This window comes from Proteocatella sp. QWL-06, assembly GCF_058684135.1.
In genome coordinates this window covers 976,263-1,033,933 of record NZ_CM178755.1, presented here as the reverse complement: position 1 = coordinate 1,033,933, position 57,671 = coordinate 976,263, and the positions used below count along the sequence as shown (strand labels likewise).

General features: G+C 40.4%; 55 protein-coding genes and 1 riboswitch (2 of these 56 cut by a window edge). Of the genes, 6 read left to right on the top strand and 49 right to left on the bottom strand.

The window, feature by feature from the left end:
- The 19 genes from glyS to AC4PGZ_RS04895 form a co-directional block, all read right to left on the bottom strand.
- On the bottom strand, nucleotides 1-326 hold the 5' end (the start) of the coding sequence (glyS, locus tag AC4PGZ_RS04985; protein ID WP_492159948.1) for a glycine--tRNA ligase subunit beta. Its footprint begins 1,729 nt before the window's first position; only the first 326 of its 2,055 coding nucleotides appear in the window; the start codon lies at nucleotides 324-326; the stop codon falls past the left edge of the window.
- Nucleotides 319-1,203 (bottom strand): glycine--tRNA ligase subunit alpha, encoded by an 885-nt coding sequence (glyQ, locus tag AC4PGZ_RS04980; protein WP_492159947.1) that lies wholly within the window; start codon nucleotides 1,201-1,203, stop codon nucleotides 319-321. The genes glyS and glyQ overlap by 8 nt, the downstream gene beginning before the upstream one ends.
- A 22-nt stretch (nucleotides 1,204-1,225) precedes the next feature.
- A complete protein-coding gene (gene rsfS, locus AC4PGZ_RS04975; RefSeq protein ID WP_492159946.1) occupies nucleotides 1,226-1,567 on the bottom strand; it encodes a ribosome silencing factor in 342 nt (113 codons plus the stop codon).
- Nucleotides 1,567-2,904, bottom strand: coding sequence for an LCP family protein (locus AC4PGZ_RS04970; protein ID WP_492159945.1), 1,338 nt, complete (start codon nucleotides 2,902-2,904; stop codon nucleotides 1,567-1,569). The genes rsfS and AC4PGZ_RS04970 overlap by 1 nt, the downstream gene beginning before the upstream one ends.
- Entirely contained in the window at nucleotides 2,901-3,494 is a 594-nt protein-coding gene (yqeK, locus tag AC4PGZ_RS04965) for a bis(5'-nucleosyl)-tetraphosphatase (symmetrical) YqeK (RefSeq protein WP_492159944.1), read from the bottom strand. Before yqeK ends, AC4PGZ_RS04970 begins: the two co-directional genes overlap by 4 nt.
- Nucleotides 3,481-4,107 carry a nicotinate-nucleotide adenylyltransferase gene (nadD, locus tag AC4PGZ_RS04960; RefSeq protein WP_492159943.1) on the bottom strand — a complete coding sequence of 209 codons (627 nt, stop codon included), beginning with the start codon at nucleotides 4,105-4,107 and terminating at the stop codon, nucleotides 3,481-3,483. The genes yqeK and nadD overlap by 14 nt, the downstream gene beginning before the upstream one ends.
- 16 nt (nucleotides 4,108-4,123) lie before the next feature.
- The gene (locus tag AC4PGZ_RS04955) at nucleotides 4,124-4,420 is read right to left on the bottom strand and encodes a YhbY family RNA-binding protein (protein WP_492159942.1); all 297 of its coding nucleotides are present in this window, start codon (nucleotides 4,418-4,420) and stop codon (nucleotides 4,124-4,126) included.
- An 8-nt stretch (nucleotides 4,421-4,428) separates the two neighbouring features.
- On the bottom strand, nucleotides 4,429-5,709 hold the full coding sequence (gene obgE, locus AC4PGZ_RS04950; protein WP_492159941.1) for a GTPase ObgE: 1,281 nt from the start codon (nucleotides 5,707-5,709) through the stop codon (nucleotides 4,429-4,431).
- 31 nt (nucleotides 5,710-5,740) lie between these two features.
- Complete coding sequence (locus tag AC4PGZ_RS04945; protein ID WP_492159940.1) at nucleotides 5,741-6,319, bottom strand: histidine phosphatase family protein; 579 nt, start codon at nucleotides 6,317-6,319, stop codon at nucleotides 5,741-5,743.
- The gene (cobS, locus tag AC4PGZ_RS04940; protein ID WP_492159939.1) at nucleotides 6,301-7,086 is read right to left on the bottom strand and encodes an adenosylcobinamide-GDP ribazoletransferase; all 786 of its coding nucleotides are present in this window, start codon (nucleotides 7,084-7,086) and stop codon (nucleotides 6,301-6,303) included. The genes AC4PGZ_RS04945 and cobS overlap by 19 nt, the downstream gene beginning before the upstream one ends.
- Before the next feature lie 24 nt (nucleotides 7,087-7,110).
- Nucleotides 7,111-7,668, bottom strand: coding sequence for a bifunctional adenosylcobinamide kinase/adenosylcobinamide-phosphate guanylyltransferase (cobU, locus tag AC4PGZ_RS04935; protein WP_492159938.1), 558 nt, complete (start codon nucleotides 7,666-7,668; stop codon nucleotides 7,111-7,113).
- 1 nt (nucleotide 7,669) lies between these two features.
- Nucleotides 7,670-8,995 carry a VanW family protein gene (locus tag AC4PGZ_RS04930; protein ID WP_492159937.1) on the bottom strand — a complete coding sequence of 442 codons (1,326 nt, stop codon included), beginning with the start codon at nucleotides 8,993-8,995 and terminating at the stop codon, nucleotides 7,670-7,672.
- Nucleotides 8,982-9,629: an endonuclease III gene (gene nth, locus AC4PGZ_RS04925; protein ID WP_492159935.1), complete on the bottom strand. Its 648-nt coding sequence runs from the start codon at nucleotides 9,627-9,629 to the stop codon at nucleotides 8,982-8,984. The genes AC4PGZ_RS04930 and nth overlap by 14 nt, the downstream gene beginning before the upstream one ends.
- A complete protein-coding gene (locus AC4PGZ_RS04920) occupies nucleotides 9,626-10,525 on the bottom strand; it encodes an epoxyqueuosine reductase (protein ID WP_492159934.1) in 900 nt (299 codons plus the stop codon). Before AC4PGZ_RS04920 ends, nth begins: the two co-directional genes overlap by 4 nt.
- 57 nt (nucleotides 10,526-10,582) lie before the next feature.
- Entirely contained in the window at nucleotides 10,583-11,080 is a 498-nt protein-coding gene (locus AC4PGZ_RS04915) for an SEC-C metal-binding domain-containing protein (RefSeq protein ID WP_492159933.1), read from the bottom strand.
- Nucleotides 11,081-11,150: 70 nt separating this feature from the next.
- Nucleotides 11,151-11,603: an SsrA-binding protein SmpB gene (smpB, locus tag AC4PGZ_RS04910; RefSeq protein WP_492159932.1), complete on the bottom strand. Its 453-nt coding sequence runs from the start codon at nucleotides 11,601-11,603 to the stop codon at nucleotides 11,151-11,153.
- Nucleotide 11,604: 1 nt separating this feature from the next.
- A complete protein-coding gene (locus AC4PGZ_RS04905) occupies nucleotides 11,605-12,804 on the bottom strand; it encodes an FprA family A-type flavoprotein (protein ID WP_492159931.1) in 1,200 nt (399 codons plus the stop codon).
- Nucleotides 12,805-12,887: 83 nt separating this feature from the next.
- Complete coding sequence (rnr, locus tag AC4PGZ_RS04900) at nucleotides 12,888-15,005, bottom strand: ribonuclease R (RefSeq protein ID WP_492159930.1); 2,118 nt, start codon at nucleotides 15,003-15,005, stop codon at nucleotides 12,888-12,890.
- A 51-nt stretch (nucleotides 15,006-15,056) separates the two neighbouring features.
- Complete coding sequence (locus AC4PGZ_RS04895) at nucleotides 15,057-15,770, bottom strand: MBL fold metallo-hydrolase (RefSeq protein WP_492159929.1); 714 nt, start codon at nucleotides 15,768-15,770, stop codon at nucleotides 15,057-15,059.
- A 224-nt stretch (nucleotides 15,771-15,994) separates the two neighbouring features.
- Here AC4PGZ_RS04895 and AC4PGZ_RS04890 point away from each other — a divergent pair, with 224 nt between their 5' ends.
- Together AC4PGZ_RS04890 and AC4PGZ_RS04885 are read left to right on the top strand one after the other, a co-directional pair.
- On the top strand, nucleotides 15,995-16,699 hold the full coding sequence (locus AC4PGZ_RS04890; RefSeq protein WP_492159928.1) for a pseudouridine synthase: 705 nt from the start codon (nucleotides 15,995-15,997) through the stop codon (nucleotides 16,697-16,699).
- A gap of 309 nt (nucleotides 16,700-17,008) precedes the next feature.
- Nucleotides 17,009-18,394 (top strand): oxaloacetate decarboxylase subunit alpha, encoded by a 1,386-nt coding sequence (locus AC4PGZ_RS04885; RefSeq protein ID WP_492159927.1) that lies wholly within the window; start codon nucleotides 17,009-17,011, stop codon nucleotides 18,392-18,394.
- Between the two features lie 71 nt (nucleotides 18,395-18,465).
- On the opposite strand, the gene AC4PGZ_RS04880 is transcribed toward AC4PGZ_RS04885, so the two are convergent.
- Complete coding sequence (locus AC4PGZ_RS04880; protein WP_492159926.1) at nucleotides 18,466-23,262, bottom strand: S-layer homology domain-containing protein; 4,797 nt, start codon at nucleotides 23,260-23,262, stop codon at nucleotides 18,466-18,468.
- Nucleotides 23,263-23,501: 239 nt separating this feature from the next.
- On the opposite strand from AC4PGZ_RS04880, the gene AC4PGZ_RS04875 reads away from it, so the two are divergent.
- Nucleotides 23,502-23,870, top strand: a complete 369-nt coding sequence (locus AC4PGZ_RS04875) for a helix-turn-helix transcriptional regulator (RefSeq protein WP_492159925.1) — start codon at nucleotides 23,502-23,504, stop codon at nucleotides 23,868-23,870.
- A gap of 116 nt (nucleotides 23,871-23,986) precedes the next feature.
- A complete protein-coding gene (locus AC4PGZ_RS04870; RefSeq protein WP_492159924.1) occupies nucleotides 23,987-24,292 on the top strand; it encodes a DUF2325 domain-containing protein in 306 nt (101 codons plus the stop codon).
- Between the two features lie 73 nt (nucleotides 24,293-24,365).
- On the opposite strand, the gene AC4PGZ_RS04865 is transcribed toward AC4PGZ_RS04870, so the two are convergent.
- The 10 genes from AC4PGZ_RS04865 to AC4PGZ_RS04820 form a co-directional block, all read right to left on the bottom strand.
- Nucleotides 24,366-24,986, bottom strand: coding sequence for a cyclodeaminase/cyclohydrolase family protein (locus tag AC4PGZ_RS04865; protein ID WP_492159923.1), 621 nt, complete (start codon nucleotides 24,984-24,986; stop codon nucleotides 24,366-24,368).
- A gap of 23 nt (nucleotides 24,987-25,009) precedes the next feature.
- Nucleotides 25,010-26,248, bottom strand: a complete 1,239-nt coding sequence (gene hutI, locus AC4PGZ_RS04860; protein WP_492159922.1) for an imidazolonepropionase — start codon at nucleotides 26,246-26,248, stop codon at nucleotides 25,010-25,012.
- Between the two features lie 27 nt (nucleotides 26,249-26,275).
- Complete coding sequence (gene ftcD / locus AC4PGZ_RS04855; RefSeq protein WP_492160246.1) at nucleotides 26,276-27,169, bottom strand: glutamate formimidoyltransferase; 894 nt, start codon at nucleotides 27,167-27,169, stop codon at nucleotides 26,276-26,278.
- Nucleotides 27,170-27,198: 29 nt separating this feature from the next.
- Nucleotides 27,199-29,226, bottom strand: a complete 2,028-nt coding sequence (hutU, locus tag AC4PGZ_RS04850; RefSeq protein ID WP_492159921.1) for a urocanate hydratase — start codon at nucleotides 29,224-29,226, stop codon at nucleotides 27,199-27,201.
- Between the two features lie 164 nt (nucleotides 29,227-29,390).
- Nucleotides 29,391-30,197, bottom strand: a complete 807-nt coding sequence (locus AC4PGZ_RS04845; protein ID WP_492159920.1) for a histidinol-phosphatase HisJ family protein — start codon at nucleotides 30,195-30,197, stop codon at nucleotides 29,391-29,393.
- 23 nt (nucleotides 30,198-30,220) lie between these two features.
- Complete coding sequence (recO, locus tag AC4PGZ_RS04840) at nucleotides 30,221-30,958, bottom strand: DNA repair protein RecO (RefSeq protein ID WP_492159919.1); 738 nt, start codon at nucleotides 30,956-30,958, stop codon at nucleotides 30,221-30,223.
- 35 nt (nucleotides 30,959-30,993) lie between these two features.
- Entirely contained in the window at nucleotides 30,994-31,902 is a 909-nt protein-coding gene (gene era, locus AC4PGZ_RS04835) for a GTPase Era (protein ID WP_492159918.1), read from the bottom strand.
- Between the two features lie 16 nt (nucleotides 31,903-31,918).
- Nucleotides 31,919-32,722 carry a diacylglycerol kinase gene (locus AC4PGZ_RS04830; protein WP_492159917.1) on the bottom strand — a complete coding sequence of 268 codons (804 nt, stop codon included), beginning with the start codon at nucleotides 32,720-32,722 and terminating at the stop codon, nucleotides 31,919-31,921.
- Nucleotides 32,709-33,218, bottom strand: a complete 510-nt coding sequence (gene ybeY / locus AC4PGZ_RS04825) for an rRNA maturation RNase YbeY (RefSeq protein WP_492159916.1) — start codon at nucleotides 33,216-33,218, stop codon at nucleotides 32,709-32,711. The genes AC4PGZ_RS04830 and ybeY overlap by 14 nt, the downstream gene beginning before the upstream one ends.
- A gap of 36 nt (nucleotides 33,219-33,254) precedes the next feature.
- Entirely contained in the window at nucleotides 33,255-34,268 is a 1,014-nt protein-coding gene (locus tag AC4PGZ_RS04820; RefSeq protein WP_492159915.1) for a PhoH family protein, read from the bottom strand.
- Nucleotides 34,269-34,423: 155 nt separating this feature from the next.
- Here AC4PGZ_RS04820 and AC4PGZ_RS04815 point away from each other — a divergent pair, with 155 nt between their 5' ends.
- The gene (locus AC4PGZ_RS04815) at nucleotides 34,424-34,792 is read left to right on the top strand and encodes a class II SORL domain-containing protein (protein ID WP_492159914.1); all 369 of its coding nucleotides are present in this window, start codon (nucleotides 34,424-34,426) and stop codon (nucleotides 34,790-34,792) included.
- A 75-nt stretch (nucleotides 34,793-34,867) separates the two neighbouring features.
- On the opposite strand, the gene AC4PGZ_RS04810 is transcribed toward AC4PGZ_RS04815, so the two are convergent.
- The 18 genes from AC4PGZ_RS04810 to AC4PGZ_RS04725 form a co-directional block, all read right to left on the bottom strand.
- Entirely contained in the window at nucleotides 34,868-36,016 is a 1,149-nt protein-coding gene (locus tag AC4PGZ_RS04810; protein ID WP_492159913.1) for a THUMP domain-containing class I SAM-dependent RNA methyltransferase, read from the bottom strand.
- Between the two features lie 26 nt (nucleotides 36,017-36,042).
- Nucleotides 36,043-36,684 (bottom strand): ribonuclease HI family protein, encoded by a 642-nt coding sequence (locus AC4PGZ_RS04805; RefSeq protein ID WP_492159912.1) that lies wholly within the window; start codon nucleotides 36,682-36,684, stop codon nucleotides 36,043-36,045.
- Between the two features lie 14 nt (nucleotides 36,685-36,698).
- Nucleotides 36,699-37,481, bottom strand: coding sequence for a Nif3-like dinuclear metal center hexameric protein (locus tag AC4PGZ_RS04800; protein ID WP_492159911.1), 783 nt, complete (start codon nucleotides 37,479-37,481; stop codon nucleotides 36,699-36,701).
- Nucleotides 37,482-37,494: 13 nt separating this feature from the next.
- A complete protein-coding gene (locus tag AC4PGZ_RS04795) occupies nucleotides 37,495-38,220 on the bottom strand; it encodes a tRNA (adenine(22)-N(1))-methyltransferase (RefSeq protein WP_492159910.1) in 726 nt (241 codons plus the stop codon).
- Nucleotides 38,221-38,281: 61 nt separating this feature from the next.
- Complete coding sequence (locus AC4PGZ_RS04790) at nucleotides 38,282-39,838, bottom strand: ABC-F family ATP-binding cassette domain-containing protein (RefSeq protein ID WP_492159909.1); 1,557 nt, start codon at nucleotides 39,836-39,838, stop codon at nucleotides 38,282-38,284.
- Between the two features lie 24 nt (nucleotides 39,839-39,862).
- The gene (gene hpt, locus AC4PGZ_RS04785) at nucleotides 39,863-40,387 is read right to left on the bottom strand and encodes a hypoxanthine phosphoribosyltransferase (protein ID WP_492159907.1); all 525 of its coding nucleotides are present in this window, start codon (nucleotides 40,385-40,387) and stop codon (nucleotides 39,863-39,865) included.
- Between the two features lie 38 nt (nucleotides 40,388-40,425).
- Complete coding sequence (locus tag AC4PGZ_RS04780) at nucleotides 40,426-40,974, bottom strand: DUF4364 family protein (protein ID WP_492159906.1); 549 nt, start codon at nucleotides 40,972-40,974, stop codon at nucleotides 40,426-40,428.
- A gap of 180 nt (nucleotides 40,975-41,154) precedes the next feature.
- Complete coding sequence (gene pyk, locus AC4PGZ_RS04775; RefSeq protein ID WP_492159905.1) at nucleotides 41,155-42,906, bottom strand: pyruvate kinase; 1,752 nt, start codon at nucleotides 42,904-42,906, stop codon at nucleotides 41,155-41,157.
- Nucleotides 42,907-42,942: 36 nt separating this feature from the next.
- The gene (gene pfkA / locus AC4PGZ_RS04770) at nucleotides 42,943-43,902 is read right to left on the bottom strand and encodes a 6-phosphofructokinase (protein WP_492159904.1); all 960 of its coding nucleotides are present in this window, start codon (nucleotides 43,900-43,902) and stop codon (nucleotides 42,943-42,945) included.
- A gap of 125 nt (nucleotides 43,903-44,027) precedes the next feature.
- Nucleotides 44,028-47,477 carry a DNA polymerase III subunit alpha gene (locus AC4PGZ_RS04765; protein WP_492159903.1) on the bottom strand — a complete coding sequence of 1,150 codons (3,450 nt, stop codon included), beginning with the start codon at nucleotides 47,475-47,477 and terminating at the stop codon, nucleotides 44,028-44,030.
- Nucleotides 47,478-47,603: 126 nt separating this feature from the next.
- Nucleotides 47,604-48,338, bottom strand: a complete 735-nt coding sequence (pflA, locus tag AC4PGZ_RS04760; RefSeq protein ID WP_492159902.1) for a pyruvate formate-lyase-activating protein — start codon at nucleotides 48,336-48,338, stop codon at nucleotides 47,604-47,606.
- Nucleotides 48,325-50,556, bottom strand: a complete 2,232-nt coding sequence (gene pflB, locus AC4PGZ_RS04755) for a formate C-acetyltransferase (RefSeq protein ID WP_492159901.1) — start codon at nucleotides 50,554-50,556, stop codon at nucleotides 48,325-48,327. Before pflB ends, pflA begins: the two co-directional genes overlap by 14 nt.
- A gap of 100 nt (nucleotides 50,557-50,656) precedes the next feature.
- A riboswitch (ZMP/ZTP riboswitch) is annotated at nucleotides 50,657-50,738 on the bottom strand.
- A gap of 60 nt (nucleotides 50,739-50,798) precedes the next feature.
- A complete protein-coding gene (locus tag AC4PGZ_RS04750; protein ID WP_492159900.1) occupies nucleotides 50,799-51,317 on the bottom strand; it encodes a peptidylprolyl isomerase in 519 nt (172 codons plus the stop codon).
- A 92-nt stretch (nucleotides 51,318-51,409) separates the two neighbouring features.
- Complete coding sequence (locus AC4PGZ_RS04745; RefSeq protein ID WP_492159899.1) at nucleotides 51,410-52,732, bottom strand: bifunctional folylpolyglutamate synthase/dihydrofolate synthase; 1,323 nt, start codon at nucleotides 52,730-52,732, stop codon at nucleotides 51,410-51,412.
- 18 nt (nucleotides 52,733-52,750) lie between these two features.
- Nucleotides 52,751-53,497: a tRNA pseudouridine(38-40) synthase TruA gene (truA, locus tag AC4PGZ_RS04740; RefSeq protein WP_492159898.1), complete on the bottom strand. Its 747-nt coding sequence runs from the start codon at nucleotides 53,495-53,497 to the stop codon at nucleotides 52,751-52,753.
- Complete coding sequence (locus tag AC4PGZ_RS04735; protein ID WP_492159897.1) at nucleotides 53,487-53,930, bottom strand: N-acetyltransferase; 444 nt, start codon at nucleotides 53,928-53,930, stop codon at nucleotides 53,487-53,489. Before AC4PGZ_RS04735 ends, truA begins: the two co-directional genes overlap by 11 nt.
- 65 nt (nucleotides 53,931-53,995) lie before the next feature.
- Nucleotides 53,996-55,174: a tRNA uracil 4-sulfurtransferase ThiI gene (gene thiI, locus AC4PGZ_RS04730; protein ID WP_492159896.1), complete on the bottom strand. Its 1,179-nt coding sequence runs from the start codon at nucleotides 55,172-55,174 to the stop codon at nucleotides 53,996-53,998.
- A 1-nt stretch (nucleotide 55,175) separates the two neighbouring features.
- Nucleotides 55,176-56,327 (bottom strand): cysteine desulfurase family protein, encoded by a 1,152-nt coding sequence (locus AC4PGZ_RS04725; protein ID WP_492159895.1) that lies wholly within the window; start codon nucleotides 56,325-56,327, stop codon nucleotides 55,176-55,178.
- 190 nt (nucleotides 56,328-56,517) lie between these two features.
- Between AC4PGZ_RS04725 and AC4PGZ_RS04720 the strand changes: the two genes are divergently transcribed.
- A complete protein-coding gene (locus AC4PGZ_RS04720; protein ID WP_492159894.1) occupies nucleotides 56,518-57,504 on the top strand; it encodes an asparaginase in 987 nt (328 codons plus the stop codon).
- A 39-nt stretch (nucleotides 57,505-57,543) separates the two neighbouring features.
- Here AC4PGZ_RS04720 and hpt (AC4PGZ_RS04715) read toward each other — a convergent pair whose 3' ends face one another.
- Nucleotides 57,544-57,671 carry the 3' portion of a hypoxanthine phosphoribosyltransferase gene (hpt, locus tag AC4PGZ_RS04715; protein ID WP_492159893.1) on the bottom strand. It continues 412 nt past the right edge of the window, so 128 of the gene's 540 nt are visible here — the last part of the coding sequence; its start codon lies beyond the right edge, outside the window; it ends in the stop codon at nucleotides 57,544-57,546.

Below are 57,671 nucleotides of genomic sequence, written 5' to 3'. Positions count from 1 at the left end.
ATTTTTCTAAGCTCAACATTTTCAAGAAGTCCGTTCTTTCCTTTTACAAAACCTGTGAGTGCTTTGGTAGGGTTTCCCTGCGCATCATATGCTATCTTTTTTGCAGGCCCTTTGTATTCTTCATGCAAATCGGCCTGTTTTTCAGAAATATTCTTTACAAGAATTGCAAATCTTCTTGGAGTCGCCTTTATGTCTATCTCCTCAAACTGAATATTAAGATCATTAAGATTTTTTGTGAGTATATCTTTCATTTCCTTAAGTGCATTATTGATATACCTTGCTGGTATCTCTTCTGTTCCTATCTCATAAAATAAATCTCTATTCATCTCCGTTACTCCTTTTCAAAAGAGGATATCCCATTTCTGCTCTTTGTTCAACATAAAGACTGGCAATTTTTTTTGCCATGTTTCGCACTTTTGCAATATATCCTGCTCTCTGGCTTACTCCTATTGCTCCTCTTGCGTCAAGCAGGTTGAATGTATGCGAGCACTTTAATACATAATCATAGGCTGGCATAACAAGTCCTTTTTCAATGAGCTTAAGTGCTTCGCCTTCAAACGTTACAAACTGGTTGAACAGCATTTCTTTGTCAGATTCGTCAAAGCTGTAGACAGAATGCTCATACTCGGCTTTTCTGAATACATCTCCATATTTTATCTCATCTGTGTAGTCAAGATCGTAAACATCATTTTTATTCTGAATATACAGAGCAAGCCTCTCAAGTCCATACGCAAGTTCAGCAGACTCAAGCTCGCAGTCTATAGCGCCAACCTGCTGAAAGTAAGTATACTGAGTTATTTCCATTCCATCAAGCCATACTTCCCATCCAAGTCCCCATGCTCCGAATGTAGGATTTTCCCAGTTGTCTTCGACAAATCTGATATCATGTTCCAGAGGATCGATCCCTATAGCTCTAAGTGAGCCCAGGTACAGCTCCTGAACATTATCTGGTGAAGGTTTCAGTATTACCTGCAATTGGTGATGCTGATAAAGCCTGTTTGGATTTTCGCCATATCTTGCATCTGCAGGTCTTCTTGATGGCTCTACATAGCAAACCTTCCAGGGTTCTGGCCCGAGAGATCTTAAAAATGTCTGAGGATTGAGGGTTCCTGCCCCTTTTTCACTATCATACGCCTGCATCAATATGCATCCCTGACTAGACCAGTATTCCTGTAACTTTAATATCATGTTCTGGAAATTCATATTTGCCTCCCTGTATTATATCTTATTTGAATTCAGAAGTAATGTCTGCTGCATCCTTCCAGATTTTCTCTATGTTATAGAAATCTCTTTCCTCATCCTTAAAAACATGGACGATGATGTCGCCATAATCAAGAAGAATCCATCTGGAAGTATCAAAGCCTTCTTTAAATCGAGGTTCAGTTCCCTGTCTTGCAAGCTCATCCTCAATTGCATCTGCAATAGACTTTACTTTTCTTTCATTATCCGCGCTGCATATTACAAAGTAATCTGCAATAGAAGTTATGTTTGATACATTGAGAATTCTTGCATCCTCAGCCTGTTTTTCATCCATCTGCTTGTAAATAGTATTTAAAATATCTCTCATCAGTTAAAATCCTTTCCTAAAACAACAACAATATCCGGTTCAGATGAAACAACATCTTTTGTTCCCTTCTGTACTTTTCCGGTTTCTAAAATACCTTTAACTTTATTTGCAAAAGCAATATCATCTTTATAGTATATGACTGTGTTTTCAATATTGAAATCACTTGCATTTCCTGTAGCCGAAACTGCTATATCCTCTATTTTAAGAAGATCCGAGGCTCTTCTTGCTGTCCCGCTTATGCCATTTCCATTTAAAACATGAATTTTATAAGTGCTTGTATCCTTAACAGGTTCAGATTTAACAGATTTTGAAGCATTTGCAGTTTGCACTGCTGACGCCGTACCTGTTGCTCCACCTTGTGAACCTTCTTCAGAGTCTGCTCCCTCAGCAGATTCGGACTCAGGCACCGGATAATTTCCAGAAATCAGATATTCAAGGTCAAGATTGAGCTGCTCCTGATCTGGTGAATAATATGATACTCCGCCTATCATCGTAGGCTCTCCAGGCACAGTTTTTTTCTCTATTCTGTTTGTATCGATCGTAAGTGCCTGCTTTGCGATTATAAGCATATTCCTCATTGTCATGTCTGTCTCGACATATTTTGACATAGTATCAAGATATTTCGGTATATTCATAATTGAAGATGGAGACGCTATTTTTTTAAACAGTGAGTCGAGGAACATCTGCTGAGCCTGAATCCTTCCAAGGTCCTGATTTGCATATCCTTTTCTGAATCTCAGAAATCCCATAGCCTGTTCGCCGTTCAATGTTTGTATACCTTTCTTCAGGTTGATGTTAAGTGGTGGTGTAGCCGCAGAATCTACATATCTCATGTCCACGGGCACATCTACTTCAATCCCTCCAAGGTCATCAACAGTCTTGAAGAGTGCCTTGTAATCAACTTTTACATAATGATGGATCGGTATTCCAAGAAAGTTCTTTATGGTTGAAAGCGCAAGCTCTGTTCCTCCATAAGAATGCGCATGATTGACCTTGTCGAATCCGCCTCCATTTGCTATCTCTACCCTTGTATCTCTTGGCACAGAAAGTATGAATCCCGTCTTGGTCAGGGGGTCAATACTCAATACCATTATAGTATCGGTTCTTGTCCCAATTCCAGAATCATCATTCTCCAGGGTGTCTACTCCAAGAAGAAGCACATTGACTCTTTCCTTGTAATTGCTTATATCTAAATCTTCAAATTCATCGGTTACTTTAGTTTCATTATTTTTAGATGCTTCTTCAACATCATTCTTGAAATAAAAATACATCGCTGTACTTATTATCATTGAAAAAACTACGAACAGAATCAAAAACATCTTCAAAAAACTCTTCATAAATTCACCTCGTTACTTTTATCTAAAAAATAGTTTCTTGCAATCACAGAGTCAGGATGGATCTTGTGCTCACTGTTAAGCAGATATGATATTGTATGTTTGTAAATGGTCAAAATCGCCTTGTCCAGACTACAATAAGCATGTTCTCTTATCGCTTCAACCCCCGGATATTTTCTTCCCGGTTCAATTGAGTCTGCTACGAATATTATCTTTTCCAGTTCTGACATTTCCGCTCTTCCGGTTGTATGGAAGGCTATTGCATTCAATATATCTTCATCCTGAATTCCATACTCATTTCTTGCTATTGCTGCGGCAAGTTTTGAATGAGAAAGCTGGATGGACTCTGATTCGAGGCTGTCCAGTTTTACAGAATGCCTTATAACCGTCTGATCAATCTGAGCTTTGGTGAACTGTTTCGCATAATCATGAAAAATTGCAGCTATCCTGCATTTTTCAATGTCAGTGCCATATATACCTGCCAGTTCTGAAGATGTATCTACAACTCCAATGACATGTCTGTACCTTTTCGAGGTCATCATAGCTCTTATTTTATCATCTACTTCTTTGAATATATCATTATAATTTTCCATCTTGTTCCTTATACAGATCATTTTCCCTGATATATTTAATGATCTTATCATTTAAATCCTTAATTTTAAAATCATCCTCATTTATTCTGTCTCTAATGTCACTTGATGACACATTTTCTGTAAAAGGTCCCAGGTAATGTATTTTTGCCGAGTATTTCTTCTCAAGATAATGTATTTTTTCCATAAGTTCTTCGTGAGTGGAAACATCCGGGCGCTCAAATACAACGAGTTCACAAAGCATGAATATATCATCCGGGTTATTCCAGCTTTCAACCTGGAAAACACAATCTGAGCCCACGATAAAATATAATCTGTCATCAGGATATATGAGCTTAAGAGCCCTAAGTGTATCTACCGTATATGATTTTCTATGATTTATCTTGTTTTCGATATTTGAAACAGAAAAACCCTCAATGCCATCTATCGCAATCTCCACCATATTAAATCTGTGTAAGAATGATTCTATCTCAAAGCCCGATTTGTGAGGAGGATTTGCAGATGGAATGAATATAACCTGATCAAGCTTCATTATTTCCCTGGATTTTTCAGCCATTCTGATATGCATTGAATGAACCGGATTAAACGTGCCTCCAAGTATGCCTATTTTTTTCAAAACAATACGCCTCCGCTTATTTTTTTGGCAAGATTATCTGAGGATCCTTTCTGAAGGCCCTGTATAAAACTATTTTACTTCCAATACATTGAACACATTCCGCTTTGAGATTCTCAGCTACTGCGTTTCCAATTTCTTTAGCGGATAGCCCTGAATTGTCCAGAAGCTTTATTTTTATAAGCTCTCTTGTAGAAAGTGTCTCTTCTATAGAATCTATTACACTCTCAGTTATTCCTTCCTTTCCCACATGAGTTGTAGGCTGAATAGTATTGGAAAGTCCTCTTAAATACGCTCTTTGTTTACTTGTAATCATATAATCTCCTACTCAAAAAAATCGAATTCTAAATCGTAAATCTTAACAGTATCTCCATCTTCTATTCCCATTGCTCTCAATCTGTCAAAAATCCTGTATTTTTCAAGCATTTTCTGGAAATATCTTATGGATTCCATATCTTCAAAATGAACTGAGTATAGAAGCTTTTCAAGTGCTGTTCCTTCAACCATATACACACCATCTTCTATTCTTATTTCTATTTTATCAATCTCTGTTTCGTCTGCTACATGTTCAACATAATACTCGTCTTCATCGAATATCTCTGTTTCTTCAGCCTTTTTGAGGATTTCGTATGCTTTGCTGAGAACCTCCTGCACTCCCTGATTGGTAGCAGTAGACATTGGTATTACTTCGTATCCTTCTCTTTCCAGTGTATGAATGAAATTATCAAGCACTTCCTGGTCTTCAAGAAGATCTATCTTGTTTGCTGCAACTATCTGCGGTTTTTTCGCAAGTTTTGGATTGAATTTTTCTATCTCACTGTTTATCTTTCTGAAGTCATCCAGTGGATCTCTTCCTTCTATTCCTGAAATATCAACCAGGTGGATGAGAACTTTTGTTCTCTCTACGTGTCTCAGGAAGTCATGCCCCAGACCGGTACCCTCGCTCGCCCCTTCTATAAGACCGGGGATGTCTGCGATTACAAAACTCTCTCCACTCTTCAGATTTGCAACTCCAAGGTTTGGAAAAAGCGTTGTAAAGTGATAATTGGCTATTTTAGGGTTTGCTTTTGTAACTATAGACAGGAATGTTGATTTTCCGACGTTAGGGAATCCAAGAAGCCCTACATCAGCAATCATTTTGAGCTCCAGTACCACATTTTTTTCCTGACCTTCTCTCCCTGCTTTTGCAAATGCCGGAGCCTGTCTTATTGCGTTCTTGAAATGAGTATTTCCCTTTCCGCCTCCGCCGCCTCTTGCTACGACATATGTGTCCCCTTCTTTTGAAAGATCGGCTATTACAAGATTTGTCTTTTCATCTCTTACTACTGTTCCAGCAGGAACTTTGAGTACAAGATCCTCACCGTTTTTTCCATGCATGTTGGAACCTTTTCCATTGCCACCATTTTCCGCAGTATATTTTCTCTTATATTTAAAATCCATAAGAGTTCTCATATTGGTATCAACTACTAGTATGATGTTTCCACCATGTCCTCCGTCTCCTCCATTGGGTCCACCTGCAGGTACATATATCTCTCTTCTGAAAGCTACAGAACCATTGCCCCCGTTGCCTGCCTTTAAATGTATATGGGCTTTATCAATAAACATTATTTATTCTCCTAACTTAAAATCAAAATAACTATTTTATATATTCTATTACTGGTGTACCTTCGCAATAATAAATCTTTATTACGGTGCAGTTATTTATAATGAAATTCCAATATAAGCTGTCAGCACCTGTTAAAATATATGAGATAAGAGCCTGTATCACTCCAGCATGTGACACGACTACAATTTCATCATTATTGCGGCATCTTTCCCTTATTTTTTCGTACGTTTCTGAAACTCTGGAAAAGAATGTCTTTTTATCTTCTCCTCCAGGATATCTGAAATTTTCAGTGTCAGCATACATCTGGCTGAATAAATCCGGATATTCCTTCATTATCTCGCTGTGAGTCATTCCTTCAAAATTCCCAAAATCAAATTCACTCAATCCCTCTTCAGTTAATACTTCGTATCCGAGAGATTTAGCTGTAATATAGGCTCTTTTTCTTGGTGAGCTTATGACTGCAGGATCAGTCAGAGCGATTATTTTTGACATTAAGATTTTTCTTATTTCATATTCATTTTCAAGAAGTTCACTCTCTGTTTTTCCACAAAGTCGTCCCTCTTTGTTTGCCCTTGTTTTTGCATGTCTTATTAAATAAACTGATTGCATATAAACACTCCAGTATAAAATAGTGGTATATAGAGAGTTTCAGATATTTCACAAATCGCTCCCAGTATATCTCCTGAGATTCCGTCAATCTTATTATATGAAAATTCCTTCAGAGCAATCACTATGAAATGAAGCATTAATAAGGCAAATATAAATGATATCGAATATATGATTCCATAAAAAAAGTACATAAGCAATGACATCATTGCCCCATAAAATAATATTATACCATAATAATTGCTTTTGCTCAATTTACCAATGAAAGGTTCTCCCATTATTGACTTATTCATGCTCCTGCCCTTATAACAGGCCATCACGATTGCCATTCTTCCAGCTACCGGAAGCGAAAGAATAAGTAAAATATTTTCTGAATCTATTGCCATCTCAACAAAAGCCACTTTGAACATTATCACAAATACTACAGCAAGAAGACCCATTGCCCCAATTCTGGAGTCCTTCATTATCAGTATTATCTTTTCCTTATCCCTGTAGCTCAAAAGCCCATCGAAGCTGTCGGAAAGACCGTCCAGATGCAGCCCTCCTGTTATAACTACAAGAGCGAGCACTGTGATTATAGACGATACATCCGCAGGGAATACAAGGCTCGAAAGATATGCTACTGCAACGATCAACAAACCTGCAATTAAGCCGACCAACGGAAAGAAGGCTATATTCTGAGACTTCGCTTTATATTCAAACGGAATTTTCACTGGTATCCTCGTCATAAATACCAGTGAACTAAAAAAACGATTAACATATTCTGACATTTTTTATCCTTTACTATCACATATTTACTTTATCTTCACCGGAATTGAGCTTACTACAAGATATACCTCATCAGCATAAGATGCACATAGCTGATTCGCTCTCCCTACATAATCTCTGTAAATCCTTGAAAGCCTGTTGTCAGGAACTATCCCGAGTCCGATTTCATTGCTTACAATAACCAGATTCCCTTTTGCACCTCGCGCATTCTTAAGAATATCTTCAATTGATGTGCTTATCTCTTTCTCAACGACATTTACCTCATCCATTGATATAGCTTCATAGTCAAGGTCCCTGCTGAACATTATATTGCTTATATACATAGTTATGCAGTCGAGCAGAACATAATCGTGAGCATCAAGTATTTCTCCTGCGTATTTCTCTATTTGAAGACTTTTTTCATACGTAGTCCAGGAGGTTCCTCGCTGATCCCTGTGCTTATCAACCCGGTCTTTCATCTCATTGTCAAGTATTTCAGCGGTTGCAATATACCCAAGATCCGTTCCCTTGTCTCTGCAGTATTTTTCAGCAAAAGTGCTCTTACCCGACCTTGCACCCCCAGTTATAAAAATGATATTTCCCAAATTACACCTCTTCTTTTGTGCCTCTCATTATGACTTTTGTCTGGCTCGGATATCTGTCTTTTGACACCAGCTTTTTGACTCCGTTTATAACGACATATGTCTCCGAGCGGATTTCGTCTCTGCCTTTTGTTTTTACGACTTCTTTCCCTTTTTCAAGATCAGGATCATCTATATATTTTACTGCTCTTGGCTTTACAGATACCACATTAGATATTATGTCTATCTCCGGAACACTTCCAGTGTTTCCATATATGGTAACAGTTACACTTGAACTTCCGACATACGTTTTAAGGTATACAGGAAAATCATAGTTGTTTTTGAATTTGAAATCAATCGCATTGTCACTTACTACTGCATCTCTTCCATAATTTACATAGCTTGATGGTATTGAATGCGGCCTTCTCTGAACAATCTCCAGTCCAGAATAGAGCACGCTGTTGTACAGAGTTGATGAAACCTGGCATACGCCCCCGCCAAGACCTTCTTCTATTTCACCGTTTACTATGACAGTTGCGTTCTTGTAGCCGTTGGAAACAGTTTTAAGCCTCGTGACTTTATTGTAAGAGAAAACTTCTCCCGGCATGAGCAGATAGTTGTTCATGTACTGAGCTGCGAGCCTTATATTCTCATTTCTGCCTTCAATGTTAGGAGAGAAATTAGTCCTGTAGCTTCCTATTATGCCGTCTATACGCGAAAGCTCTTCACTTGTAATTTCAGGAGTGACGCTTTCAATTGGAACTTTTACAGTCACATCTATATTTGGCTTTATTGAATCATATATCGCCTTCCTGAACTCGTCTCGGTTTATTTTCACTCCTTCTTCGCCTTTTTTGACGTCGATTGAGCTTCCGATGCTTATAGAAGCATTCTCAGGCTTTCTCTCGATTTTTGATTTTATGTCCTCATATATCCTGTCTTCTATATCCTGAGGGATTTGAGGTTTTACTTCAAAAGTCCTGCTGTCATCCAGAAATTTAAGGCCAACATAATCGGAAATGTTTTTTATGAAATCTTCGCTCCTTCCAACCTGGAGTGCCTGATTTATCGCCTGGTCTATATCGAATTCACATCCAAGCTCCGCCAGGCTGTAGACGTGATCTGAGCCTTCATACACTAGATTGAGGTTTTTAAAGCTGTTATTCTGTCTTATGGCGTCTCGGGCTTCATCCTTATTCAGTCCGCCAACATCAAAGCCATTAATATAGATGCTGTTCAGAATCCGGTCATCTGACACAGAGGTATTGTAAGAATGTATTACAAATCCGCCCGACATAAGCATTGCACCTATTAATACTAGTGCTATTCTTAGAAATTTACTTTTTAACAATATTATTTACCCCTTTATTTTTAAAATAATTACAGTCTGAAGTCAGCCTGCATCTTTCACATTCAGGCTTCTGTGCCTTGCACATCCTTCTTCCATGAAAAATTATCGCATGATGCGCTCTGGTATACAAGTATTTGGGTATCTTTGATGTTATATCCCTTTCAACAAGGTCGGGATCTGTATTCTTTGTAAGTCCAAGCCTGTAAGTAACCCTCTTTACATGAGTATCCACAGCAAAAGCTGGTATTCCAAAAGCATTGCTAAGCACAACATTAGCTGTTTTTCGCCCTACCCCGGGCAGCTCGACGAGGTCCTCCATATTATCTGGTACCTGCGAATCATATTTTTCAACGAGTATATTCGAAGTCTTTATGATATTGTCTGCCTTGGAATTATAAAAGCCTATGCTTCTTATTATGTTTCTCAGTGTTTCCGGTTCAATCGCTGCCATTTTGTCTGCTTCACCATAATTTCTGAACAGCTCTTCAGTCACTATATTGACTCTGGCATCAGTTGTCTGAGCACTGAGCATTGTGGCGATGAGCAGCTGAAATGGAGTTTTATGATTGAGTTCACACTCAGCCTCCGGATACATTTCACATATGGTATTTATTATTCTTGTATGTCTGTTCATTTATCCCTGCCTGTCATTATATTCCTGACGATTATATTCTTACCCTTCCATGAAAAATTCCTGTCAGAAAATTTTCTTCTGAACTCACGATTGCTAATACCGTATATTTCTCCTAATTCTATATTATACAATAAATCCCTGCTAAAATCTTCTATATTTGAATATTTTTTATTTTTATTTTCAGGACATACATCCTGACAAACATCGCACCCAAATACCTTATTCTGTTTTTTCAGGAGAGTTTCTTCAAAACTGTTAATGGTTTTCTTCTGAGTGAGATATGATATGCACCTACTGAAATCAACTCCATCCGAAGATATCGCCCCTGACGGGCATTGCCTGATACACCTGTCACATTTGATACATTGCAAAGATGCTGTGATATGCTCCTTTGAGGATATGTCCGTAATTATGAGTCCGATAAAACCATAGCTCCCGAATATATCATTTATAATCATTGAGTTCATCCCTGTTTTCCCAAGGCCTGATGCATAAGCAAAGAATCTCTCATTCAGAGGTCCGTTATCACACTGTATTAAAAATCCGGCTTCGTGATGCTCTGCTTTTATATCGTCGACTATCTCATTCATAATCTTCTTTACTATCATATGATAATCTCTTGAAAATGCGTGCGATGAAAGATTTGCACCTTCTGAAACTCTTGCTTTCTCTTCAGTCATGAATGGTACAAAAAGTACGATTGCAGTTCTCGGGTAAAATCCGTACTTATTTGAAATTTCATCCAGACCTTCTCCTTCAATCTCATATTCATTGCCTTTCCCCAGAGCCCTTTTTCCTTTGAGTCTCTTAAGGAATTCATCATATGATTCTCTGCAGGATTCTATATCCATTATCCTGTAATCTATATCATCATATTTCTTAAGTATATCATTCATAAATTCCACCTTTTAAAAAAACCTTTGAGAAGAATATTCTCAAAGGTTTCCAAACACTTATTTACCACAGCATTTTTTATATTTTTTTCCGCTTCCACAAGGGCATGCGTCATTTCTGCCGATTTTGTTTTCGTTTACGACAGTTCTTGTCTTGTTATACTCTTTTCTTATCTGCTGTCTCTTCTCTGATGTGAGTATATTCTCCCACTGACTCATTTCATACAGCCAGTCTGCTTTTGCAGAAAGCATGTTGAAATAGAGCTTTTCAAAATCAATTTCTAATTCTACAGATGTATCCTCTTCAAGAGTCTCCATGTCTATCTCTGTTGCCAGAGATGTATTTATTCCATCGAGGAACCCTATTACTGTCAGAGAATCCACTTCAAACTGATCTGCAATCCCTTTTACTGTACTTTTAAGTGTTTCAGTGTTATTTTCCAGAAGATATTCATAAAACTTAGCTTCCTTTGGAAGATAATCCCCCCAGAATTTCTCATATTCTGACTGATTATCAATTTGATAAGCCATCTTATCCCATTTGCTGTATAAAGACATAATATATGTTTCCTTTCAGTTTTATTAACTTTTGTATTATAGCAAAAAGCTTCATCCTTGTAAATAGTAACTAATAATTTTTAAGTTCTCTCTGCATCCTTCTGTCGGCGTCTTTCTTTGCCAGAGACTCTCTCTTGTCATAAAGCTTCTTACCTCTCGCAAGACCGATTTCCACCTTCACCTTTCCCCTCTTAAGATACACTTTCAGCGGAATGATTGTGTAGCCTTTCAGAGTCGTTTCTCCGATGAGCTTGTTTATTTCGGACTTGTGAAGCAGCAATTTCCTTACTCTCAGAGGATCGACATTGAATATGTTTCCCTGTTCATAAGGGCTTATGTGGACCTGTTTCAGATACGCTTCCGAGTTGTCTATCGACACATAGCCGTCAGAAATATTTATCTTCGACATCCTTACCGATTTAACTTCAGTTCCTTTAAGTTCTATGCCCGCTTCATATGTCTCCAGTATTTCATAATTGAATCTGGCTTTTTTATTCTGAGCAACTATTTTTATATCAGACACATTATTCTCCTCTTAATTTTTTTGCCATTTCTTTAGCTATGATCGAAAGACTGTCAAGATCTTCCTTCTTAGGTGAGCACTTGGCTTCAACCATATGCTCTATTACATCATACTGACTGCATTCTGCAAACTGTTTAAGAGTTTTCACGCCTCCACCGCTCCAGCTGTATGATCCGCATATTCCAAGTATATGATTCTGGATATTGTTCATTTCAATGACTTTTACGAGGTTTGCCATAGCCGGGAAAAGTCCATTATTATATGAACAGCTGGCAAGTATCAGGCCCTTGTATCTCCAGATATCATTAATGATATAGGAAGCATGAGTCTTGGATACATCATATATCTTGATGTTCTTTATTCCTTCCTCCGCAAGCTGCCTTGCTACTGTCTCAGCCATTGTTGCCGTATTTCCATACATTGACCCGTATACTATTACTACACCTTCTTCAGTCTGATAATTAGCCCATTTGGTGTATTCTTCAACTATTTTGGCCGGGTTAGTCCTCCATACAGGACCGTGTACCGGGCATATCATATTGATCTCAAGATCAGAAAGCTTCTTTAGAACTCCCTGCACCTGCTTTGAGTGTTTTCCTATGATGTTTGAATAATATCTTCTTGTCTCTGATTCATAGTATTTCCAGTTGATCTCATCGTCAAAAATAGGTCCGTTAAGTGCACCAAATCCTCCGAATGCATCCTGCGAAAATAGAATCTTGTCACATTTCTCATAGCTTACCATTGACTCTGGCCAATGAACCATAGGAGTCATGAAAAACTTAAGGGTTCTTTTTCCGATGCAGAGCTCGTCGCCCTCCTTAACTTCAATCATATTTTGATCTTCTATGCCGTAAAACTCCTTCAGCATCTCTTTTGTTTTTTTATTTCCAACAATTTTAACGTCCGGATAAAGGCCTAGAATGGTCCTGATCGAGCTTGAGTGATCCGGCTCCATATGGTGAATTACAAGATAGTCCAGATGAGTTCCACCAAGAGCTTCTTCCATTTTTTCAATGAACAGGTCAACCTTGTTTATTTTCACGGTGTCCATAAGCACGCTTTTTTCGTCTTTTATCAAGTATGAGTTATAGGTTACTCCATTGTCCAGAGGCCACATGTTCTCAAACAGATGCGTCTCCCTGTCATTGACCCCAATGTAATATATGTCTTCCGTAACCTTAACAGATAATGTATTCATTTTAAAGACCTCCAAGTTAATTTATTTTTTATTTGTCCCTCTTTATATATTATTTATAATCTATATGCTGATCTCAATTCAGATTATATAAGAGAAAGCCTGACTTCCTTGAATGCAAAATCTATGCTTTCTACTTTGGCATTCACAGAATCTCCTACGTGATATACCTTTCCGCTTCGCTCGCCTCTTGCGCAGTAGTTTGCTTCATCGAAAATAAAGTAATCAGTGTTTATATCCGAGAATCTTACAAGACCTTCTACCGTATTATCCAGCATTACAAACATTCCAAAGTTGGTAACACTTACAATTATGCCTTCAAATTCGTCTCCAATATGATTTTTCATATAATGACATTTCAGAAGGTCGTCTATGCTTCTTTCAACGTCCATGGCCTGTATTTCCATCTCAGAAGTATGTTCAGCCACATCATCAATAATATTTTCATAATGTCGGATTCTTTTTTCATCCAAAGCTCCAGAAAGGCTTTCCTTGATTATTCTGTGGATCTGAAGATCAGGATAACGCCTTATAGGTGAAGTGAAGTGAGAATAGTATTTGGCTGCAAGACCAAAATGACCTATACTCTCTGCAGAATATCTTGCTTTTTTTAGAGACCTCAGAAGTGCATATGATATGACCGTGCTCTGCTCAAGCTCCTTTGTCTCATCAAGGATTTTCTGTATATCCGATGAATGAACCTCACCGTCTCTTCTCGTCTTGACATTTATATTCATATTTTTAAGGAACTTGAATATATTTGATATTTTTTCCTCATCCGGATTTTCATGGACTCTGTAAAGGAAAGGAATCTCCTGTACACAGAAAACTTCAGACACTAGCTCATTGGCTGCAATCATGAATTCTTCAATAATCTTGTTTGCAGTTCCCATTTCGCGTTTTCTAACATCAACAACCTTATTGCCTTCAATCACAAACCTTGACTCTGGAAGATCAAAATCGATATATCCTCTTTTCCTCTTGTTGGCTTCGAGTATCATTGACAGTTCGTGAGATATTCTGAGTGCATCCTCAAGCGCAGGGTCCGAATATTTGGTTATCTGTTCTTCGGGATTTCCCTCCAGAAAATCTGTTACCTGATTGTATGTCAGCCTGTAGGAAGACTGTATTACGCTGTTTGCAATCTCATACTCTACGACTTTTCCCTTCTGGTTTATCTGCATTATGCATGAGACTGTCAGCTTGTCTTCGTGAGGATTGAGAGAGCATAGATCATTCGATATCTTTTCAGGAAGCATAGGAACAACTCTGTCTGCAAAATATATGGATGTGCCTCGAAGCAGAGCTTCCTTGTCTACAGGAGAATTCTCCCTTACATAGTGACTTACATCAGCAATGTGAACTCCCAGAATATAATTTCCATTTTCAAGCTTCGATATCGAGATAGCATCATCAAGGTCTTTTGCGTCCTCGCCATCTATAGTGAAGATCAGCGAACTCCTGAAGTCTTTTCTCTTTTTCAGCTCCAACTCATTAACATCACTTTCAAGCGATTTTGCATAGCTAATGACTTTTTTAGTAAATTCAGTTCGTATCTTCTTCTGTATCAGCTCTGCGTCGATTTCAACAGAAAGATCGTTCTTTTTGCCAAGTATTTCGATAATCTTTCCTTCAGGTTTTTTGTTCTTTGCAGGATACGAAATCAGCTTGCATACGACTATATCCTTGTCCTTCGCATCATTCATGCTGTTCCCAGGTATGAATACATCATATTGCTGCCTGCTGTCAGTAGGAATTACAAATCCGAAGTTTTTATTGTCTACAAAAGTTCCGACAACAATGTCAGTATTCCTCTGGAGTATTTTTACAACTTCTCCTTCAGTACTGCTCTTGCCATCTCCTGCCTCAGTGATTTTTGCCATAACTACGTCTCCATCCATAGCAGTCATCATATTGGACCCGGAAATATATATATCATCTTCCTCCTGTATAACAAAGCCAAATCCCTTTGGATTTATCCTTATCTTGCCTTTGACATATCCGTTTCTTGTAGTAAGACCATACTTCCCTTTTTTTGTTTTAAGGATGTCGCCAGATTCGGTTAAATCATCAAGTATCTTCGAAAGTTTCTCCTCATCAGACTTGTCAGAGGCAAATATCGCACTGAGTTCTTTGAACGTAAGATTTTTGTATGCATCTTCGCTCATCAACTCTAAAATTCTTTCAGAAACGTTTTTTCTCATATTACCTCCATGCAGCACCTTTTATATGCCTGCACAATAATTAATTAAATCCTATACATCAAGCTCCTGGCCTCTTTTTTCTATTTCGATTACTCTTGTACTGTTCTGTACATTCTCCATTACAGCTCTGAACTTTCTCGTTATATAGTAACAATCCTGGAAATGCATAGGTATGAATACTTTTGGACATACCTCTTCTATAAAATATTTCCCTCCATAATAATATGCGTCCTCAAGTCTTGGATCAACAGGGAAAAAAGCTATATCTATCTCACTGCCTTTTAAAATATCAATTTCCTTGAAGAACATTTTTTGCGCAGCTTCCTTTTCCTGATCAGTTTCGCCTTCCCAGTGCCACCAGTTAAGATCCCCCGCATGGAATATTTTTTTTCCGTCAACTTCAAGAAGATAGCTGAGCCCTTCATCAGTTGAACCAAATGTCTTCACAGGTATACCTTCAACTTCAAACTCCTGATAAGGGGCGCACCTTGTTATGTTGTCGCTTTTTGCAATCTTCAGATCACTCGATATAACATATTTAGCATTACTGTGGAGCTTGAATATCTCCTTGTCAAAATGATCATAATGAGCATGAGAAACAAAGAAAATCACAGTCTTGTCTTCAGGAAAATCTTCCGGCTGAAGCCTTCCGCAGTCTGAAGCGCTCTTTTTCTTGCAGTTGTCTTCGAAATAATCAAAAACCAGAATGTATTTTTCAGTTTCAATCAGAAATCCACTGTGAAACAAGTATTTAATTCTAATCATATATATAACCTCCCAGTAAAATTTATTTAAAGAGGATTACTGCGCTGTGCACACTAAAGTTGAACAGACTCAATAAAGACCGTTAATCCGTTGTATTAATTATACCGTAAAATTCTGCATTCTAAAAGCAAATTATGAATAATGATATTATATAGTAATCCAAAAAGAGTTATGATATAATTTTCTTTAAAACAAATGTAAATTATGAAAAATGAGGATACTTTATGAGACTGAACAAATATATTGCAGAATCCGGAATTACATCAAGAAGAAAAGCGGATGAACTTATAAAAAATGGCGAAATCAAGATAAACGGAGAAACAGTCACAGAACTTGGGACAGACGTTAACGAAAGTGATACGGTTGAATACATGGGCAGCATTATTTCGGTGCAGGAAAAGAAAATCTATATAATGCTTAACAAACCAGCGAAATATCTTTCATCAGTAAGCGATGACAGAAACAGAAAAACAGTGGTAGACCTTATCAAAGATAACTACAACATGAGGCTTTATCCAATCGGACGCCTTGATTATGATACAGAAGGTCTTATACTGATGACCAACGATGGCGAAATCACAAAAAAACTGACTCATCCAAGCCATAATATAAAGAAGACTTACTTCGTGAGAACAGACAGGCCATTCACCAGAGAACAGATACAAAACATAGTTAACGGAGTAGACATTGGCGGATATATAACAAGGAAGTGCGAAATAAAACTGAAAAAAGGCTCTGACAATGAATGCTATATTACAATCGGAGAGGGAAAAAACAGACAGGTGAGAAAGATGTTTTCTTCACAGAACCTCGAAGTGACATATCTCAGAAGGATATCAATCGGAGATCTAACGCTTGGTAATCTAGGCTCAGGCAAGACCCGCGAGCTGACCGATGAAGAAATAAAATACCTTAAATCAATAAATTGAAGCATTTCTTTCTTCAAATTCCGATATTAATTTAACAACGTATTTTTGTAATTTTTATCTATTTTTACAGACATATTATTACGCGATTGCCAAAACCCACTCTCAGGTGGGTTTTTTAATGATACTTCATTATTTTATATATTTTTTATTCTGACATTATGTATTGTTAAAATGCAGTTAATTGTTATTTTTTTATTTATAACTGCAACCCGAAAATCTATTAATTCAAATATGCATTTTTGGATTTATTTTGTTATATTTTTATGATATTTTATATATATACCTAATATAACAAGAAGGAGATTCATAATGAATAGAATGATAAATATTACCGAAACAGTATTGAGGGATGGCCACCAGTCCTTAATGGCTACTCGTCTTTCAACAGAAGACATGATGCCAATAATCAAGGAGCTGGACGAGGCAGGATACTACTCTCTCGAAATGTGGGGAGGTGCTACATTTGATTCATGCCTTAGATATTTGGATGAAGATCCGTGGGAAAGACTCAGACTGATAAGAAAAAATGTTAAAAACACAAAACTCCAGATGCTTTTAAGAGGACAGAACCTTCTCGGCTACAAGCACTACAGCAATGACGTGGTTGATATATTCATAAAAAAAGCAATCGAAAACGGAATAGATATAATCAGAGTTTTTGATGCTCTTAATGACTACAGCAATCTCATATCAAGCATAAACTCGATTAAAAAATACGGCGGTATAGCTCAGGCTGCCATAGTATACACAACAAGCCCGGTACATACAATAGAATATTACGTTGACCTGGCTAAAAAACTCGAAGTAATGGGAGCTGACTCCATATGCATAAAGGATATGTCTGGCATACTTTTGCCAAATGACACCTACGACCTTGTAAAAGCACTCAAGGAGAACCTCACGGTAAGCGTACACATACATACTCACTGCACTGCCGGCCTTGCAGAGATGAACTACATGAAGGCAGTAGAAGCAGGAGTAGATGGCATAGATACTGCGATATCTCCATTTTCAAAAGGTACCTCGCAGCCCCCAACCGAGTCGATGGCAGCTTCACTTAAAAATATAGGATATGACACAAATCTCAATTTTGATAAATTAAACAAAATCGCTGACTATTTTACAGGAATCAGAGAAAAATACATCGAATCAGAGATTTTCAATCTCAAAATGCTCGATACTGATATCAAGACTCTCGTGTATCAGGTTCCAGGAGGAATGCTCTCAAATCTTATGTTCCAACTCAAACAGCAGGGAATGTCAGACAGGTTCAACGAGGTGCTTGAAGAAGTTCCAAATATAAGAAAAGATCTCGGATATCCTCCGCTCGTTACTCCTATGAGCCAGATGGTAGGAACTCAGGCTGTATTCAATGTAATGCTCAAAGAAAGATATAAAATGGTTCCCAATGAGATAAAGGATTATGTACTTGGAAGATACGGAAATCCGCCAGTGCCAATCGATGAATCAGTCAAAACCATAGTTCTGAAGAATCACGTTTATGAAGATGCCTCCGTCAAGAGCTACATGCAGTTCAAAAAGGAAATAAACGGCCTTGCTCTCACTGAAGAAGATGTGCTTTCATATGCGCTCTTCCCTGACGTGGCACGTAAATTCCTTGAAAACAGATGGTCCATAACCAACAAAATAGAAAATACCATCTACGAAGAAAGCAATTTCAATCATCCAATTTAAAAAAATCTCCGGCCTGGATTTCCAGGTCGGAGATTTTAAATTTCTTATCTCGTATTTCTTATTTTTATCAGTTAAGCTATGTTTATCTCAAGCGTAACATTAAGACCTCCAATTATACCATTTACCGTATAATTTCCTGATCTGAGAGTAGCAGGAAGTACATATCCATTCGTACCAAGTCCTACCCTTGAAAGCCCTGTTTTTACTGAAGGTGCACCTATTACTATAGGCACGCTGCTTATTCCATCAGTTCCTCTAAGAGTATATGTTCCCGGCTTCAAGTCTCCCGCTTTGACATTCACTCCACTGAAATATACCGTCCTTGTCTTGTACGGTACTGTAAAAGACATGTTTATATTTGAATTGTACTTTCTGTAATTAAGCGCCGTGCTCTTTGATCCGTATCTTACCGCATCAGAGTCAGCTCCGAGGAATCCGCCAAAGCTGTTCCCTACAGGAGCAGTACCAGTAAACTCACCCGATCCCGCTATAGAAGCACTGTCTTCGAGATACATGGTTCCTCTGTTAGTAATAGATATGCCCGAGTTTGCTCTCAGAGTCTTGCCCTGCTTTACATTAAGTCGTGCGCCGTTTGCAACTACAAGGCTCTTGTCAAGCGTCATCGACTGGATAAGATCGGCATTTCCACTTAGAGTCATTATCTGACCTTCAGAAGTTGCAGATATAACAATCGCTGAATTACCATAAGTCTTGAGCGCCGTTCCCTGTTTACCTATGAGCTTTTTGCCAGCAGTGCTCAGAGTACCGTATGCCACAACTTTTCCACCGTTGTCTACAGTAATATCTCCTGTGCCAAGCTTGTTCAGAGTTGCCTGATTTTCAACTGTAAGCGTAGCATTTTTTGTTATCCTGAACTGCCTTGCTTCTTTGTTTCTCTCATTTGAAATTCCAGTATTTCTCTGACTGACAGTACCATCCACATAATAAGTCAATGTGTATCCATCTTTTACAATGATATTTTTTGTAGTTGTCACTGATCTTGTGAGAGTTATATTGGCTACCACCTCAATTGTTCCTACGTTGCTATTGTCAAGTGCACTGTAGAATTCATCAGCTGTGCTTACCTGAGCAGTAGATCCAGTTACCGAAGTAGACGTAAGAAGCTGAGTCGATGGAGCAGCAAGAGTTTGAATTCCCGCAGCAGCTTCTGGAGACATTGCCGAGAATAATATTCTGAAGGTTATTGTTTCTGCATCTTCAGATAATTCAAAAGAGCCGTCTACTGGTCCTTTTGAGGTTCCATTAGTATCAACAACTTTCACATCAGAGACATTAATTCCAAAGAATGTATATCCAGGCTTTGCTCTAAGCTTGATAAGCGCATAATAAGGAGTATCTGCTTTGAATTTGCCTGAACTGTCCAGGTCTCCCATCCAGCTTATAAACTCACTTCCAAATTGAGGATACCAGTCTGGAGTAGGTGCTATGGTTGTCTTGGGAGTTTCTCCTATCTTTGGCGTTATAGAATATATGTCGACTTTCGAAATCATCGTCCTCACCCTCAAAGGGTTAGTATATAATATTCTTGTCTGATTATTTTCAATTACGGATATCTTTATCTTTGCTCCGTCATGGATTTTCTGTAGCGTTATATTGTTTGGATTGGATTCTTCTATTCCGTCACTTCTCAGAAGAGTTACAGTTACGGTCTTCAAGATATCATCACTGCCGTTCTTTAATTCAAGAAGCTGCGCATAGCTGTAGTTCTGAGTTATCCCATTATATGGTTTAATGAGCATTTCCAGGGAATTAATATCCAGAGTTTTGCCCACATAGAAAATATTTGTTTTTCCAAGATTATAATCAAAGGTAGGGTCTTTCGAAATCTGTAATATTTCAAGTCCTTTCTCAGGTTTTACTACAATCGGAATATAAGCCAGTTCGATATTGTCGTAGCTGCTCGGTATCGGGTTCCCATTTGAATCTACCCTTACCCCGGATTCCGCATGAATTATCTTTATGCCTACATCCTTTGGCTGCCATTTATATTCAGGAGAGGTCACAAGGTCCGGACCGGTCACTGTGCTTCCACTGGATGTTTTCTGCATGACAATAATCTGCATGTTTCTGTATGAGTCACCTTCTTTGAAGTTGTACTCCTTCCAGGTATTATCGTCGCTCTTAACCGTATATTCATATAATTTCGGAGTCGAATCTGTAGCCTTTTTTCCATAGAAAACCTTTACACTGTCAGAAGCCTGTGCGTCATTTGGATTCTGATTTACGACCGAGTCTCGGTATACAGTTATAAGCCAGTCTGCAAGATTTGATGAATCTCCTTCATCAAACTGAACGCCCATATTAGTAACAGTAGCGCTCACGGCTTTAGAAGGAGGTTTTATTGCCATATTAACCTCAGTGCTTGCAGGAGCAACATCCTTTGCATGATGAGTTATCTTAAGAACCTTATTGTTATCCGAATCGCCAAGTCCTACATCATCACCATGCTGTACTGAAATGTCTTTTTTTGCTATTGACTGGGTTATCTTTACTTCTCTAAGGATATCCCCATTAGGTGCCGTCTGTTTGTATAAATCTGCTTCCTTATACTGACTGTCGCTTGTATATTCACTGCTCTTTATTACAAAATCTCCCAATGCCGGAATATATCTGAGGACTATCTGAGGTTTGTCAGGGTTACTGTTAACGAGCCTGATTTCCATGTTAGAGAAATCAAATTTATCTCCGTAAACATATGAGAATTTGTATCCATTAGCTGAAACTCCACTTATCCTTGGCACTGGAGTTATTTTAACCACAAGTGGGTCAGCTGCCTTTATTACTGTGTTATTTGGGTTTCTGAATGATACTGAAACATCCTTTGTCTCTTCTTTATCCCCAGGACTCTTAAGATTCAGTTGTGTTCCATTTGGAATTCCTGTTTCAATTCCCATATCTCTGAATGTATCGGAATCATTGCCCTCTGAATTTTTTGTTTTTTCAAATGTGACAGTCTTGGTAGTCTCATTGTCAAATCTCAAAAGCACCTTCATTCCGGTCAGGTCAAGATTATCTCCGTTGACATACTCTTTTTTCGGAGATTCAGTTATCATCAGCTCTTTAACTTTTGGAATTGGATTGACCGTCAGCGTTACTGTTGCAGTCTTTTTAGTTGGTACATGGGTTATCTTTACAGTCTTTGTGCTCGCAAGTACCTTGGTGTTTCCATCCGGGTTTGGATTTATAGATATTGAATTTGAGTTAAATTCCGATAATCCAAGCTTCCTTGTAGAGCCATTATCATACTGTATTGAAACTTCAAGTCCAGTTAGATCCAGTGAATCCCCTACTGTATATACAAGTTTTTCTGCAGATGGATATTTTGTTATTTCCATTCCTGTAACCTTCAGGTTTGGATTCACAGGTAGTCCACCATTGTCAAGATTTCCTCCCGGAGTAGTGTTTCCAGTTGATCCTCCAGGTATTTTATTTCCGTTTGAGGTTGTTCCCTGAGCGTCTTTGTCAACCTCAAGTCTTGTCGGTACAGTGTCCACTATGTTGTCATTACCTGTTATTACCGCGTTTTCAACTATTCCATCGCCTCTTATCGCTACTCTGTCTGCATCAGATTTGACATTAGACGTTTTGCTTCCCTTTTCTGCAATATATTCGCAGGCCTTAGCAGATGATGTGAAAAGTACGCTGTTTATTGTTCCGTATGCCCTTGTTTTTACAAAGGGAGCATAAACAACCACAGATGAAATCTTTCCATCAAGTGACATAAATGCATCTGCTGCTTTTCTGTTTACAGTTATTGAATTTACAGTTGATTTTTTATCTACATTTAGATCTGAACTTTCACCTTTAACCTGAATGGTATTTATCAATGCTTCTTCTACATTCAGTTCGCTTCCTTTGACGTTCTGAATAACCGAATCTACTTGACCTGTAATATAATTTCTTGAGCCTGCATTTATGTTGACATTTCCAACTATGGCAGGCGATTCAACCCTTAGTCTCAGGTCTCCTGACTCTTTTTCCATGTATACAAGGGCTACATCTGAGTCTCCCCTTATTATAACGGATTTAGGTCCTCCGCCCTTTATTACGAGTTTTCCTCTTACTGTTACATTTTCAAGCGTTACTTCACCTTCGCCTACGCTCGGAGCTATCCAGAGGTTGTCAACTATTCTGTTGCTTATGACTTCTCCCGCGTTTTCAACCAGAAGGTCTCCAGGTCCTACAAATATAGGATGAAGCTCTGAATTAGATGAGCTTGACATCGCCCTGTTTGATACAGCAGCCATTATGGCTCTTGTAACTGTCGCCTTTGGCCTCACGGTGTTGTCCGGATATCCGACGAACAGGCCTTCACTCACGGCAGCAGCAAAATAGTACTGATACCCGCCTGTTATCTTGGAGTAATCCTTGTACCCTGATACAGAGTCCACCGAATCAAGAGGAAGCCCCATTATCTGTGAAAACATGGCTCCTATCTGTTCTCTTGTTGCAGGAGAATTAGGCCTTAACTGCATTCCCGTTGCTACAGGCTGAAGATATCCATTTTCTACAGCGAGCGCTATATCGTTTGAATACCATTCATGAGGCTTTACATCTGTATAAGGGATGGCATACACATCTCCAGCACCTTCTATCTGAAAAGCCTTATTTATGATTTTTACTGTTTCTGCAATAGTTACGTAACGGTCAGGCTTCATTGATCCATCCGGATAGCCTCCCATAACTCCATTGTCTTTCATGGTCATAAGATCGCCTTCCGCCCAGTGACCAGAAATGTCATTTTTAGCTTTGCCTCTTGCAGGTGCCGAAAAAGCTGGCATTGCAGAAGTGAAAACCATCATCAAAGCCAGAACGACCGACAGATTCCGCTTTAAAAATATCTTCATAAAAAATTTCCTTTCTTGAAAAAAATTAGATGCTTATATATTCGGTATTGTAACATAAAACCGTTTAAAAGTCATTATATTGCTACAATTGTCATCAATTTGTATAATTTTTATTTTTTCATATATATTGTTATGATACAGAATTTTCGAAATATAGTGTTTTTTGTATTGACATTCCTCTTTTTATTATGTATGATTTTTACGAAAGTTATAATATAAACGTCAGGGGATACATAATAATGTCTTTCGGAAGAAAACTGAAGCAACTTAGAAAAAGCGCCAGGATAACTCAGACAGAACTGGCAGAAAAACTGAACATAACAACCAGAACCCTAATCAATTATGAAACTGGAAAGTGCTATCCAAAGCAGACAGAGATTTATGCTGACATTGCTTCTATTTTTGATGTAACTGTTGATTTTCTTATGTCTGAAAATGAGGATCTCTTCAAAAATGAAGCTGATTACAAAAAAACTCCTCAGATAAGAGCAAAAAAAGCTGCTGATGAAATAATAAGCCTTATGAAATGCGAAGAGCTGAGCGATAATGAAAAGGATATACTCATGAAGGCCATAACCGATGCATACTGGGACCTGAAAAAAATCTGATTACATAAGCTTCTGAATTAAAAACTGTTGACACAGCCTGCAAAAGAGTGTTAGAATATCCATAAGTTAGTTATCGCTAACTTATTTCTGATGCTACATACTACAAGGAGAATCTCATGAAATTAGTTATCATAGGCGGAAACGAACGTATGGTGTGTAAATATGCCGATGTATGCAAATGTCATGGCTGCGAGGCCAAGATACTTGTAAAGGAAAATGGAACACTGAAGAAAAAGATAGGTGCCCCTGATCTTATGATACTGCTTACAAATACAGTTTCACATAAAATGGTAAACAGTGCAGTCATGGAAGCAAAAAAATGCGGAATCCCTGTTGCCCGTATAAATTCAAGCAGTTCATCGGCCCTACACAATTTTCTATCTGAGCACTGCAAAAATGGCAGCTGCCCCAGCCTCAATTAAAAAAACAGAAGCTCAATGGCAGCAATACACTGCTGATGAGTTTCTGTTTTTTGTTTTATTCTAATCCGATTTTTTAAAGAGTTGATTTGCTCAATATCTTTCCTTCGTACTCGATTGCCTTAAGTTCAAGATCTTTCACTTTACCTGAGTATTCTCTTACGAACTCTTCATCCTTGATTGAACCAAGATTTATCTTTGTATTCAGAAGCGCTGAAAGCACAGCTGTTCTGGCCATCATGGCAGCTACAAGTCCATCTGACACTGCATTGCTGTTTCCCTTATCAACAGCCAGCTCAGCAAGCTCCATTATTCCAAATGCTGTGTTTGCAACCTCAAATGGTACTATTGCGGCTTCCTTGAGTCCTTCCTGCATAGCATTTCTTCTTATCTCTTTCTGCTCTTCTGTTTCTTTTGGCATACCAAGGGCCTGCATGTATTTGTTGAATGAGTTGGTATCTCTCTGAATGTCATCGATAAGCTGCAGTCTTATTCTCTGTGCCTTTTCTGCCATAGCAGACATTTCATCCTGTACGTCCTCATATCCCTTTTTTCCGATTGTAAGCCTTGCCACCATTTCAGACAGGGCTCCGGCAAGTGCACCAGCCAGTGCCGCAACGCTTCCTCCGCCAGGTGCCGGTTCGCTTGATGCTGTTTTTGATGCAAAATCCTCTACAGTCATATTTTTCATGTCCATGATATTATCTCCCTTGAAATTGATTATTTTACGACTACTCCATTTTTTATTACGGTCTCCACTATATTTACGCCTGCATGATATGGCAGGAAGTGTATGGATGGAAATTCAAGTATTATTATATCTGCCTTCTTGCCGGCTTCAATGCTTCCGATACTGTCCTGCCTTGAAAGCGCTGAAGCCGCGTTTATCGTAAGTGCTGTTATGATCTCTTCTACAGACATTCTCATCTGTATAGCAGCAAGTGCGATTACAAGCGGAACTGAGTTTGTAAAGCAGCTTCCCGGATTGAAATCAGTTGCCAGTGCAACGGCGCACCCGCTGTCAATTATATCTCTGGCTCTTGCGTAATCCTCTTTAAGACAGAATGCCGTAGCCGGAAGAAGTGTAGCAACCACATTATTTTCAGCCATCATCCTTATTCCTTCATCCGAAGCCTGAAGAAGGTGGTCCGCAGATACTGCGCCCAGCTCTGCCGCCAGCTCTGCGCCGCCAAGCCTCACTATCTCATCAGCATGAATCTTGAGTTTCAGCCCCATTTCCTTTGCGCTCTTGAGGAATCTTCTTGACTGTTCAATGCTGAAGACATTCTTTTCACAGAATATGTCTGCAAACTCAGCCAGGTTTCTTTCTCTGACTTTCTTCATGACTTCGATCATATAATCGATGAATTCGTCTTCTTTTCCCTTCCATTCAGGAAGTACGCTGTGAGGGCCAAGGAATGTCGCTGCAATATCTACAGGATGCGACTCGTTGAGAATCCTCATTGCCTCAAGCTGCCTTATTTCCGTTTCTTCATCAAGGCCATAGCCGCTTTTCCCTTCGACCGTAGTCACTCCAAATGCCATCATCTTGTCTAGTCTTTTTCTGCCTGTCTCGACAAATTCTTCAAGCACGGTGCTTCTTGTAGCTCTCACTGAGCTCGTTATGCCCCCGCCTCTTTCCATGATTGACATGTATGTGTCGCCTCTTAGCCTCCAAGAGAATTCATCTGCCCTGTAGCCTCCAAATATGAGATGAGTGTGTGAATCTATGAAGCCAGGAAGCACTGCTTTTTCTGATGCATCAATAACTTCATATTCTGACTCATCATACCTTGAGCTTATGTTTGAGGCTTCATCCACGTCAACGATGATTCCATCTTCTATCACAACTGAACCATTGTATATTATTCCTATGTTCGACATGTCGGAGCCTTTTTTGGGAGCCTTGCCCCTGCATGTAACTAGCTCGGAAGCGTTTTTTATAATCAGTTTTTTCATCGTTTTCTCCTGTTCAATCAATTACAGCTATATTCTCGTCTCAAGAACCTGATCCATACTGAAGTTTTCAATCTGAAGATAGTATTCTGCTGAATCAACGAGTGCCTGCATTGGTACAAGCCCTACTATCTCGCTTCCTATTACGTTTACTCCATATCTCTTTGCTTCCATCTTCACGGTCTCAAACACTCTGTAAACCGCCGATTTTGTGTAATCTGTAAGGTTCATAGATACCTGAGCCACGTTTCTGTCTTCAAGCATCACGCCCATAGCCTTCACATATCTGAATCCTCCGCTTATATGCCTTACCTGCTTCGCTATCTTGTCCGCGATTTCAAGGTTTGGAGTATCGAGGTTTATATTGTAGGCAACAAGCGGCATCCTTGCGCCGATAGCTGTAACTCCGCCTGTTGGATGGATTGTATCTGGACCAAAGTCAGGCTTCCACATATCCTGATCAAGCATTTTTTCCTTCATGCCTTCAAACTGCCCTTTTCTTACATTCGCAAGATTTTCTCGGTGGGGTGCGCTTGCTGACTTTTCATAAAGGAAGAACGGCTGTCCGAATCTCTCCGCTGCTTCTTTTGCAACCTCTTTTGCTATCTTGTCCGCATCTTCGATCGTAGCATTCTTTACCGGAATGAACGGAATTACATCTACTGCCCCCATTCTTGGATGCTGGCCTTCATGTTTTGTCATATCTATTAGCTCTATTGCTTTTCCTATGGCGCTTATAACCGCATCTCTCAGCGCTTCCGGTTCTCCTACAACCGTCACCACGCACCTGTTGTGATCCTTGTCCGGGCTGTAATCTAAAAGCTTTACATTTTCTTTTGCTCTGAAGCAGTCCATTATTTTTTCAATTTTTTCGAGGTCTCTTCCCTCGCTGAAGTTTGGTACGCATTCTATGATTCTGTTCATTGCCATCGTATATATCTCCTTATAGTATATTATCTGTTTTTGTATGAGCTGAATGTTTTTTCAATGAGGCTGTCGTCTGCCACATATGGGATTGTTATATGGTCCTCTCCCTTGAATGTCTGGTTGTACTCTGCTACTGTGGCAACGGAATTCTCACATCTCGCCCAGCTTCTTCTTGAAACTCCTATCATGGTATCCCATGGGATTACTTTCCTGATTATTTCATCGACTCTTTCGCTGCCGTCGAGAACCATTCCGAATCCGCCATTTATTGATTTCGATATTCCTACGCCTCCGCCATTATGAAGTGCAACAAGGCTCATTCCTCTTCCGGCGTTTCCGGCAAAGCAGTGAACAGCCATATCAGCCGTTATGTTGCTTCCGTCATATATATTTGAGGTCTCTCTGAAAGGCGAATCGGTTCCTCCGGTATCATGATGGTCTCTGCCAAGCATTACAGGCCCGATCTCCCCATTTCTCACCATCTCATTGAATCTCAGAGCTATGTCTCTTCTTCCAAGAGCATCCTGATAGAGTATCCTGCACTGTGTGCCTACCACCAGCTTGTTCTTTTCGGCATCCCTTATCCATATATAGTTGTCTCTGTCCTGGCCTCTTCTCTCCGGATTTATAACTGACATCGCGGCCTGATCTGTCTTTCTCAGATCCTCGACCTTTCCGCTCAGGCAGCACCATCTGAAAGGCCCATATCCATAGTCAAATAGCTCTGGCCCCATTATATCCTCTACATATGAAGGGAAGATGAAGCCTTCGCTCGTGTCAGTTCCGTTCTTTGCAATATCTTTTGCCCCTGCATCAAACACCGCTTTCATGAACGCATTCCCATAATCGAAGAAATACGTTCCTCTTGCAACGAGCTCTTTTATGAGATGATAATGCTTTATAAGGCTTTCATCAACCAGCTTTATGAAGCTCTGCTTGTCTTTGTCAAGCATCTCAGTCCTCTGATCAAACGTGAGCCCCTGAGGACAGTACCCTCCGTCATATGGCACATGGCATGATGTCTGATCTGAAAGAAGCTCTATCCTTATGTTATTATCAACCGCATATTCAAGCAGGTCTACGATGTTTCCATGATAAGCTATGGAAATTGCTTCTTTTTTTGTCATGTATTCTTCTGCTACGTCAAATGCTTCTTTTGCTGAAGATGTTATTAATGAAACCCAGCCCTGCTTGTGTCTGGTCTCAATCCTCGAATAATCTACTTCTGCTACTATGCCGACTCCGTTTGCTATTTCTATAGCTTTAGGCTGAGCACCGCTCATTCCTCCAAGTCCTGATGTCACAAAGAGATGTCCGGCAAGATCTTCACTTTCAGGGATACTAAGGACCTTTCTTCCTGCGTTGAGGATAGTATTGAATGTACCATGCACTATACCCTGCGGACCTATATACATCCATCCTCCGGCAGTCATCTGGCCATAGCTTGATACTCCCATTGCCGCAGCTTTTGACCAGTCATTTGGATTGTCGAACATCCCGATCATAAGTCCGTTTGTGATTATTACCCTTGGGCTTGTTTTTGAAGATTTGAAAAGCCCCATAGGATGTCCGGACATCATCACAAGAGTCTGCTCGTCTGTAAGCTCCTCAAGATATCTTTTAAGCAGCTGATACTGCATCCAGTTTTGTACGACCTGCCCAGTCTCACCATATGTAACAAGCTCATAAGGATACAGCGATATCTCATGGTCCAGATTGTTGTCTATCATTACCTGGAACGCTTTTCCTTCTATGCATCTGCCTCTGTATTCGTCTATAGGTTTTCCATAGATTCTCTCTTTTGGCATGTATCTGTATCCGTAAATCCTTCCTCTTGTCATGAGTTCTTCCATGAACTCCGGCGCCAGTTCTTCATGAAGGTTTTCAGGTATGTATCTGAGAGCGTTTTTGAGGGCGAGCTTTATCTCTCTTTCATTAAGGTTAAGCTCTCTCATCGGAGCTCGTCTTACACCCTCTTTGAACTGAGGATATTCAGGCAGCGAGTCATCGAGTTTGATGGTCATTGCATTTGATATGTCCATGTTGCTTAGCATAAATTACCTCCTGCATTATCATATTTTTTAAAGTTTCTGGTTAAGGCTCTACACTAAATATGATAACACTCTGAGTGATATTTTACAATCAGCCATTTAAACATTTCTGAATTTTAAAAAGCAGATAACCTGCAAATTTTCCATCTGCGATTACCTGCTTATTACTAATATATTCTTTCAAATAGGGGACTGAGCTTCTCAAATCTTGTGTAATAATTAAAGCCACATTCTTTGAGAATTTCATATGCAATGTCAAAATCTCTTGCAAGATCAGTCTTTTTGTGAGCATCAGACCCTACAGTTATTATCTCTCCCCCAAGCTCCTTGTATAGATGAAGTATTTCAATTTTGGGATGCACATGCCCCAGATTGTACCTGAGGCCGGCGGTATTTATTTCAATTCCTTTACCCCTTTCAATGAGGGCCTTCAGTATTTCCTTTATGCTTTCTCTGTGTACATCCATTTTCAGAAGCTTGTTCTCATAGCCTCCATACCTTACTATATAGTCAAGATGCCCAAGCACAGAAAAATTGAAATCTCTTTTTACGCAGTCCATCCCCCACTCAAAGTACTTGCTGTAGTACTCATCCTGAGTGAGTCCTCTGCTTATGTCAGACATTGCAAAATCAGTAAAATCTGATGCATGAAGAGATCCGATTATGAAATCGAATGGATACCTGCCGAGATATTCATTTGTCTCTTTTTCTATTGAAGGCTCGAGATTAATCTCTGCTCCAAGCATTATGTTTATTTCTTTTCCAAATCTATACCTCAGATCTTCTATTTCCCTTATATACTCATCATAGTCGATGATGCTGTCTATGCCAGTTCCCGGCTCAAGTGTCTCGAGGTGATCTGTGAATACGATTTCGGTAAGTCCTATTTCAATGGATTGCTTTACTATGTCTTCCATTTTCTCGTTTGAATCAAACGAGTAGCAAGTATGCATATGGTAATCTGTCTTTATCATTAATCTGCTCCCTGTAATGTACTTTAATCAAGTATAAGATATTCCCTTGTTTTGAGCCTTATTTCAGAAAGATGGAATTTGATATAATAATCAAGCAGCCTGCTAAGCTCCTCGATTATCTGGCGCGATATCTTCGCTTCGAGTATCCTGGATATGTGATTGTTCTGGATATACTCTATTAACCTGAATGTAGTCGAGTCGTACCTGTATTTGATATTTACCTGGCCCATGCAGCTGCTGCAGACTCTTCCACCTTCCTGTGGTGCAAAGTAGTTGCCCAGACTGCTGCTGTCTCCGCAGACGATGCATCTCGACGCATTTGGCCTGAATCCGGAATAATCAAGAAGCTTGAGTTCAAAAACCGTCTTCAGTAAGATAATATTGTCATTCTTTTCAAGCTCATAAAGCGAGTCTGCAAGAAGCTGAAACAGTCTAATATTGCTCTGGTCTTCCATACTCAGCTTTTCAACCAGCTCGAGCATGTAATAGCCAAGATAGGTCTTTTCTACGCTGCCTGCGATCTTGTAGAAATTCGATATGAGATCGGCATTCGAAAGCCTGTATTTTCCATCTCGGGTATTTATGGTCACATTGGAATATGCGAAAATCTGTGAACCGCTCATTAGCGGGCTCTTCATCAGCCTGGCATTTTTGGAGTAAACTCCCAGCTTTCCCATCTTTCTCGTGAACAGCGTCAGTATGCAGTCTGAATCAGAATATTTGGTGCTCCTTATAACTATAGCTTCCGTTTGTATGATCATAGCTCACCATCTAAATTTCATATTCATCAATTGGTTTACAGTTCTTTTTCGTTAAATCCGAAGCCCTTTATATAATTCTCATTGTCTCTCCAGTTTTCCTTTGGCTTGACCCAAAGCTCAAGATTCACTTTTATTCCAAGCTTCTCCTCAAGTTCTTTTCTTGCGGCGCTTCCAATTCCCTTGATCTTCCTGCCGCCTTTTCCTATTATGATACTTTTGTGGTTTTCTCTTTCACAGTATATTACTGCCGAGATATCTATGATATCCTTATCTGTCCTCTTTTTCATAGACTCTATTCGAACCATTGTGCCATGAGGTATTTCCTCATCTGTATAGTGAAGTATCTTTTCTCTTATTATTTCTGATACAAGAACTCTCTCTGGCTGGTCAGTTATCATATCCTCGGGAAAGAACTTTGGTCCGTATGTCAGATACTTTTTCAAGACTTCAATTATTTTGCCGCTGTTTGTTCCCTTCAGGGCAGAAACAGGTATTATCTCATCAAAGAGATTAAGCTCGCTGTACATCTGTACTATCTTCATCAGCTTCTCATTGTTGATCTTGTCAACCTTATTGATTATAAGAAGCTTTGTATCTCTTCTTGATCTGAGCTTCTCTATTATCTTAGAGTCGGATTTGCCTATGAAGTCTGATTCATCTACTACATAAAGTATTATATCCATGCCCTTCATGGATTCTTCGGATGACTTGAGCATATATCTTCCCAGCTTGTTCCTTGGATCCTGCATTCCAGGCGTATCTACAAAAACAATCTGAGCCTCATCATCATTGTAAATTGCTTTTATCTGATTTCTTGTAGTCTGGGGCTTATCGCTCATGATTGCTATCTTTTCGCCTACGAGCTGGTTTATAAGTGTTGATTTTCCTACATTAGGCCTGCCTATTATGCTTACAAAGCCTGATTTGAATTTATTATTTATCATATTATCCTTTCGATTTTTAAATCTTGAAAAGCTTGAACATAAAAATTATCACCGTTATGCCTGTTATTGCCCCAAGGACAACTTCGTGAAGGGAGTGTATCTTTCCTTCTATCCTGGACTGGCCGACAAGCGCCGCCATCAGAAATGACAGTGTCGCAATAAGAGGATCTTCAGAGAGGAGCGATATTGAAGTAGCCATACCGAACCCAAGCGCTGCATGGCCGCTTACAATTCCGCCCTGAAAAGCGGTCCCGGATTTTGCATATGTCTTTATTCCTATAACCAGTATCAATATCAGTATTATCCCTACGAAAGTTACATGTATTCCCTGCCTGCGCATCTTTGTGAGCACCGATATCGTAATTGGATTCAACTTGTCAAAGAAAATCAGATATCCGGTTGCTACTGCATTAAGCGCCGCAATAAGCACCGCTCCCGCTGCAACGTCCTTTGCTATCTTTGCCAGAGGTGAATATTCTGTAGTCGTGAGATCGACAGCACTCTCTACAGCAGTGTTTATCATCTCAGAAACAACCACGAATATAATGGAAATGAACAGTATTGCCATCTCTATCCTGGTGAGCTCAAAAAAAAGGGACGCAAACAGGATTGCAACAGCAAAAACATAATGAACTCTCATGTTTCGCTGAGACATCAGCGAATATATTATCCCTTCGACTGCATAATTGAAGCTTTTTATCATGCTTATCTTTCTTGGATTTTTATCGTCATATTTTCTGCTGAGATTGCTTTTTATCTCAAGGTCTTTTTCATATTCGGCCCTTAGCCTGGCCTTTAACTCATCATTAGTTTCCTTCATGATCATGCTCCCTGGTTATCCCTGCTTTTCCAAGTATCTGTCTCTCCATATCCTGCATGACTGCAGTTTCTTCTGAATTCTCATGATCATAGCCAAGCAGGTGAAGTATTGAGTGGCAGGCGAGAAAACACACTTCTCTTGTAAAAGAATGATTGTAATCAATCGCCTGTGTTTTTGCTGTTGGCACAGATATGATAATGTCACCGAGAAGTTCCGGCGCTGCTGACAGCGCTTGTGACTGTGAATTTGTCATGGTATCTATTTCTTCCCTGGTGAACATTGGGAATGAAAGCACATCAGTCTTGGTGTCCTTCTTCCTGTACTGGCAGTTTATCTCCCTGATTTCTTCATCGTCTACAAATGACAGCGATACTTCATAGCTTCCACTAAGTCCATGTATTTCAAGTGCCTCTGATATTATATGTCTGATTTTTTCAATTATTTCATCTGAAATATCCTCTGCATATTCTCCCAGATCATAATTTAGCTCGATCATCCTGACGGTCTCCTTTTCGATTAAGCAAAAACAGCTTTAGTTCTTTCTTCGATTTCTTTGGGAATCTTCTTTGACTTTTTCAAGCTTGTAATTTTCCTTTTTTTCATACTTTTCATATGCCTTTATTATTTTCTGAACCAGTTCATGTCTTACCACGTCTTTTTCGTCAAGAACGCTTATTCCTATGCCCTGAATTCCATCGAGTACCTCGAAGGCTATCTTTAGTCCGCTCTTCTTGTTATTCGGAAGGTCTATCTGGGTTATATCTCCTGTAACAACCGCTTTTGAACCATATCCAAGTCTCGTGAGGAACATCTTCATCTGCTCAGGCGTAGTGTTCTGGGCTTCGTCGAGTATTATAAATGCATTGTCGAGAGTCCTTCCTCTCATATATGCAAGCGGAGCTACCTCGATTACGCCTTTTTCCATGAGCCTTGTAAACTTTTCTGCACCGAATATGTCAAACAGTGCATCGTAAAGCGGTCTCAGATATGGATCCACCTTTTCCTTGAGATCTCCTGGAAGGAAGCCCAGGCTCTCTCCAGCCTCTACTGCCGGCCTGGTAAGAATTATCCTGCTCACTTCCTCCTTGTTGAACGCCTTTGCCGCGAGCGCCACCGCAAGATATGTTTTTCCTGTACCTGCGGGACCTATGCATAGAGTTATGTCATTGCTCTTTATGTTTTTTATATATTTTCTCTGTCCGAGAGTCTTTGGCTTTATGCTCACGCCTCTCGCTGTCAGTATAATATTTTCATCGGCTACATCAGAAAGCTTTTCCTGACTGTTGGATTCTATAAGCTGTATTATATAATTCACCTTCTGCAGATCTATGCTTTGGCCCTTGTCAACCAGCTCCTTCAGCTGCAAAAGAAGGCTGAATGCTATTTCAATCTTATCATCTTCGCCTATTATTACTATATTATTGTCTCTCAGCACTACATTCACGCCGAGATGGTTCTCTATTCTTTTAATGTTCCTGTCGAAATTGCCAAACAGCTCCTCCTGAAACTTCTGGTCTCCCGCTTCGAATACTCTGTAATTTTCCAAATTTTACCTCCAGTATGTTAATTATATCTATTTTACACCAAAGAAGCTTATTTTAAAACCTGAATAATAATTTTTTATTTTTATGTTTAATTTATCAATTTATAGGTTATAATAATTAGTAAGTATTAATAAACTAATAATCAGGAGGATACATCATGCCAATATCAAATTATTTCAAATCAGGTGACTGGAAATCAGAAAAACACGTACCGGTAATTACTGCTCCGGAGAAAGTAAGCGCAGAAGAGAGCTTTGAGGTAACCGTATCTATTGGAGATGCAATTGCCCACCCTAATACTCTTGAGCACCACATCTCATGGATGAAGCTTTTCTATGTTCAGGAAGGAAGCCAGGTTCTAGTTGAGGTTGCAAGCATGCAATTCTCTGCACATGGAGAGCTTGATAACTTTACTGAGCCTCATTTTACAACAAAAATCAAGGTTGCAAAACCTGGAAAGCTTGTAGCAATAAGCTACTGCAATATCCATGGACTATGGGAAAGCGAAGCAGAAGTTAAATTCTAATTACAGAAATCTCAACTACAAAAACCAGATTCTGATTCTTTTGATTCAGAATTCTGGTTTTTTTGATTGCTTCTCTTAATTACTCTCTGCTGATGCTCTCGGAGGTTTAGGGCCCGGGAACTGATAATAGCAGGATTTGAGCATTCCATTGTAAAGCTTTCTCTTTTTTGCCGCCTTTTTTTCAAAAAGCTCTTCGACATTCTCGAGGCTTGAGATAATATAGACTGACCATGTTGGGATCCTTCTGAATACCCTGCCCAGATCCTTGTAGAGCTCATACACGGCTTCTTTTTCTCCCATTCTCTCTCCGTACGGTGGATTCGTTATTATGAACCCATATTCATTTGTGGAATGGAATTTTCTTGCGTCGGATTTCATGAAATCAATGAGGTGATCTACTCCGGCAAGCTCAGCATTTGATTTTGCAAGCTTTACCATTTCAGGATCTATGTCATATGCATATATCTTGAATTCCTTCTGGTTCTCTTTTTCAATAGCTTCCTTTCTTGCCTGGATCCAGTCATCCTTGCTTATGAATGAAAGCTCTTCTCCCTGGAAATTTCTGTTTATTCCAGGCATTATATTCGCGCCGATCATTGCCGCTTCGATGGCTATAGTTCCAGAACCGCACATAGGATCTATCAGAAGCTTGGATTCATTCCACGGAGTAAGCATGACCATGAACGCTGCAATCGTCTCCCTTATAGGCGCTCCTCCCGAAAGCTCTCTGTATCCTCTTTTGTGAAGTGCCGGTCCGGTAGTGTCGATAGTTAGCTGAACCACATCCTTGTTTATGAATACATGAAGTGGATGTGTGCTTCCAGTCTCAGGAAACCACTCCGTATTGTAGACACTCTTAAGTCTCTCAACGGCTGCCTTTTTGGTGATTGCCTGTATGTCAGAAACTGAGAAAAGCTTGCTGTTTATTGATTTTGCCTTTGCTACCGGGAACTTTGCATCAGATGGGATGTACTTCTCAAGAGGCAGTTTTTTCACATTTGAAAACAGCTCCTCAAAACTGCGAGCCTTGAATTCTCCTATCTTTACAAGAACTCTTTCTGCACATCTGAGGGAAATGTTCGCCGTAGCCAGTCCTTTGGAATCCGTCTCAAAAGTAACCCTGCCATCAGAAACATTCGTAACTGTAAAGCCAAGATTTTTAAGCTCATATGACACTGTGGATTCTACTCCGAAAAGGCATACTGCTATAGCTTCAAATTTCATTAATAATTTCTCCTTATCAGTAAATGTTATACAATTCGTTTTTCCTGTTCAAATTCGAAAAACAGTTTTTTTATCCTGCATCTTTCAGCAGCCTCTGTGAGGGCTCCATATGATGCCCTTAATTTTTCGGACTCTTCGATATCCATGACGATAATCGCAGCTCCGTTTATCTCGTTTATTGCCGAGCATGAAATCCCGGCTTTTTTCAACGCCCGGCTCAGCTCATCAAGATGATTATCTTCAGCTGTCCTCATGTCGTTTATTACCGTATCCTCACTGTCCAGAGCTTCATTCACAAGCTTGTCAGCCCTCTTGTTCATCTCGCGTCTCACATGTGTTACGGTATACGACCCGAACAATCTGAGTTCCTTCATAACGGCGCTGAAGAGCGGCATGAGATCCTCACTCTTTACCTTGTATTCCCCTTTTATCTGCTTTTCAACCAGCTGGCTGTCAAGATAAAGCTCCACACTGTCATATCCCATGCCAAGTGCAGCTTTGAGAGCTTCGAGCACAGCGGTATATTCAGCAGCATTATTTGTAGCTGTGCCAATATTCATTCCGCATTCATAAACCGTACTTCCATCTTCTGCCTTTATGACATATCCTATAGCCGCTTTGCCCGGGTTTCCTCTCGATCCTCCATCAGTGAATATTACTGCCTTCATACGTTTCTCCCGTCTTATCTGTATTCAAATGGATTTACATCTGCGCCGGATTCTATGATGTCTATATCGCCGAGCTCCGTGATTCTGCGCCTGATGAATCTGCTCATGGCCTGAGGAAATACCTTTTCAGTATCAAAGTGACCCGCGTCAAGCACATTGAGCCCTTTTTCCTTCAGCTCCAGTGCGTAATGATACTTAAGATCGCCAGTTATGAAAAACTGTGCTCCGTTTGAAACTGCGATATCGATGTACTCGCTTCCGCTTCCTGTAACAATGGCCGCCCTTGATATCTTTTCATCCGTATTTCCTGTAAATCTGAGGGTTTCTATATTCATGACTGACTTTATATGACTGATGTAGTCTTCTATCGAGGTTTCTTCAATATCAAATATCCTGCATATCGCATGCTCTTCCTGCGGAGATTTTATCATTGTGATGTTTTTTCCTCCAATAAGCTCAGCGACATAATCATTAAGTCCGCCGTCCAGGGCATCAAAATTGGTATGAGCCGCGTAAAATGCAATGTTATTTCTTATGAGCTCAAATACGAGGTTGTCGCCTTCGCTGCTGACTATCTTTTTAAGCCCGGAAAATATCAGCGGATGATGGCTTATTACAAGATCTGCTTTTTCCTCAAGCGCAAGCTTCATTACATCTCCCGTGAGCTCCAGAGTCAGAAGTATCTTCTTTATTTCTGCATCACGGTCTCCAATCAGAAGTCCCACGTTGTCCCAGGATTCTGCAATGTCTGCTCTGAGCTTTCTGTCAAGTATTTCCGATATCTCTCTAAGTTTCATAAAAAACCTCCTGTCAGTCGAGTTTTCTCAGTACCTCATCCAATGATTCTATTTTTCTGAGCACTTCTTTGTATCTTTCGCCGATATTGCCGCTTTCTGTAATCTCCAGTTTTGCTTTTATCTTGTGCTGTTCTTTAAGCTTGTAACCTATCAGTTCTCTCAGAAGCGCTTTGCTTTCACTGCCCGCGTCAGACATTATGAGCTCTCCGAGTTCGAAGACAATGTCATCCCTGACATAAGCCGCCTGTTCGCTGCCTCTACTGCCTGCTTTCGCTTTTATTATATGATATATCCTGCCATCTGCCTTTGCAAGCTTTTCAGCTGTTATTTCAAAGCCGTTTTCATGGAAATATCTTCTGACTGATTCAGGTGACTGTACCGGCTGAACGATTAAATCTATGCTGTTTTTCCTTATATAATCAAGTCTTTTGTCTATGAGTTCCGAAATGAGGATTCCTCCCATCCCGGCAATCACTATCGTATCTATTTTGTCATTTTCTCCTATGACCTCCAGTCCGGATCCAAGCCTTGTTTCTATGCTCGATTCCAGCTTTTGCTTTGCAACTTCCTGAGCAGCCTTTGCGAGAGAGCCTCTGCTTACGTCCGATGCTATCGCGGCCTTTATCTTTCCGCTTTTCACAAGATAGACAGGAAGATATCCGTGATCTGTTCCTACATCGAGCAGAGTGCCCTGTCTGTCTACCATTTCTGCTATTGATTTTAGTCTTTCATCTATCATATTGTTCCCCTGTAATTTATAAGACCTATTACCAAGCTGATCTCAATAACAGGTCTGTTTTCTATACTATCTTATTCGTCCAGTCTTCTATATTCCATACTTCATCTACTATATCTTCATAGAACTCAGGCTCATGGGATACCAGCACTACAGTTCCCTTGAATTCCTTTATGGCTTTCTTCAGCTCATCTTTTGCATCAACATCGAGATGGTTGGTAGGCTCATCCAGAACAAGGAAATTTATGTCTTTTAGAAGAATCTTGCAAAGCCTTACCTTTGCGTTCTCTCCACCCGAAAGTACCATCATCTGGCTGGTTATATGCTCATTTGTGAGTCCGCATCTTGCGAGCTCATTCCTTACCTCGTGATTTGAGAGATTAGGATACGCAGTCCATACTTCCTCGAGCGCGGTATTTCTGTTTTTCTTTGAGTCTTCCTGCTCAAAGAATCCATACTCAACGTGCTGTCCGAACTTTACAGACCCGCTTACCGGCTTCAGGAGTCCAAGCATGGTCTTCAGAAGAGTAGATTTTCCGAGTCCGTTTACACCCTTTATTGCTATTTTTTTATTTCTTTCCACTACAAAAGAAACTGCTTTTGTAAGCGGTTCGTTATATCCTATTACGAGGTCTTCTGCCTCAACAATAAACTTTGAAGGCGTCCTTGCTTCTTTGAATGAAAACGTAGGCTTTATCTTTTCTTTAGGCTTCTCTATCATGTCCATCTTCTCAAGCTGCTTCATACGGCTCTTCGCTCTTCCCGTAGTGGATATCCTCGCCTTGTTTCTGGCAATGAAGTCCTCCAGCTTTTCGACTTCCTTCTGCTGTTTTTCATATGCCTGCTCATGCTGTCTCTTTTTAAGGTCATAAAGCCTTTCAAATTCGTCATAGTTTCCTACGTATCTTGTAAGGCTTCCATCTTCAACGTGATATATTATGTTAGTTACGTCATTTATGAAAGGTACGTCATGCGATATCAGTATGAATGCATTCTCATAATTGTTCAGGTACTTCTTAAGCCACTCGATGTGCTCGAAGTCAAGATAGTTCGTAGGCTCGTCAAGGAGCAGTATTGTAGGGTTCTTGAGAAGGAGCTTGGTGAGAAGAACCTTAGTCCTCTGGCCTCCGCTCAGCTCGTTTACAAGGCTGTCAAGTCCGATTTCCCTGAGCCCCAGTCCGCCCGCGACTTCTTCTATCTTGGAGTCTATTATATAGAACCCTCCGTCATCAAGGATAGTCTGGATTTCCGCAGCTTCTTCCATCATCTTGTCCATTTCCTCAGGGCTTGCCTCAGCCATATCCTCATAAAGCTTGAGCATCTCCTGCTCCATGCTGTACATCTCGTCAAATGCGCCTCTGAGAGTATCTCTTATTGTGGTACCGTCCTTGAGGGAAGCATGCTGGTCAAGATAGCCAACCGTAACGTGGCTCGACCATGTCACCTCACCCTGATCAGGCATAAGGTTTCCCGTTATTATATTCATGAATGTGGATTTTCCTTCACCATTTGCCCCGATCAGCGCAACGTGCTCGCCCTTAAGAAGCCTGAACGAAACATCTTCAAGTATTACTCTTGATCCAAATCCATGGCTTACATTTTTTACTATTAAAACGCTCATATTTTCTCCTGTGTCCTTTTAAGCTTATTCTTCTACATAACCTATATATGGGAGATTTCTGTATTTCTCTCCGCAGTCTATTCCATATCCTACAACGAATTTATCAGGAATTTCGAATCCCGTGAAGTCTGCAACTACATCACAGGTCCTTCTCTGAGGCTTGTCAAGAAGTGTACAGATTTTAAAGCTCTTGCAGCCTTTTCTCTGGAAATAGTCTCTCAGATAGTTCATTGTAAGCCCTGTGTCTATTATGTCCTCTACTATGAGCACATTCTGTCCCTCTACGACTGCATCCACGTCCTTGATTATCTTTACGACTCCGGAACTCTTTGTAGACATTCCATAGCTCGAAACCATCATAAAATCAAGAATGACATCGTTTTTTATCTCTCTCATGAGATCAGTCACGAACACGCAGGCACCTTTAAGCACTCCTACAATAACAATATCTTCGTCCCCAAAGCATTCTTCGATTTCAGAAGCAAGCTCTCTGACTCTTGAGGCTATCTCTTCCTTTGAATAAAAAATTCCTGCAATATTGATATCCATTGTTTACTCCTCTTATAATAATCAAATTTTATACATATTTATTCTTCATGTGATCTTTTTTTAGTAAGCACACTGGTTATTTCTCCATATATGTCAGATGCATATTCGTCCCAGCTGGCACATATAGATTTTGCCGTTTCTGCGGTAGGTACCTCGAGATTCAGGGTTATGAAAGGCTTTCCCTTGTTTATCAGCTGTAGCGTTACCTCGGAATTTCCAGTCTCATTGTTTTTCCTGTATTCAGCCTTGATTTCCTTGTATCTGTTGAATTTTGCAAGGTTCTCATCAAGATAGCTCTCTATCTTTTTCCTGTCCTGTCCAAGCATCCTGTTATCAAAATAATCAAGTACCGATTTTCCTCTTTCAGTTATTTCATAAAATTCGTTTCTCTCAACTATTTTCTTTGAGATGAAATCGGATTTTTCAAGCTCAAACATATACTGCTGCAAAGGAAAATATTCTATTATATCCGTTTCCATGAATGTCTGAGTAATATTGAGATTGGAAAACGGTTCATCTACTTTGTCAAGCAAAAATAAAATATACAGTTTACTTTTTGTAAGTTCTTCATCTGTCTTTCCATACATAGAATATCCCTCACATCCTTCTATATTTTTTCAAAATCTGCGCATTTGCGCACCTTAATATTATATCACAGAACCTATCATGTTAGTTATCATTTTAGAATATATTTTAAATAAAAAAGAGCAGAATATGATATCTGCTCTTAAAATTTATTGTCTGAGTCTAAATCAATCTCCAGTATATTATACCAGATTTATCTTGCCTCTGTATACGAAGCCTTTTTCAAGATCGAGACTGATCATTTCTCCATCACTTATATTTTCAGTGATGTTTTTGGCTCCTACGATAACTGGTATTCCAAGGCTTACCCCTACAACGGCAGCATGACTTGTAAGTCCGCTTTCTTCCACTACGATTGCAGAAGCTCTCTGGACTTTATCCATGAAATCCTTGTCAGTGAATTTGCCAACGAATATATCTCCATCGTCAAATCTGTCCCCAACAGAACTTATTATTCTTGCAACACCAGATATGCTGCTGTTTCCTATTCCAACTCCTCTTCCTACGACATCTGTCACGAGATGAACCTTTATGAGGTTTGTCGTTCCAACTTCGCCTACAGGAACTCCAGCTGTTATTACAACTGTATCTCCCGATTTCACGAAATCAGCCTTTAGAGAAAGTTCGACAGACTGTTCAAACATCTCATCAGTAGAATTTACAGGAGTTCCCATAACAGTTACTACTCCCCATACAAGAGACAGCTGTCTCATAACCTCAGGAGTGCTTACAGCTGCTATGATAGGAGCCTGTGGCCTGTAGCTCGAAACCGATCTTGCAGTGTAGCCTGAGCTTGTTGCCGTTATCACCGCATTCGCGCTTATGTCGACTGCAAGAGTGCAGGAAGCATGGCTTATGGCATTGGTTATAGACCAGTCTCTGAGCGACAGCCTGTTTCTCAATATGCTTACATAGTCAAGAGTGTCTTCTATTCTTACAGCTATTCTTGCCATTGTCTGAAGCGTCTCCACAGGATATTTTCCGGCAGCAGTCTCTCCAGAGAGCATTATCGCGTCTGTTCCATCATAGATTGCATTTGCAACGTCCGTTACCTCTGCTCTCGTCGGTCTTGGGTTCCTTATCATGGAATCAAGCATCTGAGTAGCTGTTATTACCGGTTTTGCAAGGAAGTTGCACTTTCTAATTATCATTTTCTGAACTATTGGAATCTCTTCAGTAGGTATTTCCACTCCGAGGTCGCCTCTCGCAACCATTATTCCGTCTGAAACCTTGAGGATTTCATCGATATTATCTACACCTTCCTGATTCTCAATCTTTGATATTATCTGTATATGCTCGCCATTATTGATCTCAAGTATTTCCCTTATAGCCATTACATCTGACGCCTTACGTACAAATGATGCCGCTATAAAGTCTATTCCGTTCTTTATTCCAAATATTATATCGTCCTTATCCTTCTGCGTTATTGCAGGAAGGTTTATTATTACTCCAGGTACGTTTACTCCTTTGTTGTTTTTTACGACTCCTGCATTCTCAACCTCGCAGATTATATCGTTTCCTTCTACCTTCTCTACAACAAGGCTTATAAGACCGTCGTCTATAAGGATCCTGTTTCCAGGCACGACATCATTTATAAGGCCCTTGTATGATATTGTACATCTTGTATTATCGCCCATTACTTCGTCCATGGTGATAACAAACTTCTGGCCCTCTTCGAGATTTACCTCAGGATCAGTAAATTTGCCTGTTCTTATTTCTGGTCCTTTTGTGTCAAGCAGTATAGCCACCGCTGGCTTTACCTCTTCACGAACGCTCTTTATGGTGTCTATTCTCGCCTGATGCTCTTCATGGCTTCCATGAGAAAAATTGAGCCTGCACACATTCATCCCTGAAAGCATGAGCTCTTTAAGTACTTCTGGAGATTCACTCGCTGGTCCGATAGTGCATACTATTTTAGTTTTCTTGTTTAACATTTTGTTCTCCTTGCCTTATAAATAAAAAATAATACCTTATATAGACAGAATTTTTGAAAGCTCGTGCATATCCCTGTCAAATACTCTTTTCTGATCAAGAGCTTCGTCTATATCCATGTCGAATATCCTGTTTTCCTTTATTCCAATCACTCTTGCTTTTTTGCCCTGCATAAGGCACTCTACCGCCATCGCACCCATTCTGCTCGCAAGTATCCTGTCCGAACCGCTTGGAGATCCGCCACGCTGTATGTGTCCAAGTATGGTAGTCCTTGTTTCCATCCCTGTTTTTTCTGAAATCATTTCGCCAATGCTTGCCGCAGATGCAGCGCCCTCAGCGACGATTATTATACTCTGGGTCTTGCCTCTCTGCTTGCTCTCTATGAGCTTCTTGCATATTTCATCGATATCATATTCAACTTCAGGAACAATTATGGCTTCAGCTCCCCCGCCAAGTCCTGCGTAAAGAGCTATATCTCCGCAGTTTCTTCCCATTACCTCTATTATGCTTACTCTTTCATGAGAAGAAGATGTATCTCTAAGCTTGCTTATAGCATCGAGAGCTGTGTTTACTGCAGTATCAAATCCTATGGTAAAATCAGTATATGCGAGGTCATTGTCTATAGTACCGGGGATTCCTATTGCCGGCACTCCTCTTTCACTCAGCTTCTGTGCTCCCCTGAAGCTTCCATCTCCTCCGATGACAACAAGACCGTCAATCTTGTATACATTGAGAACGTTTATGGCATCATTCTGGCCTTCTTCGGTCTTAAACTCCAGCGATCTCGCAGACTTGAGTATGGTACCTCCACGCTGTATGATATCTCCTACGCTTGATACTCCCATCTGGAACAAATCACCTTCCATAAGGCCCTTATATCCTCTCTGGATTCCATAAACCTCGATATTGTTGTATATTGAGTACCTGACAACTGCCCGCACGGCAGCATTCATTCCTGGTGCATCGCCACCACTGGTCAAAACTGCTATCCTCTTCATCCGAACCTCCATCGGGAACGTTTTCGCTCCCACATATGCATTTTTCATCCCACGAAAACGACTTATTCTTATTATAATAAAATTCTGTTTTCTTGTCATTAGTTTTTAAGAAATAATTTGAAAAATCATTTCAGCACAACATTATCCCTTCCAATCAGCCCCGAAATCTGATCAGCGATATCCTCGCTGTATGATATATATGAGTAGCGTTCAGATACGAAGCTCTTTTTTGATGAAGCATCGAAAAATTTGACACTGTCACCTCCTGGATTCTTTATGACCACTTTTTCAATTTCCCTGACCACAGGATCATCCATGCTGTTGACTCTCAGATAGAGAGTCCTGCTTTCCCTGCTCTCGCTTAGACTTTCAATCTTCATTGCGATTATCTTTGCCTCATCATCTTCCTTGAGCTGGAGTCTTCCCTTTACCGTAACCACGCTGTCTTTTTCAAGTGAAGCGGCACATGAATTGAGGACTTTGGGGAATACCACCACCTCTACCGTGCCATACTCGTCCTCAAGAGTCATGAAGAGCATCATCTCTTTTGTCTTTGTTGTCTTGTAGGTTTTTTCGGATATGAGACCTCCTACTACTACCATTGAATTATCTTCATACTGATACTGCTCATAGTCTTCCTGCATCTCCTTGAACATTAAAGTATTGTGAGATGCTATCCTCTTGAGTTTTTCCGTATAATCGCTGAGAGGATGTCCGCTGATATAAAGCCCCAGTACTTCCTTTTCCATCGCAAGCCTATCTTTTGTACCAAAATCAGCAACCTTAACTATGTCAACCGTTGATGAGGGCTCCTGCATGCTGTCGAAAAGCGATACCTGCCCCTCTATGTTATTTCTTCGCTCATTATTGGTACTGTCCCATATCTTCTCAAAATTAGCCATTAGTGTAGCACGATTCGGATTGACAGAGTCAAATGCGCCAGCCTTGAACAGACTCTCGACCAGCCTTTTGTTAACGTCCTGCCCGGAAACTCTCTTTACGAAGTTCTGGAGAGAGGTAAATTCGCCTCCCTTTTCTCTTTCGCTTACAATAGTTTCAACCGCATTTTCACCTACATTCTTTATTGCCGACATGGCAAACCTGATATTTCCATTTTCAACGCTGAAAGCCTTCATGCTCCTGTTTACATCAGGAGGAAGAACCTGTATGCCCAGCTCGTTGCACTCCTTTATATACTGAACCACCTTATCCGTATTGCCCATAATGCTTGTCATAAGAGCCGTCATGAACTCAACCTTGTAATGGGTCTTGAGGTATGAGGTCTGATAGGCAAGTACTGCATAGCACGCAGCGTGGCTCTTGTTGAATGCGTATTTTGCAAAATCGATCATGTTGTCATATATCTTGTTTGCAGAAGAAGCCGGTATTCCGTTTCTTACGCAGCCTGATATCTCGACATTGCCTTCTGAATCAAGTTTTCCATTTACAAAGTACTCACGTTCCTCTTCCATAACATCCATTTTTTTCTTGCTCATGGCTTTTCTAACGAGGTCTGCCCTCGCATATGAATATCCTCCGAGCTCTCTTACCACCTGCATTACCTGTTCCTGATAGACCAGGATCCCATTTGTTACCTCCAGTATAGGTCTGAGTTTTTCGTGTATATACTCTATCTGGTCAGGATTGTTCTTGTTTTTTATATAGAGCGGTATGGATTCCATCGGGCCGGGCCTGTAGAGTGATATGCCCGCGATGATTTCTTCAAAGTCATCAGGTCTCAGCTCTTTAAGAAACTGCCTCATTCCTCCGCTCTCCAGCTGGAATACCCCCAGCGTGTTCGCCGCAGAGAGATTTTCATAAACCAGAGGATCGTCATACTTCATCTCAGAAAATACAATATCCCTTCCATGGTTGGCTTTTATCATTTTCAGGGAGTCCTGAATTACGGTGAGAGTCCGCAGACCCAGGAAATCCATCTTGAGCAGTCCCAGCTCCTCTAGAGTCGTCATGGGAAACTGAGTAGTGACAGAGTTCTGGTGCATATAAAGCGGAACATAGCTGTCTACACTGTCCTTTGAAATAACTACTCCTGCAGCATGAGTAGATGCATGCCTTGGAAGCCCTTCCACGCTCTTTGATATATCTATGAGTTCTTTTATCTCTGAGCTTGATTCATAGAGCTTTCTCAGATTAGGATTTACCTCCAGCGCTTTTTCTATCGTCATGCCTATGGCAAAAGGAATTTCCTTGGCAACCTTGTCCACGTCCTGATAGCTGACTCCAAGCACTCTTCCTACATCACGTATCGAAGCCCTGGCGCCAAGTGTACCGAATGTTATAATCTGAGCGACGTGGTCATCGTGATACTTCTGCTTTACATAATCTATAACCTGCTCTCGTTTTTCATAACAGAAATCTATATCTACGTCCGGCATGGAAATCCTGTCAGGATTAAGAAATCTCTCGAAGAGCAGAGAATATTCAATAGGATCCACATCCGTGATTTCAAGAGTATATGCTACTATAGATCCTGCTGCAGATCCTCTTCCCGGACCCACCATTATGTCATTGCTCTTGGCATAATAGATGAAATCCCATACTATGAGAAAGTACGCCACATAACCCATTTTTTCAATTACTCCAAGCTCAAACTCGAGCCTGTCAATGACTTCCTGAGAAGGCTGCGGATATCTTTTCTTCAGCCCTTTGTAGCAAAGCTCCCTTAGGAATTCAGAGGGAGTTTTTCCGTCTTCGACCTTGTATTCCGGAAGATGTATGGTGTCAAAGTCGAAATCCACCCTGCATCTCTGAGCTATTTTTACCGTGTTTTCAAGGGCACCTTCATAACCCTTGAACAGATCCTCCATTTCGTCAGGAGACTTGAGATAGAACTCATTTGTCTTGAATTCCATCCTGTGCTCATCCTGAAGCGTCTTTCCCGTCTGAATGCACATTAGTATCTCATGAGTCTTCCAGTCCTCTTTTGTGAGATAATGCACGTCATTAGTCGCGACCATTGGAATTCCGGTTTCTCTCGAAAGCTTCTGTATATACATATTTACCCTTGCCTGCTCAGGAATATCATGGTCCTGAAGCTCAAGGTAGAAATTATTCTTTCCAAAAAGCTCAGAAAGCCTTTCAGCGGCAAGCTTTGCCTCAGGGTATTTTCCCTCCATGAGTCTCTGCGGTATTTCACCGGCAAGACACGCTGAGAGTGCAATTATTCCCTTGCTGTACTTTTTGAGAATCTCGTAATCCACCCTGGGCTTGTAATAAAACCCTTCAACAAAGCCTGCCGAAACTATCTTTATGAGATTCTGATACCCTTCATTGTTTTCTGCGAGCAAAATAAGATGGTATGACTTCTTATCGATATTTTCCCTGTCATGTCTGCTCCTGAATGACACATATACCTCACATCCGATTATCGGATTTACGCCCTTTTTCTTTGCTTTCTTATAAAAATCAACAACCCCGAACATAACTCCGTGATCTGTTATTGCCACCGAGTCCATTCCAAGCTCTTTTACTTTGTCCATGAGATTTTCTATTTTTGAGAATCCATCCAGCAGGCTGTACTGCGTGTGAAGATGAAGATGACAAAATTTGCTCATTATTATCCACTTTCCTTTATATTATGATTTAAAGATTATATTCAAATTTAACATTGCCTTACATTCAATTATATCACAAAGCAGAAAAAAAGGACTGGAAACTGAACATTCCCAATCCTTTTCTGACTATATTGATTTTTTCTCAATGAATTCATACAACCTGCTAATAAGCTCTTCAGAGGCCTGAGGAGTATCCCTCAGCCTGAAATTTATTCCCAGCTTTTCATACTTGGGAATGCATAGATTTCTGAAGGCCAGAAGTTCAACTCTTTCAACATTTTCATATGCCATTGAAATCTCATTGAGTTTTTTTACAGATTCCTCATCATCGTTTATTCCCGGAACTATGACCTGCCTTATCCAGACCGGAATCATATGTTTTCCCGCCAGATCCAGAAAATGCAATACCTGATTAAAGCTTCCGCCGGTATTTCTGACATAATCCTCTTCATTTACAAATTTCAGGTCACATATCACCAGATCCGTCAGGCCCAGCAGATTCTCCAGTTTTTCATCATCCTGGCAGCCTGTTCCAGAGGTGTCAAGAGCAGTGTGTATGCCGGCTTCTCTGCAGAGGCTAAATATCGCCTCTACGAATTCGATCTGAAGAAGCGCTTCTCCTCCTGATACAGTCACTCCGCCATTTTTCCCAAAGTAATTCCTGTATTTCCTGATTTTTGAAAAAACCTCATCCGCCGTCATTTCAGTTCCGCCTTGCATATCCCACGTTTCTGGATTATGGCAGTAGATGCACCTTAGAGGACAGCCCTGAAGAAAGACCACAAACCTTATTCCCGGGCCGTCTACCGCTCCAAGGCTCTGGAATGAGCTGACTCTTCCTGTCACTTTACATGGTTTCATGGAAAGTCCTCTTTATGACCTCAAGCTGCTGAGCTTTGCTGAGCTTTACGAAATTTACCGCGTATCCCGATACTCTTATAGTAAGATTAGGGTAAAGCTCAGGGTTTTCATATGCTTCGATCAGCTTTTCTCTTTCAAGCACATTCACGTTGATGTGATGAGCATTCTGGGCAAAATAGCCGTCTATAATGCTGCTCAGGTTTTCCCTGCTCTCATCCTCCGACTTTCCAAGTGCCTGAGGTACTATTGAGAAAGTACAGGAAATCCCATCCTGGCATGATTCATATGGTATTTTGGCAACTGAGTTAAGCGATGCGAGAGCCCCTTCCTTTTCCCTGTTGTGCATAGGATTTGCCCCGGGAGCAAATGCCTCCCCCTTCTTTCTTCCATCCGGAGTCGAGCCTGTCTTTTTGCCGTATACTACATTCGAAGTTATGGTAAGGACCGAAAGCGTGTGCTTCGCATTCCTGTATGTCGGATTTTTCTTCAGCGATTCATGGAATCTTACTATCTGGTCCACTGCGATCTGGTCTACCCTGTCGTCATCATTTCCGTATGTCGGAAAATCTCCTTCAACCTCAAAATCAATTATTATGCCTTTTTCGTCTCTGACAGGCTTTACCTTTGCATATTTTATAGCTGAGAGTGAATCTGCAAGCACAGAAAGTCCTGCCACGCCAAACGCCATAAGCCTCTCTACGTCAGTGTCATGAAGCGCCATCTGAAGCTTTTCGTATGCATATTTGTCATGCATGTAATGGATTATGTTCATAGTGTTTACATATAGCTTTGCAAGCCACTCTCTGTAGAAGTCAAGCTTTTCAAGCACTGTATCATATTCAAGATACTCACCGTCATATCTCTCAGATGAAGGTCCAACCTGCATGCCAGTATTTTCATCTACACCGCCGTTTAGCGCTATCAGCAGAAGCTTTGCAAGATTTGCTCTGGCTCCGAAGAACTGCATCTGATTTCCTATCTTCATGGCGGATACACAGCACGCTATGGCATAGTCATCTCCAAATTCCGGTCTCATGAGGTCATCATTTTCATATTGAATCGAATCTGTATCGATTGACACCTTTGAACAGAATTTCTTGAATCCTTCTGGAAGATTCTGTGCCCATAACACTGTAAGATTTGGCTCAGGGGATGGTCCAAGATTATAGAGGGTATTGAGTATCCTGAAGGAGTTTCTGGTAACCATGCTCTTTCCCTCCAGTGTCATCCCGCCTACGCACTCAGTTATCCACATCGGGTCTCCGCCAAAAAGCTCATTGTAGTCCCTTGTTCTCAGATGCCTTGCCATCCTGAGCTTCATTACGAAATCATCTATGATCTCCTGAGCAGAAGATTCATCAAGTGCTCCTGATGCAATGTCTCTTTCTATATAGATGTCCAGGAATGTGCTTGTCCTTCCAAGTGACATCGCGGCACCGTTCTGCTCCTTTATGGCACCTAGATATGCAAAATAAAGCCACTGCACAGCCTCTCTTGCATCATTTGCCGGCTCTGATATGTCATATCCGTAAGACATCGCCATCTCCTTGAGCTTCTTGAGAAATGCTATCTGCTGATAAAGCTCCTCCAAGGCTCTTATAGAGTCTACGTCCATTACGCTTTCGCCGATTTTCTTCTTATCAAGGTTTTTCTCTTCGATAAGGACATCCACTCCATAAAGCGCTACTCTTCTGTAGTCTCCAATTATTCTTCCTCTTCCATATGCATCTGGGAGCCCCGTTATTACACCGGATTTTCTTGCTGTCTTCATCTCGTCTGTATATGCCCTGAAAACTCCGTCATTATGAGTAGTCCTGAAGCTGAATTCCTTCTCTACCTTCTCTGACAGCTCATAGCCATACTCCCTGCAGGCTTCTCTTGTCATCTTTATTCCCCCAAAAGGATTGACTGCTCTTTTAAGAGGGCTGTCCGTCTGAAGTCCTACTATTATTTCATTTTCCTTATCCAGATACCCTGGCTTGAAGTGGGTAAGAGATGCCACTGTATCTACATCGATATCGAGTACTCCTCCAGACTTTTTCTCCTGCTCAAAGAGGATGTTCAGCTTGTGCATCATCTTCTGAGTTCTCTCTGTGGCACCGCATAAAAAGCTTTCGTCTCCATCATACAGAGTGTAATTATTCAATATGAAATCGCTGACGTTAATCTCATCAACCCAGCTACCTTTTTCAAATCCCTGCCACTGCTTGAATTCCATATCCAGTCCTCCTTGTATTAAAAATAAAAAAAGCAGCCCCGTAAGGAACTGCCTTGAGTTAGTCATTTTTGTAGCGTCAACCATACCGGGCAGTATCTCATAGTGTTGCCCAGGCGGTCGGCTGTTATTTATCGATATCTCACGTGGTATTCTCCACTTATCCGCCAGAAATATCGACACACTTATATTATATATTCAGAAAAGCTCTAAGTCAATAGCGCAAATTATATCTCTAAGAAAAACTACATTTTCTCAGGTTCAGGATACTCAGAGCCAAATGTCTCTACAGTTACTTTTTCCATTATTTCATCAGCCTTTGGCTTGTCTCCAAAGCCAGTCTTAACTTTTTCTATGTCCATTGCGATTTCAAGACCTTCAATTACTTTACCAAAGCCAGCATACTGTCCGTCAAGATGAGGGCTGTTTGAAGTCATCAGGAAAAACTGCGATCCGGCAGAGTTTGGAGCCATAGTTCTCGCCATAGATATAACTCCAGGCTCGTGAATCAGATCATTTTTGTGTCCATTCGAAGAAAATTCGCCTTTTATAGAATATCCCGGGCCACCTGCACCTGTTCCCTGCGGATCTCCACCCTGGATCATGAATCCTCTTATTACTCTGTGGAATTTAAGTCCATCATAATATCCTTTTTTTACAAGCGATATGAAATTGTTTACCGTATTTGGCGCTATCTCAGGATATAATTCTATCTTAATCGTTCCTCTGTCTTTTATTTCCATGGTTACTACTGGATTTGACATATTGTGTTCTCCTTTAGAATTAATAATATTTTTTGTTTATATGAATCATTTTATCATCATTTGGTTTTTTTGTATAGAATGAGGCGCAGTATTTATTGTATATCATACATTTTCCTCAGCAGAGATCTCACTCTGCCTATCATATAGAGCGATCCTGCATATATCACCGCCTCGCCATCTCCTGCCATGCTCTGAGCATGTCTGACGGCCTCTTCTATATCAGGAATCTCTGTTATATCTGGTACATCTTCTCCTCTTAATGCCTCAAGTATTATTCCGTGCACTTCTGCTGAGGATGCGGCCCTTGGGCTTTCAGGCTCAGTTATTATAATCCGGTCCGCTCTGACTGCGAGCAGCTTTGCAACGGATAATATATCCTTGTCTCTGAGCATTCCAAATACAAGGTTTATCTTTTTTCCGACGAGATATCTGTCGACTGATTCGCTTAGTATCGCTGCGCCGTCCGGGTTATGTGCTCCATCTATTATAGTCAGCGGCTCAGTTTTTATCACTTCCATCCTTCCAGGCCAACGGGTTTCTCTTATGGACCTGTAGAGAGCTTCTGTATCAACCTGCGATATGTCAGAAGAAATCTCGAGCAGACGTAGCACGCTCAGCGCAACCGCAAGATTTCTCGCCTGATGACGTCCAGGAAGGCTTATCTCGATTCCTGAATAAAAGTGACCCATCACTTCGAGATTCACGCTCTGAGAACTCATCCCCTCTGATATATATTCAATTTTATCATTTTCCGTTATGAACAGCTCAGAATCCCTTTCACTGCATATCGATGATATGACAGATTCCACCTCATCAGACTGCTGATAAAGCACCACCGGCCGCTTATTTTTGATGATACCGCCTTTTTCGAATGCGATCCGGGCAAGTGTGTCACCAAGATACTCCGTATGATCCATGCTTATCGAAGTTATGGCGCTTACCAGAGGAATACACACATTAGTAGCATCCAGTCTTCCTCCAAGGCCAACCTCTATCACGGCAAAGTCCACATCCCTGTCTCTGAAATAAAGAAATGCGCACGCAGTTATTATCTCAAATTCAGTTGGGTGATCGCACCCTTCTTCAATCATCTGACCGATTGCATCGCTTACTCTGCTTACGCTTTGAGCAAGATCCTCATCTGAAATATTGACGTTGTTTATCTTTATCCTCTCATTGAATTCTTCAAGATAGGGAGATGTGTAGAGGCCTACATTATACCCCTGATAAATCAGCATGCTATTTATGAAAGAGCATGTGGAACCCTTTCCATTTGTGCCAGCTACATGAATTATCCTTAACTCTCTGTGAGGGTTCCCTAATATGTCCAGAAGCCTCGAAACATTCTCAAGTCCGAGCCTGGAACCAAATTTTCCTGTGTTTTCTATATAATTGAGCGCCTGTCTGTAATCCATGTCCGCCTCTCGGTTTCGTTAGTATTTTACATTTAAGAGCTTGAGTCCCTGCGATGGAAGCATTGCTCCTGCGTCTTCTCTTGCCCCGCCACTGAATATTTTTCTGACAGATTCAGTATCTCTTTTTCCCGTGCCGGCTTCAAGAATGGTCCCTGCGATTATCCTTGCCATATTCTGAAGAAACCCGTTTCCTTCTATGTCAATCATTATCTCGCCGTTTTTATCCTGATGAATGTCGATACGGTATATTTTTCTTACTGTTGACTTCTTTTTTGACTTAAGGTTGGTAAATCCAGAAAAATCCTTCTCCCCAATGAATTCCTGAGCCATAGTCCTCATTTTCTCCATGTCCGGCATTTCGTTTATATGATATGAATATTTTCTTGTGAATACGTTTCGGTTTCTGTCTGTGGAAATTCTGTACTGATATGTCTTTGAATGCGCATTATATCTTGAATGAAATCTGTCTGACACTATGCTGACATCTTTTACGAATATGTCTTCAGGTAGATACATGTCAAAATGATGAAGAAGCTCGGCTTCATCCAGCCTTATTTCAGTATGGAAATTGGCAGTGTAGTTTTCACTGTGGACACCCGCATCAGTCCTTCCGCATCCAATCAGCTGTACCTCATGACCTGTAAAGGTCCTGATTACTGATTCAAGCTTACCCTGGATTGTACTTTCATTCTCCTTTGTTCCGGTCTGTTTCTGAAACCCTCTGTACCTTCCACCGTCAAACTGTATAATCATCTTATAGTTCATTTTCTCTCTTTTCCCATATATAAAGCAACTCTGTTTCATTTGTATTCTCATCATGCTGTCTGTATTCAAAGCTGAACCCTTCCCTGGATAAAAATTCCTGGGCATGTTCATTTTTTTCATATACTGAAATATACAGCTTTTCATGATTTTCCTTTACGCAGTCCATGAGCTGGGTACCAATACCTTTTTTCTGAAAAGGCTTTTCTACAAATATAGCTCCTATAGTGTTATCTTCGATGATTGATATAAAACCTACGATGCCACCGTTAACCGTATAGACATAGCTCTCGCTGTTGAGAAGATAGTTTGACCTCATATTGTCAATGGCGCCATGCCAGTAACTTTCATTCACGAAATCATGTGCTTCTACGATTGTTTCCAGCCAGACCTGCATAACGGCTGCGGTATCTCTTATCTCAAATTTTCTTATCATATGACTCACCATTCTATTTCTAACCCAAAAAGATATACTCTGATCATTAAGTTGAGAAAATGTGCTTAGACATCCACAACTGTTGAATTTTCGATAGCTTCTGAAACCAGCTTTTCAATATCAAGAGCTTCTTCAGCCTTGTATATCTTTTCAAGCTTCGGCTTTGTTGCGGGTCTCTTTGGCAGAAATACTGTGCAGCAGTCTTCTTCCGGTATTATTGAGGTTTCAAAGGTTTCTATGTTCCTCGCTATCTTTATGATATCTTCCTTGTCAAATGAAATCAGCGGTCTTATAACCGGCATGGTCCTCACTACATCATTTGTTGCAGTCAGTCCTTCTATCGTCTGAGAAGCTACCTGTCCTATGCTCTCTCCAGTCACAAGGGCTCCGCATCCTGTCTGATTAGCTATCCTCTCAGCTATTCTCATCATGAATCTTCTTGAGAGTATTGTCATAAGCTCTTCTGGACATTTTTCTGCAATCTCCTTCTGAACAGGGAGAAGGTTGACCATGTGTATCTTGATGCTTCCAGTGTAAAGTGACACGATCTTTGCCAGCTGTTCCACCTTCTGCATGGATTTCTCGCTCGTGAACGGGAAGCTGTGGAAATGTACGGCTTCAATCTCGAGTCCTCTCTTTGAGGCAAGATAAGTCGCTACAGGTGAGTCTATCCCTCCGGAAAGCAGAGTTGCCACCTTTCCGTTTATCCCAACAGGCATGCCTCCTGCTCCGTCTATTTTTCTGGCGTACACTATGTTAAGATTGTCCCTGAATTCAGCGTAGACAGTCAGTTCAGGCTTGAATACATCTACCCCTATCTTGTCTCCATGCTTTGAAAGTATATATCCGGCTATGTCCTTTGTCATTTCAGGAGATGTCATATGGAAAGACTTGTTCTGGCGCTTTACGTCCATCTTGAAGGTCTTGTATTCTCCATTTGCTATCGCATCCTCAAATACCTCGAGACACATCTCCTTGAGCTTTTCATATCCCTTCTCAGCCTTAATTGCAGGGCTGAGAGTTACAACTCCGAATACATTTCTCACTTTCTCAATAACCTGGTCCATTATTTCGGGATCGGCATCTATATATATCCTTCCCTCTCCCTTGTAGACCTTATATCCCTGAATCTGCATTCCGTAAAGTGCCTTCTTGATGTTAGTCATAAGCTTCTTTTCAAATACAGGTCTGTTTTCTCCTTTTATAGCCACTTCACCATTTCTGATTATTATGGTATTGAACATACTATCTCCTTCCAAATTTCGTAATCGTCCTTATATCTTCAACTGCAGCTTTCAGCTCTGAAATGCAGCTGTCTATTTCCTCTTTGGTGTTGAGAGAAGAGAGCGAGAACCTTATAGCCCCTTCTATCTCTATATCTCTTAGCCCGAGAGATCTGAGCACATGAGATCCCTTCTTCTTTGAAGAACAGGCAGAACCCGTGGAAACATATATACCTCTGCTTTCAAGTGTATGGAGCAGTATCTCAGCCTTTGCTCCTTTAAAGGATACATTCAGTATATGACATACCCCTTCTTCAGGTGAATTAAATCTGATATTTTCGATGTTCTCTTCCAGGGATGCTCTGAAATAATCTCTCAGGTCCCTTATATATTCCGTCTTTTTGTTGAAATCTCCGTAATTCAGCTCTACGGCTTTTCCAAATGCAAATATTCCCGGAGTGTTCTCCGTACCGGAGCGATACCCCTTTTCCTGTCCGCCCCCAAGAAAAACCGGATTGAACCTCGAAGTATCCCTTACATATAGCACTCCAGTTCCTTTTACTGCATGAATTTTGTGTCCGGAAATGCTCAGATAGTCTGCACTGCATTTTTCAACGTCCAGCCTGAGCTTCATATATGACTGCACCGCATCTATGTGAAGCGCTGTACCAGGGCTTTTTTTCTTCATCTCTGTGCCAAGAAGATTTATATCTATGATATTTCCGGTCTCGTTATTCACATGCATCACGCTTACAAGTGCGGTATCGGATGAAACCGCATTCAGGATGCTCTCAGCTTCTATTTTCCCGTTTTCAGGCTTTATATAAGTAACCTTCCAGCCTTCTCTCTCGTATTTCTTTATTATGTTGAGCGTTGCGTCATGCTCATATTCAGTAGTGACGATGTGTCTTCCCCTCGAATTTCGAAGAGCTGATATTATAGCTGTGTTTATGGACTCAGTTCCTCCTGATGTGAAAACTATGCTCCTTGGCTTTGCGTTGATAGTCTCAGCTGTAATTTCCCTTATTTCTTCCATTTTCCTCGAAACAGCTATTCCCCTGCTGTATATGGAAGACGGATTGTGAAACATCTCTTCAATCGCAAGCCTCGCCTGATCTGCTGCTTCGGGATAGGGCTTTGTAGTCGCACTGTTATCAAAATATATTTCTTTCATCTTAACTCCAATATCTATATAATTCTGTAAACATATTTACCTTAACTTCAATATATAATTATATCACTTTATGTCCATTACTACAAAAAGTAATTGTATATTTGCGTATTTTATCATACAATATTTTGTGTGTCATTTTCAAGATTACATATGTTAATTTCATAAATCTCAATTTTGGAGGCTATAACTCATGAAAAAACCTAAAGTGGCAATAATATTTACCGGCGGAACCATATCCATGACCATCGATGAAAAGATCGGGGCAGCCATACCTTCTCTTTCAGGCAACCAGATTCTTTCGATGGTTACAAACATAGACAAGCTCGCTGACATAGAGACTATAGAATACTGTGAGATCCCGGGGCCGCATGTCAATTTTGATATGCTCTTTGAAATAAAGAACATGGTACTTGAACTCGCAGAAAGAGAAGACATATCCGGCATAATAATCACTCACGGAACAGATACTCTGGAAGAGACCGCATATTTCCTTGATCTTGCGCTTTGCATAAAGAAGCCGGTGGTTGTGGTCGGCGCAATGAGAAACAGCTCAGAGCTTGGATATGACGGTTCCTCAAACCTTGCAGCTGCAGTATGTACTGCCATATCTCCAAACGCAGTGGGAAAAGGCGTACTCGTAGTTCTCAACAACGAAGTCAATACCGCAAGAGAGGTCACAAAGACGAACACTATGTCTCTTAATACATTCCAATCAAGCTACGGCCCAATAGGAATAATCGATACCAATGAATTCATAATCCACAGAAACATAACTGTTCGTGATTTCATAGAAACTGATAAAATTGAAAAAAATGTCGTCCTAATAAAATCATGCATGGATATGGGAACGGATATCCTTGACTTCTGCATAGATAAAGGATCAAGAGGAATAGTGATTGAAGCCATGGGAAGAGGAAACCTTCCGCCAGATCTTGTGCCTTCAATAAAAAGAGCTATTTCCAAAAACATAGCTGTGGTAATAGTTTCAAGATGCCACTCAGGAAGAGTCATGTCAAGCTACGGATATCCGGGCGGAGGAAAAAACCTGCGCGACCTCGGAGTTATATTTGGCGGTGAGCTTTCTGGTGAAAAGGCCAGGATAAAGCTTATGCTCGCACTTGGAGTGACAGATGACATGAGCTTCATAAGAGATCTGTTTGAAAAAAACTATATATAAAACAAAAAAACTGGTTTACGCCAGTTTTTTTGTTTTCATTTATCTGTCTTCATTTGTGACTGCAAAAACATACGGTATGTTTCTGTAAAAATCTCCGTAATTAAGACCGTACCCTACGACAAACTTGTCCTCTATTGAGAAGCCTATATAGTCTGCCTCAAAATCAA

Coding starts and splice junctions, on each gene's coding strand:
- glyQ (WP_492159947.1), bottom strand. CDS start 1,203: ATGAATTTCCAGAACATGATATTAAAGTTACAGGAATACTGGTCTAGT.
- rsfS (WP_492159946.1), bottom strand. CDS start 1,567: ATGAGAGATATTTTAAATACTATTTACAAGCAGATGGATGAAAAACAG.
- AC4PGZ_RS04970 (WP_492159945.1), bottom strand. CDS start 2,904: ATGAAGAGTTTTTTGAAGATGTTTTTGATTCTGTTCGTAGTTTTTTCA.
- yqeK (WP_492159944.1), bottom strand. CDS start 3,494: ATGGAAAATTATAATGATATATTCAAAGAAGTAGATGATAAAATAAGA.
- AC4PGZ_RS04955 (WP_492159942.1), bottom strand. CDS start 4,420: ATGATTACAAGTAAACAAAGAGCGTATTTAAGAGGACTTTCCAATACT.
- obgE (WP_492159941.1), bottom strand. CDS start 5,709: ATGTTTATTGATAAAGCCCATATACATTTAAAGGCAGGCAACGGGGGC.
- AC4PGZ_RS04945 (WP_492159940.1), bottom strand. CDS start 6,319: ATGCAATCAGTTTATTTAATAAGACATGCAAAAACAAGGGCAAACAAA.
- cobS (WP_492159939.1), bottom strand. CDS start 7,086: ATGTCAGAATATGTTAATCGTTTTTTTAGTTCACTGGTATTTATGACG.
- nth (WP_492159935.1), bottom strand. CDS start 9,629: ATGAACAGACATACAAGAATAATAAATACCATATGTGAAATGTATCCG.
- AC4PGZ_RS04920 (WP_492159934.1), bottom strand. CDS start 10,525: ATGAATGATATACTTAAGAAATATGATGATATAGATTACAGGATAATG.
- AC4PGZ_RS04915 (WP_492159933.1), bottom strand. CDS start 11,080: ATGTCTTTATACAGCAAATGGGATAAGATGGCTTATCAAATTGATAAT.
- AC4PGZ_RS04905 (WP_492159931.1), bottom strand. CDS start 12,804: ATGAATACATTATCTGTTAAGGTTACGGAAGACATATATTACATTGGG.
- rnr (WP_492159930.1), bottom strand. CDS start 15,005: ATGAGAAAAAACGTTTCTGAAAGAATTTTAGAGTTGATGAGCGAAGAT.
- AC4PGZ_RS04895 (WP_492159929.1), bottom strand. CDS start 15,770: ATGATTAGAATTAAATACTTGTTTCACAGTGGATTTCTGATTGAAACT.
- AC4PGZ_RS04890 (WP_492159928.1), top strand. CDS start 15,995: ATGAGACTGAACAAATATATTGCAGAATCCGGAATTACATCAAGAAGA.
- AC4PGZ_RS04885 (WP_492159927.1), top strand. CDS start 17,009: ATGAATAGAATGATAAATATTACCGAAACAGTATTGAGGGATGGCCAC.
- AC4PGZ_RS04880 (WP_492159926.1), bottom strand. CDS start 23,262: ATGAAGATATTTTTAAAGCGGAATCTGTCGGTCGTTCTGGCTTTGATG.
- AC4PGZ_RS04875 (WP_492159925.1), top strand. CDS start 23,502: ATGTCTTTCGGAAGAAAACTGAAGCAACTTAGAAAAAGCGCCAGGATA.
- AC4PGZ_RS04870 (WP_492159924.1), top strand. CDS start 23,987: ATGAAATTAGTTATCATAGGCGGAAACGAACGTATGGTGTGTAAATAT.
- AC4PGZ_RS04865 (WP_492159923.1), bottom strand. CDS start 24,986: ATGGACATGAAAAATATGACTGTAGAGGATTTTGCATCAAAAACAGCA.
- hutI (WP_492159922.1), bottom strand. CDS start 26,248: ATGAAAAAACTGATTATAAAAAACGCTTCCGAGCTAGTTACATGCAGG.
- ftcD (WP_492160246.1), bottom strand. CDS start 27,169: ATGAACAGAATCATAGAATGCGTACCAAACTTCAGCGAGGGAAGAGAC.
- hutU (WP_492159921.1), bottom strand. CDS start 29,226: ATGCTAAGCAACATGGACATATCAAATGCAATGACCATCAAACTCGAT.
- AC4PGZ_RS04845 (WP_492159920.1), bottom strand. CDS start 30,197: ATGATAAAGACAGATTACCATATGCATACTTGCTACTCGTTTGATTCA.
- recO (WP_492159919.1), bottom strand. CDS start 30,958: ATGATCATACAAACGGAAGCTATAGTTATAAGGAGCACCAAATATTCT.
- era (WP_492159918.1), bottom strand. CDS start 31,902: ATGATAAATAATAAATTCAAATCAGGCTTTGTAAGCATAATAGGCAGG.
- AC4PGZ_RS04830 (WP_492159917.1), bottom strand. CDS start 32,722: ATGAAGGAAACTAATGATGAGTTAAAGGCCAGGCTAAGGGCCGAATAT.
- ybeY (WP_492159916.1), bottom strand. CDS start 33,218: ATGATCGAGCTAAATTATGATCTGGGAGAATATGCAGAGGATATTTCA.
- AC4PGZ_RS04815 (WP_492159914.1), top strand. CDS start 34,424: ATGCCAATATCAAATTATTTCAAATCAGGTGACTGGAAATCAGAAAAA.
- AC4PGZ_RS04810 (WP_492159913.1), bottom strand. CDS start 36,016: ATGAAATTTGAAGCTATAGCAGTATGCCTTTTCGGAGTAGAATCCACA.
- AC4PGZ_RS04805 (WP_492159912.1), bottom strand. CDS start 36,684: ATGAAGGCAGTAATATTCACTGATGGAGGATCGAGAGGAAACCCGGGC.
- AC4PGZ_RS04800 (WP_492159911.1), bottom strand. CDS start 37,481: ATGAAACTTAGAGAGATATCGGAAATACTTGACAGAAAGCTCAGAGCA.
- AC4PGZ_RS04795 (WP_492159910.1), bottom strand. CDS start 38,220: ATGATAGATGAAAGACTAAAATCAATAGCAGAAATGGTAGACAGACAG.
- AC4PGZ_RS04790 (WP_492159909.1), bottom strand. CDS start 39,838: ATGAGCGTTTTAATAGTAAAAAATGTAAGCCATGGATTTGGATCAAGA.
- hpt (WP_492159907.1), bottom strand. CDS start 40,387: ATGGATATCAATATTGCAGGAATTTTTTATTCAAAGGAAGAGATAGCC.
- AC4PGZ_RS04780 (WP_492159906.1), bottom strand. CDS start 40,974: ATGTATGGAAAGACAGATGAAGAACTTACAAAAAGTAAACTGTATATT.
- pyk (WP_492159905.1), bottom strand. CDS start 42,906: ATGTTAAACAAGAAAACTAAAATAGTATGCACTATCGGACCAGCGAGT.
- pfkA (WP_492159904.1), bottom strand. CDS start 43,902: ATGAAGAGGATAGCAGTTTTGACCAGTGGTGGCGATGCACCAGGAATG.
- AC4PGZ_RS04765 (WP_492159903.1), bottom strand. CDS start 47,477: ATGAGCAAATTTTGTCATCTTCATCTTCACACGCAGTACAGCCTGCTG.
- pflA (WP_492159902.1), bottom strand. CDS start 48,338: ATGAAACCATGTAAAGTGACAGGAAGAGTCAGCTCATTCCAGAGCCTT.
- pflB (WP_492159901.1), bottom strand. CDS start 50,556: ATGGAATTCAAGCAGTGGCAGGGATTTGAAAAAGGTAGCTGGGTTGAT.
- AC4PGZ_RS04750 (WP_492159900.1), bottom strand. CDS start 51,317: ATGTCAAATCCAGTAGTAACCATGGAAATAAAAGACAGAGGAACGATT.
- AC4PGZ_RS04745 (WP_492159899.1), bottom strand. CDS start 52,732: ATGGATTACAGACAGGCGCTCAATTATATAGAAAACACAGGAAAATTT.
- truA (WP_492159898.1), bottom strand. CDS start 53,497: ATGAACTATAAGATGATTATACAGTTTGACGGTGGAAGGTACAGAGGG.
- AC4PGZ_RS04735 (WP_492159897.1), bottom strand. CDS start 53,930: ATGATAAGAAAATTTGAGATAAGAGATACCGCAGCCGTTATGCAGGTC.
- thiI (WP_492159896.1), bottom strand. CDS start 55,174: ATGTTCAATACCATAATAATCAGAAATGGTGAAGTGGCTATAAAAGGA.
- AC4PGZ_RS04725 (WP_492159895.1), bottom strand. CDS start 56,327: ATGAAAGAAATATATTTTGATAACAGTGCGACTACAAAGCCCTATCCC.
- AC4PGZ_RS04720 (WP_492159894.1), top strand. CDS start 56,518: ATGAAAAAACCTAAAGTGGCAATAATATTTACCGGCGGAACCATATCC.